Genomic DNA, 42,281 nt, shown 5'->3' with positions numbered 1-42,281 from the left:
GATATGCAGGGAACTCCGCCGCTTCGCGGCTCCGCGCCAAGGACCCATTCCTCCCCGCCCTGAAGGACGGGGCCTCCTGGGAGAAATCAGGTGAATTCCGGTCGGTCTCCGGTGTCCCGGCCGGTCTCCGGTGTCCCGGCCGGTGTCCGGCGTCGGCCACGCTGGGTACGCCCGCGGTCCGAGAGTTCCGGGTCATCCCCCGGGGAGGCGGCCCACAAGTCGGTATCCCGTGACGAACTCGGCCCGGATCCGCACCACATGGTCCGTCCCGGAGTCCACCCAGGGCGTGAGGAGACGCTTGTAGCGGGCCAGCTCGTCGGGGTGTGACACACGAGTCGCCGTGCCGGTGACGACGACGCTCCAGCCGCTGCGGGTCTCGGGGTCGAGCTGGTCCGCTTCGTACGCGACCACCTCGGACAGCAGCGCGTGGTGGAGCAGGGCGGAGCCGGTATGGGTGCGGATCACGATGTCGCCGTCGTCCAGCACATGGTTGACCGGTCTGATGGCGGGCAGCGCTTGATGGGAGAACGCGACGCGTCCCACCTGCACGCTGCCCAGCAGCGCGAGAGCGTCGGCCGGGCTCAGGTCGACCAAGCCTGCCGGAGGCTCGGAGACGGTAATCACGGCAGTCCTCCTTCGACCGGCACCCGGTCCGCACCCGCGGGCCGGGGAACGTCGACATCGCAGCGCGCCTGCACGCGAAGCCCACCGGATCAAGCAAGTCACGAACCGCTGTACCCGCACAGGGCCACACGGGCACATCCGGAGGACCATTCGGCCGCGCGCACGGCGACCTCGGCCGCGCAGCTGCTTCTCCTCGCTGCCGCCGGATCCTCCTTCCAGGCCGGACCCGGACTGCTCAAGGCCCTGCCAGCACGGCGAACCGTCCCGGAGTGCTCCCCGGCGTACTCGGCCGGGGTGAACCGCCAAATTCCTCGTGGGCCTGCCGGGCGATGACCCGCCTTCGCCCGCACCGAAGGCAGGACCGCACTCGCCTGGGTCAACGGCCTGGCGACCGCCCCCGTCGCCTTCACCTTGGTGGTCAACCTGCTGCGCGGCCGGCCCGTGCTCCCCCTCGCCGCCACCTTGCTCAGCGCGGTCGCGTTCTACGCCCGCTGGGTCAGGGCCGGGCGTCCCACCGGGGCGGCATGGAGGACGTCGAGGTCCGCGCGGAGGCCGGATGACCCGGGTCGTCGGCCGTCCATCGCGTGGTCGTCGCAGGAGCAGCGGCCCGCTGCGGAGACTGCGCGGAGAGAGACTGTCAGTGAGCCGACGTTGTGCCGGATCGGCCGCGTGACGCCCCGAGGGTGCGTCGGCGCACGCGGACGACGGCCTGCGCCCGCCCGCAGGAGATGGTGATGAACAGCTCGGTACGGATCGGGAGCGTTCTCGGTGTGCCTCTGCGGATCCACTGGACGGTGCCCCTCCTCGTGGTGCTTTTCGGTTACAGCCTGGGCAGCCGGACGCTCCCCGCGTGGCTACCGGGGCGATCCGCAGCCGTGTACGCGGTCGCCGGCTCCGCAGGGGCGCTGCTGCTCGTCGTGAGCCTGCTGGCCCACGAGGCCGCGCACGCCGTCACCGCCCGGAAGAGGGACATCCCGGTGCACGGCGTGACGCTGTGGGCTCTGGGCGGAATGACGGAGCTGGGCGGCAAGCCCCACACGGCCGGCGCGGCCTTTCTGGTCGCCGTGAGCGGGCCGCTCACCAGCCTCGTCGTCGGTGGCGTGGCGCTCGGGGCCGGTATCGGGGTGCGGGCGCTGCTCGGCTGGGCGATGCCCGCGGCCGTCCTGGTGTGGCTCGGGTGGGTCAATCTGGCGCTCGCAGCCTTCAATCTGCTGCCCGCCGCACCGCTCGACGGAGGACGGGTGGTGCAGGCCGTGATGTGGTGGCGCACCGGCGACCGGTACCGGGCGGAGCGAGCAGCCGGACGCAGCGGACAGGCGCTCGGCGTCCTGATGATCGCTGTCGGATGGATCTCGTTCCTGCGCGGCGCCGTGAGCGGACTGTGGCTGGCCGTCATCGGCTTCTTCGTCCTGATCGTCGCCAACGCCGAGCGGCAACGCGCGTCCCTGGCCACGGCCGTGCACGGCGTACGAGCCGCCGACGCCATGTCCCGTCCCGTGGAGACCTGCCCCGACTGGCTCACCGTGGAACGCCTCATCGACGAAGTGGTGCTGCACACCCGCCACTCGACGCTGCCCGTGCTCGACATCGAAGGGCACCCCACCGGCACGGTCAGCCTGTCGCGCCTCAAGCGAGTCCCCCCGGCGCAGCGGGACACGCTGCGCGTGCGCGACGTCGCCGTCCCGCTGGCGCAGTGCACCACGTGTTCGTCGAGCGACCTCCTGGAAGACGTACTGGAAAAGCTCCACCCGGTCCGCGGCATGCCGATTCTCGTCATCGACGGCCCGCGCCTCGTGGGCGTCATCACCGCGCACGACCTTTCCCGACTGGCCCTGCGCCACGCGCTCCGCGCCCCTGGGCAGCCCTGAGCCTGCTCGAGCGCCATCGCGCCGCGCCCACCTGAGTGATTCCGGTGTGCCGGTCGGGACCCGTCCAACGTGCCGCGCGACGTTCGACGCGCCTGCTCGATACCTTCCAGGAACGCCGACCGCCGGCCCCGCCCGGCCGTCCATGCCGTAACAAGGAGCTGATCATTCATGGCCGTGTGCGAGGTCTGCCACAACGACTACGAGATGTCCTTCGAGGTGCGTGCCGCAGGAGCCGTCCACGTCTTCGACAGCATCGAGTGTGCAGCGCAGAAGATCGCGCCGATCTGCGACAACTGCCAGTGCCGCATCCTCGGCCACGGCCTCCAGTCGAACGGGCAGTTCTTCTGCTGCGCGCACTGCGCCCGCCAGCAGGGCGTCGCGCAACTCGTGGACCACGCCTGAGTGCCGCGCGGGAGTGCCTTCGGCCTACGTCTGGCCCCCGCCTGACGGGGGGTGAGGCGGCCCGCGGTTACGCCGCGCCCAGGCGCATCCACGACCGCGAGGACGAGACCTTCTTCGTCCTCGACGGCACCGTGCGCTTCGTGGCCGGCGACGAGGAGCACTCGGCGGGCCCCGGGGTTCTGGCGCTCCTGCCTCGCCGGATGCCGCACGCATTCGTCGTCACCTCGCCGAACGCGCGTCTTCTCACGCTGATCACGCCCGCGGGATTCGAGGGATTCGTGGTCGAGGCGGGGACACCTCCGGACGCGCCGGTCGAAGGCCCGCCCGACGTCGAAGCCCTGAAGGCCATGGGGACCCGCTACGGCGTCGAGATCATCGGCCCGCCTCCCGTGCCCTGAGGGGGAGGGGGAGCACGCTCCAGCGGCCCTCGCGCGCGAATGCCGCCCGGCGGACGGCGTGTGTGCACGATGGGCCCTAGCCTGGAACGGAGCGCCCCGTACGCCGCACCACCAGCGGACGCCACAGTCAGGACCATGCGCGTGCTCGGCGTGGTCGGACAGTTCCGCGCAGCCAGGACTCGGAGGCCGGTATGGCACTCGGCCGCTTCCGGCGCAGGCCCCAGCGTTCGGCAGTCCGCTTCGACGAAATGGAGGCGAACCTCCGGGCAGATCTGCAGGGAGTCCTCGCGCTGAACGGAATGGGCGGTTTCGTATGGGAGCCGGACACCGGTGCGTTCTTCCTCGACCCCGGAGGTCTCGCTGTCTTCGACTTCGCCCCGGGCGAGTTCGACGGCCATGTGAAGACACTCGGCCGACGCATTGTGGCCGAGGACCGTCCCCTGCTCCGGAAACTGGTGCACGACGCGCTCGAGCACCGTGACAGCTACGGCGCGTACTTCCGTATCCGCTGCTCCGACGGACACATCCGCTGGACCCACACACAGGGCCACATCCAGCGCGACAGAACGGGCCGGCCGCGCCGCGTCGTCGGCATCGTCCGGGACGCCGGCCCCGAGCTCGAGCACCTCACGCAGCAGGCCGCGCTGGAGGCGGACCGCCAGCGCCAGACGGACGTCGTGCAGACGACCACCAGCGCCCTCTCCCAGGCCTTGACCGTCGACGACGTGGCGGCCGCCCTGACCAGCGAGAAGGTCATGCACACGATCGGCGCCGCAAGCATGGTCCTCAGCCTCGTCGAGAAGAAGCGACTGCGGATCGTCGCCACCGCCGGCCTCCCACCCGAGTACGCCCGCGACATGCAGTTCGTCCGCCTCGACGATCCCCTGCCCATCGCCGAGGCCGTCCGCACCCAGATCCCTCGCTTTGTGCGCCGTGACGAGGCCATGACCTACCCCCGGCTCCGGCCGCACGTCGTGGACACCGACCTGACAGTCTCCGCCCTGCTGCCCCTCATCGCCCAGGCCAAGCCGATCGGTGCCCTCGCGATCATTTGCCGGAACAAGCACGACTTCACCCCCGAGGAGCGCAACCTGCTCCTCGCGCTCGGCGGCACCGTGGCCCAGTCCGTGCAGCGGGCCGTGCTCTACGACGAGGAGCACGCCATGGCCGTGGGCCTGCAGCGGGCCATGCTCCCCGCCGGCATCCCCGACGTCGCGGGCGCACGGATCGCCGCCCGCTACCGACCCGCGCGCACCGGCCACCAGATCGGCGGCGACTGGTACGACGTCGTGCCCCTGCCCACCGGCCGCGTGGGCCTGGCCGTCGGCGACGTCCAGGGACACGACATCCACGCCTCCGCCGTCATGGGCGGACTGCGGATCGCGCTGCGCGCCTACGCCGCCGAGGGGCACCCGCCCGCGACCGTCCTGGCCCGCGCCTCCACCTTCCTCCACGACATGGACACGGAGCGCTTTGCCACCTGCATCTATGCCGATCTCGACCCGGTCACCGGCTTGGCCCAGCTCGTGCGGGCCGGGCATCACGGCCCGATCCTCAAGCACGCGGAGGGCGGGTGCAGCCGACCGTACGTCCACGGCGGGCTGCCGCTCGGCCTGCCGCAGCACAGCCACTCCGCCTCGTACCCGACGACCCTGGTCCAGCTCGGCCGCGACGACACGCTGCTGCTGTGCACCGACGGGCTGATCGAGTTCCGCGGCATGGACATCGACGAGGGGATGGACCAGATCGAGACCGTCCTGCGCACCGGACCCTCCGACATGGACGAGCTCGCGGAGCACCTCGTCGCCACCATCGAGGACCGCCAGGGCCAGGAGGACGACATCGCGCTTCTGCTCGTCGGTCTGACGGGCAGCCTGTCCGTCTCCCGCTAGCGAGTGACGCGATCACGCCGCACGCGGCGACGGCCTCTCCCGTCACGGGGGAGAGGCCGTCGACTCGCCCTGTCACGGTGCGCGGCGGAGCATGTGCTCCGGCGCTACGTCAGGCAGGCACCGTCGGCGCCGAGCTTGCCGGGTGCGGCGTCGGACCCACCGAGGTCGAGGGCGTAGACGCGGATCACCGGCCGCCGGGTGATGAACCCGCAGGGTCCCACGGGGCGGCACGTGTCCGGCCCGGCCACGTCGAACGCATCGAGCGCGCGCCCCCCGGGGGAGATCCGACCGTGTCAGTCTCCTGCCGGCAGGACCAGGCCGCGGTCACCGTCGACCTGACCCGCCGGCCGTCGCTGAGGCGAGTGGTCCCGTCGACCGTGGCCATCACCAGGAATCCCGTACTCACGTGCGATGATCGCCGCGTGGGACGCGACACCGCCCCTGTCGACGATCACGGCAACTGCCCTGCGGAACAGCGGTGTCCACGCAGGGTTGGTGTAGGGCGCGACGACGACGTCACGAGTGCGCAGTTCGCCGAACTCGTCCATGGTGCGGACGACCCGGACCGGACCTTCCGCGACGCCGGCACTTCCCGGGCTTCCCCGCAGCAGGACGTCGCCGCCGGCCTCGCCGATCTCCTGCGCGGGAACCAGCGGTGCCCCGGCGAGTCCGGCCCGCTTGGCCTTGCGCCGGGTCGCGATCTCCCGCAGATCGGCGCAGTACGCGGGTGATCACCGCTGTCCGCTGGATCGCGTCCCGGCCCAGGTCGTCGTCGGTGTGCGGTGCGTCCACGACGGCCCCGCGCGGCCGTGACACGGCGACGAACAGCGTCCCGATCCGGCGGCTGTCCTGGGGGCCGGACCGGCGACACCCGTGGTGGCCAGTCCGTACGAGGCGCTCATCAGCCGCCGTACGCCCTCGGCCATCTGCCCGGCCACATCGCGGTGGACGGCCCCTTCAGCCGCCAGCAGCCGCTCGTCGACGCCCAGTACCGACGCCTTGACTCGGTGGTGTACGCGATCACCCCGCCGCGGAAGGTCTGCGACGCGCCCGGCGCCTGCGCCGGCGCTGCACCGAGCCGGCCCCGGTGAGCGATTCGGCGACCGCGACGGTGTGCCCAGCGGCGGCCAGGGCCTCGAGAAGCTGGCGGGCGAGGAGCCCGGCCAGGTCCAGTCCCGCTCGCTCCGCCGGGGCGCCGTCCGAGCCCGGAGGATTGCTGTCCACATCCTCATCGTGCGTGTGGTCCGCGGGGACCGCCTCCCGGAGCGCGGGTTGCGGGTGCGCGTCGCGGCATCGCGGCGGCGGGGGTGCCCCAGGTGCCGGGTGGTCGTACCGCAGCGGGCACGGCGGCATGCGTAGGGGGACCGTTCCGGGGTACTCGGTGCCGACACCCCAGGAAAGGACGGTCCGATGACGGACACATCGCGTCTGCCCGGCGCGTTCCATCACCACTGGGACTGGCAGCTGCGTGCCGCCTGCCGTGGCGTCGACAGCAGTCTGTTCTTCCCTCCGCCCGACGAGCGCGGTGACGCGCGGGCCGAGCGGGAGAGGAAGGCCAAGCGCGTGTGCCGACGGTGCCCGGTTCGCGCGGAGTGCCTGCGCCATGCGCTGAAGGCGCGTGAGCGGTTCGGCGTGTGGGGCGGGCTCGGCGAACAGGAGCGCCTGGCCATGCTCGGTCGGGCACGGCGCGAGCGGCATGCGGCGTCGCGGTCGTCGAGGTAGCGCCGCGATCGACGCTCAGGTCGGCCGGTCCCGCGTACGCCGCCGGTGGCTGGTGTCGCACCAGGGAAAGCGCAGACTCCTCCGGCAGATGCACAGGGCCACGCAGAAACGGTCCGAGGTGACGACGGTGCCGTCTTCCAGGACGACCTCGACCGGGCCCTCGACGAGCAGGGGCCCGTCGGTCCGTATGGTGATGCGGCGCGGCACGTCACGGCGTTCGTTCGGCACGGATGACCACCAGTTCTTCCTTCTCCCCGTCCGGACTCAGCAGACCCCGGCTGCACAGCCAGGACCGTCTGGACCGCAGGACGGGTCCGAGGCGTACGCAACGGCGCTCCGTGACCTCGGCCGTCAGGCCCGCCGAGCGCAGCCGTGCCAGGGTGGGGCCTTCACCGCTGAGCACCGAGTGCACGACCAGCAACACCCCGCCCGGCCGGAGCAGGCGAGGCACCTCACGACAGATCCGGTCGAGGACCCACCGGCCGTCCCGGCCGGCGTCCCAGGCCCGGGCCGCGCCGTGACGTGGCGGGGACTCCGCCGGGCTCGGGACGTACGGCGGGTTGGTGACGACGAGGTCGAAGGTGCGGCCGGCGACCGGGGCGGTCAGATCACCGTGCAGCACCCGCACGGGGGTCCTGGCCAGCAGAGCGTTGAGCCGGGCGGTCCAGACGGCAGGGCGGGAGATGTCGACGGCGGTGACCTGGGCGCCGCGCATCGCGGCGGCCAGCGCCAGGGCGCCGGTTCCCGTGCCGACGTCGAGAACCCGGGCACGCGGTGGCAGTGCCTCGCGGAGGAGTGCGCCTGCCAGCAGCGCCGTGTCCTCTTGCGGGGCGTACACCCCCGGAAGGGCTATGAGCGTCACATGTCCCGCGTACCCATTTGTGAGGAATGAACCTTCTGACGGTCGACGAGTCCGAGGACTCAACCGGTCCGAGGGCTCACCCGGTCCACGGCGTGCGCCGGTCTACGGAATGCACCGGTCGACGGAGTGAACCCGTCGATCCCGCCGCGGATCGTGTCCCGCAGGGGAACGGCCCGTGATGATCGTGCCGTCGCCGGCGAGCGAGGTCCGCCCGTCGCGCCAGGCGCCCAGCACATGCTCCGCGAGCCGGTCGTCCAGATGGACGGTCGCGTCGACGCCGAAGGCGACGTCGGCCTCCAGGTGGGGTTCCTCCTCCAGGAGCCCCGCGACGACCTCGCGGCGCACGACCTGTTCATGGACGGCGTCCGCCTCGACGTGCTCGTCGTAGAAGAACTCCGCCGCCTGCCCGGCCCCCGTGCGCCGCATGGCCGTGGCCAGTCGCCTGGACCCGGGCGAGGAGGTGATCTCCACGGTCGCGAAGTGGCCGACCAGACAGCCGCGCAGCGCGCGGTGGAGTCCGAAGAGGGACATGAGGTTCACCGTGGCCAGTGTCTGGGCCGGCGCCGCGTCGAGGTAGCGGCCGTAGGTGGTGTCGAGGCCCAGGTCCGTCATCAGGTCGGCGAAGAGCTGCGCGTGGACCCGCTCCGCCCGGCCCCCGCCGAACTCGTCGAACTCCACGGCCGCCATCCCGGCCTTGGCCCGTCCCCACAGCCGCGGCAGCACCCAGGCATGCGGATCGGCCTCCTTGAGGTGGTACAGCGACCGCTGCGCCGCGTACTCCCGCAGCTGCCACAGCTCTCCCTCGTCCCGGAGGAAGTGGGAGACGCCGCTGCCGTGCACCGGTTCCACCAGCAGCCCGGCCAGCGCGTCGTCCACTGTCGCGTGGCACGTCGCCTCCTCGCGGAGTACGGCGAGGAACCGCTCCTCCAGCACCCGCCGCACACGGAGCAGATCCGGATCCCACTCCAGGGCCGGGTCCACTCCGGCGAAGCCGCGGTAGTGCAGTTCGTAGCAGATGTACAGGGCGAGATGCAGGTCGTCCCCGTAGGGGTCGGCGCCGCTCGCCACGGCCTGATGATCCGCGGGGAGCGCGGCTCCTGCGGCGAGGCGGTCGATGACAGCCGCCGACAGCGTCCCCCGCGGCCGAGGCAGGGGCGGCCCGTGATGGTTGATCGCTATGTCACTCATGCCTCTCGTGTACCCGATATCTCGGGCATCGCGCGGGATATCGGGGATTACGCGGGATCTCGGGCATGGCTCGGGCGGAAAACGGCGATTCACACACCGCCGTTTGCCGTCCCGAGCCTTGGGAAGGCGAAAGTGCATAACTCTGAGTGGTTCTTGGTTGTCGGGACAGGGAGCGCCGTGAATCGAATGGCCACCCATGGGAGCACAAAACATCCGCACGCCGACGCCCCCGACACCCGGGCCGCGTTCAACCGCCTGGCCGAACTGCCCGAGGGATCCGAGCGTGAGGTTCTCCGCCGGGAATTGGTGAATGCCTGGCTGCCCATGGCGGAGCGGCTCGCCGGTCGGTTCAGGAACAGGGGCGAGGCGCTGGAGGATCTGTGCCAGATAGCGGCGCTCGGCCTGGTCAAGGCCGTCGACCGCTACGATCCCGAGTCCGGCACGCCGTTCGCCGGTTTCGCTGTGCCGACCATTACCGGCGAGATGAAGAGGCATTTCCGCGACCACCTGTGGAGCGTGCATGTGCCACGTCGGGTCCAGGAATGTCGAAATCGCGTACGCGCGGCGCAGAATCGGCTCACCACTACTGTCTCCGGCCGCGCGCCGACCCTCGAGGAGATCGCCGAGGAGTCGGGACTTACGGCCGACGAGACCAAGGAGGGACTCGAGGCCGCCGGCTCCTTCGCCGCCCTGTCCCTGGACGCCGGGGCCCCCGGCAGGGAGTACGGCCGAACCCTCGGTGAAACGATGGGCGATCCCGATCCTGCGCTCGACACGGTCATCGACAGGGAGGCCGTGAAGCCCTGCCTGCGTCGATTGCCCGAGCGGGAGCGGAACATCCTCTACATGCGCTTCTTCCGCGACATGACGCAGAGCAGAATCGCCGAGGATCTCGGGATCTCCCAGATGCATGTGTCGCGGCTCATCAGTCGCACATGCGACCGGCTGCGTGGCGAAATCATGCAGGGCGTCGAATAGGTGCTGGGCGGTCTCTGCCGCGAGCCGCTTCAGCCGCGCTCCGCGCAACCTCGGGCGCTCGCAGGCGTGTTCAGCCTTCAATGCCGGTGGACGTGTGCGCGGCGCCCACCGGTTTGGACTCGGGAGAGCCGCGTTGGCGCAGGTAGACCGAGAGGATGGCCATGGACGCGACGGCGAGGAGTTCCGACTGCCAGTTCTGCAGGGACCGGCTCCAGAAGTCAGCCGAGACCAGATACTCGCCCCATCCGACCGGTGCCTGGAGCTGGCGCAGGCGCTGCTCGTTGAAGGCGGCTGTTCCGGCGATCGACTGGGCCAGCCAGGAGAGGACGAACAGGCTCCCCATGACCAGCCCGAGCGAGCGGGAGAAGACCGTCTGGCGCCAGTCCCGGGTGCCGGCCCAGCGCGGCGAATCGGGCTGGGCGTGCACGCCCATGCGCTGTTCCTCCTCGGACTCCACCCCGGCCTTGTGCAGCTTCTTCGACTCCGGCGAGCCGCGCTGCAACAGCCACACCGTGCCGAAGACGTAGAGGAAGAACTGCAGGTACTCCGACTGCCAGTTCTCCGTCACGTCCACCGCGAAGTCCGACGACATCACGTACTCGACGAGGCCCACCTGGGCGAGACCGTCGATCGCGAGCTGCTGGTTGAACTCGGCACGGCCGGCCAGGGCCTGACCCACCAGCACCACGACGAAGCCGATGCCGAAGGCCAGACTCAGACTGTTGTCATGTACGAAGCGGCGCATGCGGTGTCGCTCTCTCCTCGGGGTCACCGGTGCAGGAGTCCGACCGCGATGAAGTAGGCCAGGCCGCCCAGCACCACGACGAGACAGCCACTGAACACGAGCCTCATCGGGTCACGCTCCCTTGATCGTGCACTGGTACGGCTTGCCCGGCTCGGCCTCACAGCCTGCCGCGACGACTCTCCAGCCGTCGCCGAACCGTGACAGAAAGAGCGTGTCGCCGCGCAGGACAACCAGTGCCTGCCTGCCGTAGACATCGACGTGCTGGACCGGGCCGCCTTCGGGGAGCTGTTCCCGTGCGAGTGCGGCGGAACACTTCATGCGCTGGGACTCCTCGAGCTCACTGTGGGTCTCGGGAGCCAGCAGGGTGCATGCGGCAGTGGTGTCTCCGCCGTGCAGTGCGCGCTCGAATTCTTCCGCCAACGCGGCGGCTTCGCCATTGCGGGCCGTCGCACCGCCGCAGCCGCTGATGGTGCCGACCATCAGCAGCAACAGAGCTGCACCCGGGACGGCCGTCCGCCGCGTGCTCAAGGTCGGTTTCGGGTAGCGCGCTTGGACATCGGGCCCTTTCTTCCACGGACGGGACACTCTTCTGCCGCTCCGCGGGGCAACGCGGCCAGTTTCCCAAGCGCACGGCCGTCATGCCCGGTCAGTTGTCCTGATGGGCCGGATCATCACCCGTTCGGCGCTGCAGTATTCAATGGACTTGACGGCGATCTCGCGCCCCAGCGGCCCGCACGCCCGCCCGAGGAGATGAGGATGCCGGCGGGTGGGAGGCTGCGCCCTCGGCTGGGTTCGCCACACTCCGCCAGGGCGGCGCCCACTCGCGACCCTCCCACCAGCGGCAGTCCAGGACGATGGGGGCTGCTCGCCCTGACCGTCCCCGATTTCCAACGGCACCGGGGGTTCCGACTCGGAGGGCGGCACCCCGACCTGGCCCTGCGCATGCTCGCCGGCTGGACCGCCGACAACGCACACATCAGCCACGAAGAAGCCGCCAAGCACGAGCAGTGAGATCGTCCTGCCCGTGGCGAAGGCAGCAGCCCAGCAGGTCATGGTCGCGCTCCGGGCGTCCAGGCCTGTCGGCCGCCACGCCTGGATGCCGCAGTGCCCGGGCACTCGCGCGCCCGGGGGGATGCCCAGGATGCCCGCGATCTCCCTGGGGGAGAAGTCCTCGACGCACGCCAGGTGCACAACGATCGCGATTTCCTGCGGGAGTTGGCGAAGCGCGGCCTTCGCCTCGTGGTCGGGCAGGAGGGCAAGGGCCCGCGCTGCGGCCGTCGGAGGAACAGGGGCGTCGGGCGTTGCCTTCCCGGCAGCCGGTGGTGGGGTCGTCCCGCGGAGCCGGTGCCGTCCCGGAATGTTTCCGCTTCGAGGGGAAGGGCGTCACGGTCGAGACCGCCGGCGCGGAGACGGCTGCGGCCACCGATGATCATCGTGAGTTGTGTGGACAAACGAAGATCAGGCGGTGGCCGCAGGTCACAGCGGAGAACTCGGCTCACGGTGTCCGCGAGGGTCTCGGTCAGGTGCCGACGTAGGCCGCGAGGTGTTCGCCGGTGAGGGTGGAGGGGGCGGCGACGAGGTCGGCGGGTGTTCCCTCGAAGACGATGCGGCCGCCGTCGTGGCCGGCGCCGGGGCCGAGGTCGATGATCCAGTCGGCGTGTGCCATGACCGCCTGGTGGTGTTCGATGACGATGACCGACTTGCCGGAGTCGACGAGCCGGTCGAGCAGGCCGAGCAGTTGCTCGACGTCGGCGAGGTGGAGGCCGGTGGTCGGCTCGTCGAGGACGTAGACGCCGCCCTTCTCGGTCATGTGGGTGGCGAGCTTGAGCCGCTGCCGCTCGCCGCCGGAGAGCGTGGTGAGCGGCTGGCCGAGGGTGAGGTAGCCGAGCCCGACGTCGGCGAGCCGCTCGAGGATCTTGTGTGCGGCCGGCGTGCGCGCCTCGCCGGTGCCGAAGAACTCCTCGGCCTCGGTCACCGACATGGCCAGCACCTCGCTGATGTCGCGGCCGCCGAGGTGGTATTCCAGCACCGATGCCTGGAACCGCTTGCCCTCGCAGTCCTCGCAGGTGGTGGCGACGCCGGCCATCATCGCCAGGTCGGTGTAGATGACGCCGGCGCCGTTGCAGGTGGGGCAGGCGCCTTCGGAGTTGGCGCTGAACAGTGCCGGCTTCACGCCGTTGGCCTTCGCGAACGCCTTGCGGATCGGGTCGAGCAGTCCGGTGTACGTTGCCGGGTTGCTCCGCCGCGAGCCGCGGATGGGCGCCTGGTCGACCGAGATCACACCCTCGTCGGCGGGGATCGAGCCGTGGATCAGTGAGCTCTTGCCGGAGCCGGCGACGCCGGTGACGACGCAGAGTACGCCCAGCGGGATGTCGACGTCGACGTCCCGCAGGTTGTTCGCCGTTGCGCCGCGGATCTCCAGCGTGCCGGTGGGCTTCCGCACCGTCTCCTTGACGGCGGCCCGGTCGTCGAGATGGCGGCCGGTGACGGTGTCACTCGCCCGCAGCCCCTCGACGGTGCCCTCGAAGCAGATCGTGCCGCCCTCCGTACCGGCGCCCGGGCCGAGGTCCACGACGTGGTCGGCGATCGCGATCGCCTCCGGCTTGTGCTCCACGACGAGCACCGTGTTGCCCTTGTCCCGCAGCCGCAGCAGGAGGTCGTTCATGCGCTGGATGTCGTGCGGGTGCAGGCCGATGGTCGGCTCGTCGAAGACATAGGTGACGTCGGTGAGCGAGGAGCCGAGGTGGCGGATCATCTTGACGCGCTGCGCCTCACCGCCGGAGAGCGTGCCCGCCGGCCGGTCGAGCGAGAGGTAACCGAGGCCGATCTCCGTGAAGGAGTCGAGGGTGCCCTGCAGCGCGGTGAGCAGCGGCGCCACCGAGGGCTCCCTGAGTCCGCGGACCCACTCGGCCAGGTCGCGGATCTCCATCGCGCACGCGTCGGCGATGTTGATCTTGTTGATCTTCGACGACCGTGCCCCCTCGCTGAGCCGGGTGCCGTCGCACTCGGGGCAGGTGGTGAAGGTGACGGCCCGCTCCACGAATGCCCGGATGTGCGGCTGCATCGCCTCCTTGTCCTTGGACAGGAAGGACTTCTGGATCTTCGGGATCAGCCCTTCGTAGGTGAGGTTGACGCCGTTGACCTTCACCTTGGTCGGCTCGCGGTGCAGGAAGTCCTGCATCTCCTTCTGGGTGTAGCTGCGGATCGGCTTGTTCGGGTCGAGGAAGCCCGACTCGGCGTAGATCCCCACGGTCCACACGTTGTCCGACTTCCAGCCGGGGATGGTGAACGCGCCCTCGGCGATCGACTTGGAGTCGTCGTAGAGCTGAGTGAGATCGATGTCGGAGACCTTGCCCCGGCCTTCGCAGTGCGTGCACATGCCGCCGGTGCGGGTGAAGGTCGCCTTCACCGCCTTTCTGTCACCGCGCTCGACCGTGATCGCACCGCTCGCCCGGACCGAGGCCGTGTTGAAGGAGTACGCGCTGGGCGGGCCGATGTGCGGCTTCCCGAGCCGGCTGAAGAGGATGCGCAGCATCGCGTTGGCGTCGGTGGCGGTGCCGACCGTGGAGCGGGGGTCGCCACCCATCCGCTGCTGGTCGACGCTGATCGCCGTGGTCAGGCCGTCGAGTACGTCGACCTCGGGCCGTGCCAGTGTCGGCATGAAGCCCTGCACGAAGGCGCTGTAGGTCTCGTTGATCAGCCGCTGCGACTCCGCGGCGATCGTGTCGAACACCAGCGAGCTCTTGCCCGAGCCGGAGACGCCGGTGAACACCGTCAGCCGGCGCTTCGGGATCTCGATGCTGACGTCCTTGAGGTTGTTCTCGCGCGCGCCGTGCACGCGGATCAGATCGTGGCTGTCGGCAGCGTGCAGCTCAGGCGACTGCGTGTCGGTCCTCGTGGCCGTGCTCATCGTGTCTCCATCTGTTGGGTGGGGCCGCCTTCGCGGTCTCCGTCGGCGTCGCCTGGCTCGATCTAACCAGCTTCGAGCGTATGTCCGGTGCTACTTTGCTTTGGTCCGTGGAGGCTCTGGGCCCCGGTCACGAGGCTTGCCGGCCGAGGCGTCGGACCAGCCGGCGGCCGTCGCACATCAGCGCGCGGTCGGGCGGCTCGTTCACCTCGCGCCAGGCCTGGATGCGGCGCGCAGGGACACGGAACCAGCGGTACGGGGTTGCGTGCGCACGCGGGCCGAAGGCGGTGTGCGCGGCGAACCGATTACCCCGCTCCTGCGGCAGCGCGTCGAGCTCGAGGACCTCGACTCGCCCTCGATCATGGACACGTCGCGGGTGTGCCCCAGCCCCAGCCGAACGGCCCGGGTGGCAGCCAGGTTCCTGCCGATCGGGCCGACGGCGTGGCCACCAGCAGCGCCTCGCCGTCGCAGTCGAAAGATAGCGGGCACCGGATACGGCGCACCGTCCACCGAGGCACTGGCCACCCGGACATCTTTTATGGGTGAGCCGATGCTCGGTGTCGCGACGACGCTGAGCGCAGGAGCGGGCGGCGGCACTCATCGGACGGCTCAGCGCAGCTCCTGGAAGCGGATCAGATTGCCCGCAGGATCGCGGACGGCGCAGTCGCGGACGCCGTACGGCTGCTCGGTCGGCTTCTGGACGACCTCGGCGCCGCCGGCCTGCAGCCGCGCGAAGGTGCCGTCGAGGTCGGCAGTGGCCAGGAGGACGCGGGCGTAGGTGCCCTTGGCCATCATCTCGACGATGGTGCGGCGCTCGTCGTCGGTGACGCCGGGGTCGGTGACCGGCGGCTCCAGGACGATGGACGTGCCGGGCTGGTCGGCAGGGCCGACCGTGATCCAGCGCATCCCGTCGTTTCCGACGTCGTTGCGGACCTCGAAGCCGAGGGTGTCGCGATAGAAGGTCAGGGAGGCGTCCGGGTCGTTGTGCGGGAGGAAGCCGGCGTGAATGGTGATGCCCATGGCAGTCACGCTAGAGGCGGCTCGGGGGCCGGCGCTTCTCGATTCCTGATCGGTCTTGTCACCTGTTTCGCCACACAGGACGGCATCCCCGCCGTCGCGCGCGCCGCCTCGCGCCGATAGGCGCTGGGCGGCATACCGACCAGCTCGGTGAAGCGGGTGCTGAAGGTGCCCAGCGATGAGCAGCCGACCGCGAAGCAGACCTCGGTGACGCTGAGGTCGCCACGACGCAGCAGCGCCATCGCACGCTCGATGCGACGCGTCATCAGATAGCCGTACGGCGACTCGCCGTAGGCGAGCCGGAACTGGCGGCTCAGGTGCCCGGCCGACATGTTCACGCCGCGGGCGAGCGCCTCGACGTCCAGCGGCTGCGCGTACTCCCGGTCGATCCGGTCGCGGACGCGCCGCAGCCGTGCGAGGTCGTCCAGGCGCTGCGCCGGGGCGGGTCTGCTGCTCACGTGCGAGATCGTGCCACATACGACTGTATGGGGAGAGGATGAATGCCTGCTCGACCCTGTTGAACACGTCCCTTTACCGGGTTCCGATCAGCGAGGACAGCACCGCGGTGCTGGTGTGGCCGCCGATCGCGATCCGGCGGCGCCGCCGCGGATCATCGGCCAGTGGCCCCCGACGATCCGGGCCGTGCCGACCAGCTCGTCGGAAATGCCATCGATCACCCAAGCGCGGCGGCCGGCGCCCCGAGTGTGCCGGTGACCAGGCCGGCCATCCGTGCGGTGGGCACCTCGTGCCCGACATCGGCCGTCGAGCCGGCGGTGTCGATGCCGCCGACGCTGCTCAGCCACGGACTGCCGAGTGCGTCCAGTCCCCGGATCCGGTCGGTGTCGATGCGGGCCGGGAGCAGGCCCACGACGCGGATGCGCGCGGGCCGAACTCGTTCGCCGGCCTGCCTCTACGCCACCCGCGAGGCCAGGCCGCGGCGTTCTCAGCGTCCCGAGTGGCCCTCCGGCGGTTCTTGCGGATCCACGCCGGTGAAGGCCGAGGAGTCCTTCGCACCGCTGGGGCGTTGTGACCGCCCGCGGCGGCCCTTGTCGTGCATTCCGTCCTCGGCGGACTTGCCCTTGCGGTCCTCGCCACTGTGGGCGTCACTCTCGACCGGCGTGCCGATCCCGGAAGCCTCTTTCTCCTCCTCGGTCGGTCGGCGACTCCTCTTCGGGCCGGGCGCATAGGTATCCGGATGGAACGAGCGGTGTGCGCTCGGGTTGTCCTCCTGGGACGTCTGGTCGACGTCGGTCGCCCACCCATGCTGGTCCTGGCCCTTGAAGCGACTGGGGCCCTCGCCGTGCGACGGTTTGCGCTGCTTCTTCGACATGGCTGTTCTCCCGAACGGCGGTTGATCATCAGGATTTCGCTACGCACTCCGCCTGCCCCGTTATGTCTGCATTACTCAGAGATGTCCTCCACGGATGAGGACGCCGCCCCCGGGGTAGCCGCGGCAGAGGGACGCCACGCCCGATCCGGCAACCGCGACCGGCGGGAGACGCGATCCGTGCAGTGCGCGCAGTCCGTGGCGGGGCCGACACTGCTCCCGCGGCCGCGCGGCGAACGCGAGGAGGCAGATGATGACCAGGTCCGGACAGCCGGCGGGATCGCTGTGGACGGAGTACGACCCCGGCCCCGAATATCCGCCGCTGCGCGGCGACATCCGCGTGGAGGTCGCCGTTGTCGGTGCCGGAATGGCCGGAATCTGCACCGCGTGGGAGCTCACGCGCAGGGGGCGTACGGTCGCGCTGGTGGAGGCCGATCGGATCGCCCACGGCGTGACCGGCCACACCACAGCGAAGCTCTCGGCCCTGCACGGCATGGCGTACAGCCGTATCCGGAAGGTCCACGGGGCGGAGCGCGCCGGCCAGTACGCCGCCTCGCAGCAGGACGCCGTGGCCCACGTCCAGGAGCTCAGCGACGGACTCGGCATCGACTGCGATCTGGAGCGCACCTCCGCGTACACCTACGTGACCGCCCCGGACCGCGTCGACGACGTGCGCCGGGAGGCGGACGCGGCCAGGGACGCTGGGCTCGACGTCGCTTACGTGGAGGAGGCGCCGCTGCCGTTCCCCGTCGCGGCGGCCGTCAGGCTCGACGACCAAGTGCAGTTCCACCCCCGCAAGTTCCTGCTCGCTCTTGCCGTCGATCTCGTACGCCACGGAGGGAAGATCTTCGAACGCAGCCGCGTGACCGACCTGAGCGAAGGGGAGCCCTGCCGATTGACCACGAGTGCGGATCACATCATCCGGGCGGACGACGTCGTCGTGGCCACGCACTACCCCGTCTTCGACCGTGGGCTGCACTTCACGAGGCTGGAACCGAAGCGGGAGGTCGTCGTCGCGGGGCCCCTGCCGCCCGATGCCATCACGCCGGAGGGCATGTTCCTCACGCCGGAGGAGAACACCCGGTCCTTCCGCACCGCTCCGCATGACGAGCACGGCAGGATGCTGATCGTCACCGGCGAGAAGTTCAACCCGGGCGCCCCGCACGACAGGGGCTCCGCCGCGCACCTTGATACCCTCACGACCTGGGCCGGGGAGCACTTCACCGACTTCACCGTCACCCATCGCTGGGCCACACAGGACACCTTCTCCACCGACCACGTGCCCTACGTGGGCCGGCTTCGTCCAGGAGGCCATCACACGTACGTGGCAACGGGATTCGGCGGCTGGGGCCTGAGCGGCGGCGTGATGGCGGGCCGGCTGCTCACCTCCCTGATCACGGACGGCGCGTCACCGTGGGCCGAGCTCTACGACCCCGTCCGGCTCCACCCGGTCGCCGAAGCGCCCGCGATGCTGCGCCTCGGCGCGAAGACGGTCAGGCACCTCGTCGGCGACCGGCTGCCGGGCGGGCACGCCGACTCGGTGGACGACATCGGACCTGGCCAAGGCGCGGTGCTCCGCGGCCACGGTGAAGGACCGCAGGCAGTGCACAGGGATATGTCCGGGACACTGCACCAGGTCTCCGCCCGCTGCACGCATCTGGGCTGCATCGTCCACTTCGACGAAACCGAGCGCGCCTGGGAGTGCCCTTGCCACGGCTCCCGCTTCGACGTGGACGGCGCCGTCCTCCACGGCCCCGCCGTACGCCCCTTGGAGCCGCCTTCCTGAAGGTCCGAGCCGGCGCGGCTGACGAAGAGTGCTGCGGAAGTGGCTTCCGCCGGGAACGACGTGCGTCGGTCGATGCGGCATCGGGTCAGGCGGCGCCGGCTCAGGCGGCGAGCGGTGCGGTGTCCATGCCGGCACACAGCCGTCGAAGCGGTCCGGGAGTTCCTCGACGGGCTCCGCGAACAGGCCGGGGGCAGCAGGCAGCCCGCGAAGAGCCGGCCCTGCTGGAGGCGGACTCGCGTTCAGAGGGACGCGGGGCGCATCCGGACGGCCCGTTCGGCGGGGTGGGCGCGCTCGTAGGCGTCGAGGCAGCGCTCCAGGTAGGCCTTCTCGCGGCAGTAGGCGGCCTGGGGCCGGCCGTGGGTGGGCCAGGAGTCGTCGACGGCGCGGTCCTTGGGGCCGGGGGAGTAGGCGTCGACGGACGAGGCGTGGATCAGCACGGGCACGCCGGCCTCGGCGGCGGCGTCGAAGACGCGGATACTGCCGAGCACGTTGGTGCGCCGGGTCGTGGCGGGGTCGTGCGTGGGCCGGAACTGCCGGGCGTGCACGACCGCGTCGGCACCTGCGGAGTGGGGGACGAGGGCGGGGCCGCCGGGCGCGATGTCGGCGGCCTCCCAGGTCGTCCTCTCGGGCTGCCAGGCGGGGATCCTGCGGGCGATGCCGGTGACCGCGGCCACGCCCGGGTCCTCGGCAAGGGCCCGCACCACGCTCGTCCCGGCATTGCCCGTGGCCCCGACCACGACGACTCTCGGCCCGTCGGCACGTCCCGTCCCGCTGTTCGTCTTGCCGTTCATGTCGGCCGTCCCCTCGGAGGAGGGTTCCCGGGTACGCATGCGGGTACCCGGGGATTTGAGCGGAATGCCCCGGTTCGCGCGCCTGACCACTCGGTTACGCGCCGGTACGAAGAGGGAGCGTCGGGTGAGGGACATGGCCACCACGACTGACGAGCAAGCGGGACAGGGATACGACGCCACGCCGTTTCTTCCCAGCGGCCGCGCCGGTCTGGCCGGGCTGCGCAGGGCGGCGGCCGCGTGCAGGGGCTGCCCGCTGTACGAGAACGCGACGCAGACGGTGTTCGGCGAGGGCGACGCCTCGGCGCGCGTCCTGCTGGTCGGAGAGCAGCCGGGCGACCAGGAGGACCGGCAGGGCAGACCGTTCGTCGGGCCCGCGGGGAAGGTGCTGGAACGGGCACTCGCCGACGCGGGCATCGACCCGGAGCAGGCGTACGTCACCAACGCGGTCAAGCACTTCAAGTTCACGGTCCCCGAGGGGCGCAAACGCCGTATCCACAAGGCTCCGAGCCTGCGTGAGATGACGGCGTGCCGACCGTGGCTCCGGGCCGAACTGCGGCTCGTCGCCCCGGAGCTGGTCGTGGCACTCGGCTCGACGGCCGGCAAGACGCTGCTCGGACCGTCGTTCCGGGTGACGGAGCAGCGGGGTGCCCTGCTGCCGTGGCCGGGACTCGGCGACGACGGCGAGGGCGGCGAGGGCGGCGACCCGGGCCCGGGCATCCGCGGCCTGGTTGCCACGATCCACCCCTCCGCCGTCCTGCGCGCCGACGACCGTGAGTCCGTGTACGACGGGCTGGTCTCCGACCTCCGCGTCGCGGCCGACGTCCTGGACGGCAACGGGAGGGGCAAAGCGTTATGAGCGTCATCGAGGAGCGAGAAGAACGAGAGAAGGATCGGGAGGAGCCATGCAGGACAAAGCCGTCAGCATCTATCTGAACGACCACCTGAGCGGAGCCACCATGGGAGTGGAGCTCGCCCGGAGAATGGCACGGGAGCACAAGTCGTCCGGGAGGTCGGCGGTACTGGATTCCCTTGCCGAAGACATCGCCCAGGACCGTCGGAGCCTCCTCGCCGTGATGGACGGGCTCGACGTCGCCCCGCATCGCTACAAGGTGTACGCGGGCTGGGCCGCCGAGAAAGTGGCCAGGCTCAAGCCCAACGGCCGTGTCCACCGTCGCGCCGGCCTGAGCGACCTCGTCGAGCTGGAGTCTCTGCGACTGGGCATCCAGGGCAAGTTCGAGCTGTGGCGGGCCCTGATGCCCGTGGCCGCGGAGCGCAGCCACATCGACACGTCCCGACTCCAGGAGCTCATGGACCGCGCGAAGCAGCAGATGGCAACCGTCGACGCACTGCACGACGACGCGGCGACGGAAGTCCTGAGCGGCAGTGCTCACGAGGGCTGAGCGATCGCCCGGTGTACCCGCGCGGGAGCGCTCGCCGGTACGCCCGCGACCTGTACCGGTTCGCACCGGTTCGCCGACGATCCGCCGCGACAGGGCCCTCCCCGGGCCGGAACGGAGCACACATACATGGCGACGCACACCCCGACCGACCGCGCCGGGCTGCCGCGATGCCTGGTCACCGGCGCGGGCGGTTACATCGGCGGCCGGCTCGTCCCCGAGCTGCTCGACGCAGGTCACCTCGTCCGCTGTCTCGCCCGTACCCCCGCGAACCTTCGGGACCACCCCTGGGCCGGCCGTGCCGAGGTTGTCCGAGGCGACGTCACCGACGCGGAGAGTCTGCGCCTCGCACTGAGGGACGTGGTCGTGGCCTACTACCTGGTGCACTCCATGGGGTCCGGACGCGACTTCGAGGAGACCGACCGCCGTGCGGCCCGCACCTTCGCGCAGGAGGCCCAGGCCGCCGGCGTCCGCCGCATCGTCTACCTCGGCGGCCTCACCCCAGGGGACATTCCCGAGGAGGAGCTCTCCCCGCACCTGCGCTCACGGGCCGAGGTGGCGAGGATCCTGCTCGACTCCGGGGTGCCCACGACCGTACTGCGCGCCGCCGTAGTCATCGGTTCCGGGTCGGCGTCCTTCGAGATGCTCCGCTACCTCACCGAGCGGCTCCCCGTCATGGTGACCCCGAGCTGGGTGGGCACCCGTGTCCAGCCCATCGCCGTACGCGACGTGCTGCGCTACCTCGTCGGCAGCGCGCGCATGCCCGAGGATGTCAACCGGGCTTTCGACATCGGCGGCCCCGACATCCTCAGCTACCGCGACATGATGCTCCGTTACGCGGCCGTCGCCGGCCTGCCCCGGCGCCTCATCCTGCCCGTCCCGGTACTCACCCCGCGCCTGTCCAGCCAGTGGATCGGTCTGGTCACGCCCGTGCCGGCCTCCCTCGCGCGCCCCCTCGCGGAGTCCCTCCGGTACGAGGTCGTCTGCGCCGAGCACGACATCGCCGGCCATGTCCCCGACCCGCCCGGGACCCCGGTCCCCTTCGACCGCGCCCTCTCGCTCGCCCTCGAGCGCGTGCGCGAGGCCAAGGTCACCACCCGGTGGACCTCCGCCTCCCTTCCCGGCGCCCCCAGCGACCCGCTGCCCACCGACCCCGACTGGGCGGGCGGCAGCCTCTACACCGACGAGCGTGAACGGACCGTCGCCGCGAGCCCGCATGCCCTGTGGCGGGTCATCGAGGGGATCGGCGGCGACAACGGCTGGTACTCCTTCCCCCTGGCCTGGGCCGTGCGCGGCTGGTTCGACCGGCTCGTCGGCGGGGTCGGTCTGCGCCGTGGCCGTCGCGACGCCGAGCGGCTCAGGGCCGGTGACGCGCTGGACTTCTGGCGGGTCGAGGAGATCGAGCGGGGGAGACTGCTCCGGCTGCGCGCGGAGATGCGCCTCCCCGGGCTCGCCTGGCTGGAGATGCACGCCGAGCGCGACGACGCGGGGCGGACCCGCTACCGCCAGCGCGCGCTCTTCCACCCCCGCGGCCTGGCCGGGCAGCTGTACTGGTGGAGCGTGGCGCCGTTCCACGCCGTCGTCTTCGGCGGTATGGCGAGGAACATCGCGCGGACGGCCGAGAAGGCCGCCGCGTCGGACGTCGCGGAGACGGGAGGTGCCGTCGGGCGGGACGGCGCGGACACGGAAGGAGCCGTCGCACGGCCCCAATCGTGACCCGACGGCCGCCTCCGTGCGCCGGCTGCGCGGCGAGGGGGACGGCGGCCGGCCGGCGCACCAGCCCACCGGGCCATGACCGTTGCGGTCCGCACCGACACCCGGCCCCACCGGGTCCTCAACCCCGTGCTCCAGGCGAGGCGGTACGACCCCGACGGCGCCTACGTCCGCCGCCGGATCCCCGAACTCGCCGGTTCGCCCGCCCCGTTGACTGACCAGCCGTGGAGACTCACCGGTCCGGGACGGACGGCCCGCGACTACTGCGCCGCCCCGACCCGGCCGTGGCCCTCGCCGACGGACCGGCCCGCTTCCGGTACGCCCGCGGCTGGGACTGATCCGGGCCGCGGGCCGGGACGTCCGGGTCCGACAGTGCCAGGCGACACCCTCACGGCGCGCCACCTGCGGGAGTACGTACGTCCTCGCTAGGCGCCCTGGGCCCCGGCGAGGTCGACGGCACGGCGGAGCACGTCGACGAGCATGGCGGGGGTGAGCCGCCCGGTGAACGTGTTGTGCCGGCTCGGGTGGTAGCTCCCGAGGAGATGGAGATCCTGCCGGTGAGCCGTGCCCGGCAGGACGACATGAGCGCCGTGCCCGAAGACGGGGCGGGGCCGGGGCATCGGCCGGCCCGCCTCGCCGAGCGCCGGCAGCAGTGCCTGCCAGGCGAAGCCGCCGAGCACCACCACGACACGCAGGTGCGGGCCCAGCAGCCTCAGCTCCGCCGACAGCCAGGGCCGGCAGGTGTCCCTTTCGCCGGGGGTGGGCCTGTTCTGCGGGGGCGCGCAGTGCACCGGCGCGGTCAGCCGCACGCCGTGCAGCGTGAGCCCGTCCCCGGCGTGGGCGGACACCGGCTGTGAGGCGAGGCCGACCGTGTGCAGGGCGGCGAACAGGAAGTCACCGGACGCGTCCCCGGTGAACATCCGCCCGGTCCTGTTGCCACCGTGTGCGGCAGGCGCGAGCCCGACCACCGCCACCGCCGCATCCGCGGGCCCGAACCCGGGCACCGGCCGTCCCCAGTACTCCCAGTCCTGGAACGCCGCGCGCTTGACCCTGGCGACCTCCTCACGCCACGCCACCAGTCGCGGGCACGCCCGGCACCGGGTCACGAGCGCGTCCACCTCGGCCAGGCCGGTGCAGCGGGGCGCCTGACGAGCCGGGAAAGCCGCGTCGTCGGCGGCCGGTGCCGGGCCTGGGCCGCCCGTTCGGTTCATGCGTCCACGCTACTGAGCCAGTGAGCGGCGCGGGGGACCGCACGACCTCGCCGCCGCCGAGCGCGCCATGCTTCAACCCGTGGGACGGAGCCGGTCGGCATCCCGGCCGGCCGATGGGCGTGAGGACCGCCACGGGGGCATGATGAGGTGATATGCCGAAGCCGACGATCCTGACCGTCGACGACGATCCCGGTGTCTCCCGGGCCATCGCCCGCGACCTGCGACGCCGGTACGGCGAGCGGTACCGGGTACTGCGCGCGGTCTCGGGTGACGAGGCCCTCGAAGCTCTGCGCGAGGTCAAACTCCGCGGCGAACCGCTGGCCGTGATGATCGCCGACTACCGCATGCCCACGATGAACGGCGTGCAGTTCCTCGAAGCGGCGATGGACCTGTTCCCCCTGGCGCGCCGGGTGCTGCTGACCGCCTATGCCGACACCGGAGCGGCCATCGACGCGATCAACGTCGTGGATCTCGACCACTACCTGCTCAAACCCTGGACTCCCCCGGAGGAGAACCTCTACCCCGTCCTGGACACCTTGCTGGAGCTCTGGGACACGGCACCCGACCCCGACGCCGCCGAGACGCGGATCGTCGGCCACCGCTGGTCCGCGCCCTCGTTCGTCGTGCGGGAATTCCTCGCGCGCAACCTTGTCCCGTATCGGTGGATCGCCGCCGACGAACCCGAGGGCGTGCAACTGTTGGAAGCGGCAGGCCTCACCGCCGCCGATGTCCCGCTGGTGGTCACGGCCGACGGAAAGGCGCTGCACGCCCCCACTGAAGCGGAACTCGCCGAGCGGGTCGGACTGCGCACCACCCCCGCTGCCGACTTCTACGACGTCGTCGTCATCGGTGCGGGGCCGGCCGGACTTGGCGCCGCCGTCTATGGCGCATCCGAGGGCCTGCGCACCGTCCTCGTCGAACGCACCGCGACCGGGGGACAGGCGGGACAGAGCAGCCGTATCGAGAACTATCTGGGGTTCCCCGACGGAGTGTCCGGAGCGCAGCTGACCGACCGGGCCCGGCGGCAGGCGGCCCGATTCGGTGCCGAGATCCTCAGCGCGACCGAAGTGGTGGCTCTGGAAGCGGCGGGATCGGGACGCGTGCTCCGGTTCGCCGACGGCACCTCCATCGGTGCGCACACCGTCGTCCTCGCCACCGGGGTCTCCTACCGGCGGCTCACGGGAGCGAACCTGGATGCCTTCACCGGTGCCGGGGTCTTCTACGGCGCGGCGTCCTTCGAAGCGGCCGGCTGCCGGGGTGACGACGTGTACATCGTCGGCGGGGCCAACTCCGCGGGACAGGCCGCCGTCTACTTCTCCCGTTACGCAGGGCGCGTCCACCTGCTCGTGCGTGCTCCCGACCTCACCCGGTCGATGTCCCACTATCTGATCCAGCAGATCGAAGCCATCCCCAACATCGAGATCCACCCCTGCACCGAAGTGGCCGCCGGCGACGGCGAAGGCCACCTGGAGCGGCTCACGTTGCGCGACAACCGCTCCGGGAGTGACACCACCGTCGACGCCGCCTGGCTGTTCGTGTTCATCGGCGCCGAACCGCAGACGCAGTGGCTGGAAGGCGTGGTGGCGCGCGACGGACGCGGGTTCGTCCTGACCGGGCCGGACCTGCCCGCGGCGGGAAGCCGCTCGCCCCGGTGGCCACTGGCGCGTGCCCCCTACCACCTCGAAACCAGCGTTCCCGGGGTGTTCGCCGCCGGGGACGTTCGCGCCGAGTCGGTCAAGAGGGTCGCCTCGGCGGTGGGCGAGGGAGCCATGGCCGTCACGCTGGTGCACCGGTACCTGGAGACGCAATGACAGCCCAGGCCCCCCGCAGCGCGCTGACCCCGGACGAGCTGCGCACGCTCTTCCTCTTCGAGTCGCTCGACGCCGAGCAGCTGTCCTGGCTGGCCGAGCGCGGGCGCGTCGAAGTGCGCGAGGCGTCAACGGCCGTATACGCACAGGGAGAGAGTGCGACCTGTTTCTTCGTGCTGCTCAGCGGTACCGTCGCGCTCAGCCGGCATCTCCACGGCGATGACATCGAAGTCAGCCGTACGGATCAAAGGGGCGTCTACGGGGGCGCCACCCAGGCCTACCTCGGCGACCGTGTGGACCAGGTGTACTCCCACACGATGCAGGCGGTCACCGATGCGGAGCTCTTCGTTCTGCCCGCTGCCGAGTTCGCCACGGCCGTGCGGACCTGGTTCCCCATGGCTCTGCACCTGCTCGAGGGACTGTTCCTCGGGACACGCGCCATGAATGTCATCGTCGGTGAGCGCGAGCGGCTCGTCGCCCTGGGCTCACTGACGGCCGGCCTGACCCACGAACTCAACAATCCCGCAGCCGCAGCCGTCCGCGCCACCGACACTCTCCGTGACCGCGTCACGGGAATGCGGCACAAACTGGCGCTCGTCGCGGACGGCCGCGTGGACGGCACACGCCTGCACGAGCTGGTCGAGATGCAGGATGCCGCGGTGCGGCTGGCCCGGGAGGCGCATCCGTTGTCGGCGATCGAGGCGTCGGACGCCGAGGACGAACTCGGTGACTGGCTCGAGAGCGCGGGGGTGGAAAGAGCCTGGGACATCGCTCCCGTCCTCGTCTCCGGTGGCATCGATGCCGGGTGGCTCGCCGCGGCCACGGAGGGACTGTCGGACGACAACCGCCGGGCCGCCGTCGGCTGGCTGACCTACACCGTGGACACCGAGCTGCTGATGGGGGAGATCGAGGACGCGGTCCGGCGCATCTCCGGGCTGGTCGACGCGGCCCGGCAGTACTCCCAGCTCGACCGGGCCGCCCAACAGCCCGTCGACATCCACGAACTCCTCGACGCCACCCTCGTGATGCTCCAGGCGAAGATTCCCGAGGGTGTGCGCGTCGTGAAGGAGTACGACAGCGGCCTGCCGGCCGTCCCCGCCTACGGCGCGGAACTCAATCAGGTCTGGACCAACCTCATCGACAACGGGCTCGCCGCGATGGACGGCAGAGGCACCCTGACGCTCGCCACCCGGCATGACGACACTCACGCGTTCGTGGAGATCAGGGACACCGGCACCGGCATCGACCCCGAGATCCGTCCGCGCATCTTCGAGCCCTTCTTCACCACCAAACCGGTGGGCGAGGGGACCGGCCTGGGCCTGGACATCTCGTATCGGATCGTGGTGAACAAACACGGTGGCGACATCCGCGTCGCATCCCGCCCCGGCGAGACACGGTTCCGGGTCTCGCTCCCCATCGCCTCCCCAGCGCCACAAGAACCCGGCTGAACGCGCCGGGATCGCATCGGGCGGCGATTGGCGATCAGAAGCGCCCTGGGGTGAGCCTGGGGAGAACGGGCAGCTCCGTGCCCGGAACGCGAACGAGGAGCAGAGCCATGGCAGAGGAGCGGATCCCCGGGATCAACCCGACTGCGCGGCCCAGCGGCGACGGCTGCAGCGAATGCCTGGAGGGTGACGGACCGGGCTGGTGGTTCCATCTGAGGCGATGTGCCGAGTGCGGTCACATCGGCTGCTGCGACTCGTCACCGGCGCAGCACGCCACCCGCCACTCAAAGGAATCCGGACACCCGTTCCTCACCAGTTTCGAGCCCGGTGAGGACTGGTTCTGGAACGCGCAGACCGAGGAGTACTACGAGGGCGGTCCTGAGCTTGCCGCACCCCACTGCCATCCGCTCTCGCAGCCCACGCCCGGACCGGCGGGCGCCGTCCCTGCCGACTGGCAGGGACAGCTGCACTGACACCACGCGCTGCCGTGAACGGGCGCGCTCGCCGGTGCGCGGCACCTCCTCAGGAGCGGGTGACGACGATCTCGCGCTTGAGGATCTTCCCCGTGGGGCCCTTGGGGAGCTCCGCGGTGAAGGTGACGATCCGCGGGTACTTGTACGCCGCCACCCTCTCCTTGACGTAGTCGCGGATCTCCTCGGCCGTGGCCTCGGCGCCGCTGCGGAGGGCGATCACCGCCGCGACCTCCTCGCCGTGCACCTCGTGCGGCACGCCGACGACCGCGGCCTCGGCGACGGCGGGGTGCTCGTACAGGACTTCCTCGACCTCCCGCGGGTACACGTTGTAGCCGCCGCGGATGATCAGGTCCTTCTTGCGGTCGACGATGAAGAAGAAGCCTTCCTCGTCGACGCGGGCCAGATCGCCGCTGTGGAACCATCCGCCGCGCACCGCCTCTCCGGTCGCCTCCGGGCGGTTGAAGTACCCCTTCATCACGTTCTCGCCGCGGATCGCGATTTCGCCGACCTCGCCCGGGCCTAGCTCCGAGCCGTCCTCGGCGACGAGCCTCATCTCGACCCCGCGGATCGGTACCCCGATGGAGCCGGCCTTGCGCGGGCGGTCCGGGTGGTTGAAGGAGGCCACCGGTGACGTCTCGGAGAGGCCGTAGCCCTCCAGCACGGTGGCGCCGAAGCGCCGCTCGAATCCATGCAGCACCTCGACGGGGATCGCGGCGCCGCCCGAGACGGCCAGTCGGAGCCGGCAGGCGTCGAAGCCGTCGGGGAGCTCGGCGTGGAGCAGCGCCGAGTACATCGTCGGCACGCCGAGGAACACGGTGACCCCGTCACGGTGCATGACCTCCAGCGCCCGCTGCGGATCGAACCGCGGCAGCAGGGTCAGTGTCGCCCCCGCGGCCACGGCCGTGTTGAGCGCACAGGTCTGCCCGAACGCATGGAACAGCGGCAGGCCGCCGAACAGGACGTCGTCGGGGCCGACGTGCAGCAGCGTCTCGGCGGTGGTGGCCGTGTTCGAGACCAGGTTGCGGTGCGTCAGCTCGGCTCCTTTGGGCGTGCCGGTGGTGCCCGAGGTGTAGAGGATCAGCGCGGGTTCGTCGTCCTCCCGGTCGACGGCGCCGGACAGCGGTTCGGCGGCCGTGAGCAGGTCGTGAAACGCCGCGGCCTCCGTCACCAGGTACTCGGCTCCCACCTCGGCGGCGGCCTTCGCGACCTCCTCCGCGAACAGCGGGAACGTCACCGCGACGCGGGCCCCGGAGTCGCGCAGGACGTAGGCCACCTCACGGGCCTTGAGCAGGGGGTTCATCGGCACGACCACACCCCCGGCCCTGAGTATCCCGTAGTAGACGACGGGGAAGAGCGGCACATTCGGCATCGTCATGGCGACGCGGTCGCCCGGCAGCAGACCGCCGCCCTGAAGCACCGCCGCGAACCTGGCACTCGCGTCGTCCAGTTCGGCGTAGGTCAGGGTGGTGTCGTCATGGCGTACGGCGACCTGATTGCGGCGGGCCGCCGCGGAGTTCACCAGGAACGCGGCGAGGTTGGTCATGTCGGCAGTCTCCTTCTGTCGGGCTCAGCCGTCGGCACGGTGCGGGCGGCGGTCGCGGCATTCGCCGCCGGGGCGGGATGCGCGCAGGCTTCGCGGCCGGATGACGTCGCGTGGGGTGATCCCGCGACGTATCTCCATGGCGAATGGACCATGGGCGGCTGCACCTGGCGGATCGGTGTCCTGGTGCCGGGCCAGCCACAGTCGCAGCAGGTGGCGCTTGCGTTCGGGTTCGTCGAAGTCCTCGAACTCCGAGCGGGCGTGCATGACGGCGTGGTTGTCGACCAGCAGCAGGTCGCCGGCTTCCAGGCGGAGGCCGAGCCGGAGGCGGGGGGAGCCCGCCAGGGCGTCGACCAGGTCGTAGAGCTCCGTGTCCGCCGGTTCCGGCCGGGGTACGCCGGCGAGGCTCCGTGCGGCCGCCAGCCGGCCGCGGTCGTAGCGCATGCTCAGTGCCGCGCCGTACCTGGTCGCGAGCGGGGCGGCCAGGTACGGGGGCTCGCCGGGCGCATGCTCGTCACGCCGGTCGAAGAAGTGGGTGCGGTACAGGCGCTCCACGAGGTCCGGGCGGATATCCCTCATCGCATTGTGGACCGCGGCCGAGCTGACGAGGGATGTACCTCCGCCCGAGCGTGCCGGCCGGAGGCAGAGCAGGCCGAGCAGATCCGACTCGTCGGTGTGGAACGGCACGCTCGTCCGCGTCCCGTGCCCGGGCACCGCAGAGCCGGCCGCCGTACCTCCGGTGTCCCGGACGTGACAGAGCGTGTGGCCGTCCGCGTCCTGGGGGACGGGCCGCCCCAGGTGCCGGCCGATGCCATGGAGGACGGCGCCGGCGTCCGCCTCGCTGAGCTCACCGACCGGGATGCCCTTGATCAGGAGGAATCCCCGTCCGGATGCCAGCTCCTCGGCGATGCCCGCCAGCTCACCGGCGAACGTGGGGAGCGGGAAGTCCGCGGCGGTCATCCTCAGCAGGGTGGTACCGCGTCTGCGTGCTGTGCCCAGCGCCGTCCTCAGTTCGGCGATCTGCGGGGACGAGAGCCGGAGGACCCAATCCTCGCGGTCCGCCAGGTCCGGGCCGTGCCAGACGGCCGGACCCGTGAAAGGCTCGCGCGCCATGTCCCTTATGTCTGTGATGTCAGGCATGTTCGCCTCCGATTCCTGACGAGCCGATCCGGTCCGCCGGACCGGCGTCCACCCCGGGCGTGCCCGGTCGCCGAACCCCGATCGCCGGGGCCCGCGTTGAGGGGATGCTAGGGTGCGCGGACCCCCCGTGCTTGACGTGACGGGACGGGAAACTTAACTTCTGGGGACCAAGCATCTGGAGCGTCCCCATGAGGCCCCTGGTCCGTACCGCAGCGCTGAGCGGCTATGTCGAGCTGAGCCGCGCTCTCGGCATCGACCCGCACGCGCTGATGAAGCGCGTGGGTCTGGACACCGCGGACCTCGCCGTCCAGGACCGGTGGATCTCCGGCCCGGCCGTCGTCCGCCTCCTGGAACTCTCCACGTCCGCCTCGCACCACGACGACTTCGGCCTGCGCATGGCCGAGCTGCGCCGCTTCTCGAATCTCGGCCCCATCAGCCTGGTCGTCCGGGAGGAGCCCGACGTACGCAGTGCGCTGGGACTGCTGCTCCGTCACGAGCACATGTACAACGAGCTCCTGCACGCGCGCCTGTCCGAGCGGAACGGCCTGGCCACCATCAAGGTGGACCTCCGGCTCGGCGAGACGGCGCCGCCGGCCCGGCAGGCCACGGAACTGGCCGTGGGTGCCTTCACCCGCATCCTGCGAGGTTTCCTCGACCCGCGGTGGCAACCGGTCTCGGTGTGGTTCGCCCACAGCGCGCCGGCGGACTCCGGCAGGCACCGCCGCCTGTTCGGCCCCGGGCTGGAGTTCGACCGCGAGTTCAACGGCATCGTCTTCTACGCCGACGACCTCGACGCGCCCAACGCCATGGCGGACCCGCAGCTGCGGAACTACGCCCGGCAGTACTTCGACACCATCGCCGTTCCCAGGGACACCTCGGTGGTGGACCGGGTGCGCGAGCTCATCGAGGCCCTGCTGTCGACCGGCCGATGCTCGATCGAGCAGGTCGCCCGCAGCCTCGGCGTCGACCGGCGCACCGTCCATCGTCACCTTGCCCACTCGGGCGAGACGTTCTCGTCGCTGCTCAACGCCACGCGGATGCGGCTCGCGGAGCAGTTTGTGGCCAATCCCCGCCGCTCGCTGACGGAGATCTCCGATCTCCTGGGCTTCTCGTCGCTGAGTGCGTTCTCCCGGTGGTTCCGCGAGCAGGCCGGGTGCAGCCCGAGGGAGTGGCGCAAGGAGAAGGGCCGGCAGCAGGAGCCCGGCCGGGGCTGACGCCCACGGCAGCACAACGCTCGCGCGGCGCCTCGGCCGCCGGCCCCGGGCTGTCCCCAAATGACAAGTCGCCTGTCACCACAGGTCAAGCAGCCGTGTTCGCCCGGCCCTACGTTGGCTGCACCGCTCAAGGCGGTCGGCTGCTGGAGGGGAGCCGGGCCGTTCCCCCGCAGGACGCTCCCTTCCGGACCAGCCGACCGCAGCCGGGCCGGGGTGCCCCACGTTCTCCCTGCCCACCGCAGTCCCTGCCGTCCAGAGGCTCCGACAGCGCAGATGCCGCCGGTCACGGCAGGTGATCATCCGTACGCAAAGGAGAAGGACCGTGCATTTCCACGACGACTCGCTCTACCCCGAGAACCAGCAGAAGCTGGTCATCCAGGCCGCCCCCTACGGGCCGGAGTGGCTGCCCGGTGACGCCGACGACCTGCCCCTGACCATGGACGAGCACGTCCAGGCGGCCGTCGACTGCTACAACGCCGGTGCCACGGTGCTCCACATCCACGTGCGCGAGCTCAACGGCAAGGGTTCCAAGCGGCTGTCCATGTTCAACGAGCTGCTGGGCCGACTGCGCGAGGCCGTGCCGGACATGGTCCTGCAGATCGGCGGATCGATCTCCTTCGCCCCCGAGGGCGAGGGCGCCGACGCCAAGTGGCTCGCCTACGACACCCGCCACATGCTGGCCGACCTCACCCCGGCGCCGGACCAGGTGACCATCGCGATCAACACCAGCCAGATGAACATCGTCGAGATCATGACCGACGACGACCTGGAGGGCACCTCGATCGCGAAGCCGGAGTACTACCGGGCCTACCGGGACATGTACCTCGAGGCCGGCCCGGAGTTCTACCTCGAGCACCTCAAGCGCCTGCACGCGAGCGGCGTCCAGCCGCACTTCCAGCTCGCCACCCTCGCCCAGCTCGAGACCGTCGAGCGGCTCATCCGCGCCGGCATCTACACCGGCCCCCTGATCCTCAACTACGTGGCGATCGGCGGCGGTTTCTCCGGCCGGCACCCGGCCGACCTGATCGAGTTCATCCGCCGTGTCCCGGACGGCGCGGTCCTCACCATCGAGAGCTCCATGCGCGCCGTGGCGCCGATGAACGCCGTCGCCATCGCCCTCGGCGTGCACGTCCGGGTCGGCAACGAGGACAACCTGTGGCGGCGCAAGGGCGAGCGGATGTCCTCCGTCGAGCAGATCGAGCAGACGGTCCAGATGGCCGACGCACTCGGCCGCGACATCGCGACCGGCGCGGAGGCCAAGGAGATCTACAAGATCGGCGAGTACTACGCGAACGCCGACGAGACCCTCGCCCGCCTCGGCATGGTCCCGAACCGCCGGCCGGGGCAGCGCGGCTTCATGCTGCGCGACCTCAAGAGCTGACCCGGACACCCGCACCGCACACAAGCCCCCACACACGAGCAATCGGAGCAACCCTGTGGCCCACGCCGTCCGCTTCTACGAAACCGGTGGTCCCGACGTCCTGACATGGGAGGAGGTCACCGTCGGTGACCCGGGTCCGGGCGAAGTGCGCATCCGGCACGTCGCCGTGGGCCTCAACTTCGCCGACACGTACTTCCGTACCGGTCTCTACCCGGTCCGGCTGCCCGACGGTATCGGCGTCGAGGCCTCCGGCGTGGTCGAGGCCGTCGGCGAGGGCGTCACCCACGTCGCCGAAGGCGATCGCGTCACCTACACTGGCAGCCCGCTGGGGGCGTACAGCACGGAGCGGGTCATGCCCGCCTCGCACCTGATCAAGCTGCCGGACGACATCAGCTGCGAGACCGCCGCCGCGATGACCATGCGCGGGCTCACCTCGGCGTACCTGCTCCGCCGGATCCACCCGCTGAAGGCCGGCGACACCGTGCTGCTCCACGCGGCGGCGGGTGGCGTCGGCCTGATCGTCAGCCAGTGGGCCAGGCTCCTCGGCATCACCGTGATCGGAACGGTGTCCAGCGAGCAGAAGGCGGAGCTCGCACGCGCACACGGCTGCGAGCACATCATCCACTACCGGCGCGAGAACGTGGCCGAGCGGGTCCGGGAGCTGACCGACGGCGCCGGGGTGCCGGTCGTCTTCGACAGCGTCGGCAAGGACACCTTCGCCGGCTCGCTGGCTTCGCTGAAGCGCCGCGGCCTCCTGGTCTGCTTCGGCACGGCCTCCGGTCCGGTGCCACCGATCGACGCCATGCAACTCGCCGTGAACGGCTCGCTGTTCGTCACCCGTCCGGCACTGGCCGACTACATCGCCGAACCGGCGGAGCGGGACGCCCTGGCCGGCGAACTGTTCGGCCACGTCGGCTCAGGACGCATCAAGATCGAGATCAACCAGCGCTACTCCCTCGAGGACGCCGCACAGGCGCATCGCGATCTGGAAGCCGGACGGACCACGGGATCCTCCGTCTTCGCCCTCTGAGAACAGTCCTCCGCGAGCAGTCCTCCGAGGACGGCCTCAGAGGACACCCCGCCACACCTCACCCCAGGAGTGAGCACCATGCCCAACACCCTCCGGCCGAAGGAACACCCGCCGGCCCTGCTGCGCCCCGGCGTGCTCCGCACCTCCCTCGACGTCGAGCCGCTGACCTGCACCATCGGCGCCGAGGTCGCCGGCGTGAGCCTTGCCGACGCCGCTCGTGACGACGCCCTCTTCGCCGAGATCAGAGGCCTGCTGCTGCAGTACAAGGTCCTGTTCCTGCGCGACCAGGACATCACGCGCGCCGACCACGTCGCCTTCGCCGAACGCTTCGGTGCGCTGGAGGACCACCCGGTGGCCGGCAGCGACCCGGACCACCCGGGCCTGGTCCGTATCTACAAGGACCTGGACAGCGCGCCCGAGCACTACGAGAACGCGCTCCACACCGACGGTACCTGGCGCGAGAACCCGTCCATGGGAGCCGTACTCCGCTGCGTCGAGTCGCCCCCCGTGGGCGGCGACACGATCTGGGTCAACATGGCCGAGGCCTACCGCCGTCTCCCGGAGCACATCAAGGCGCAGATCCAGGACCTGCGCGCCCGGCACAGCATCGAGGCGACCTTCGGCGCGGTCATGCCCGAGGAACAGCGTCACGCGCTCAAGGCCCGGTTCCCGGACGCGGAGCACCCGGTGGTGCGCACCCACCCGGAGACCGGCGAGAAGATCCTCTTCGTCAACGGCTTCGCGACGCACTTCGTCAACTACCACACGCCCGCGAACGTCCGCTTCGGCCAGGACTACGCGCCGGGCGCGAGCCACCTGCTGAACTACCTGATCAGCCAGGCCGCGGTCCCCGAGTACCAGGTCCGCTGGCGCTGGACGCCGAACAGCGTGGCCATCTGGGACAACCGCTCCACCCAGCACTACGCCGTCCAGGACTACTGGCCCGCCGTCCGCAGGATGGAGCGCGCCGGGATCGTCGGCGACAGACCGTTCTGATCCTTCCCTTTCCAACAAGAGCAGTTGAGGTGATGACAATGGGGTTTCTCACCACTGCGGAACCCGCTCCGGGGAGAACCGGCTCCGGCTCCTCCGAGTGGCCGGTGTCCCGGCGCTACGCCTGGGTGGTCTTTGCACTGAGTTTTGGACTCCTGCTCTCGGACTACATGTCCCGGCAGGTGCTCAACGCCGTCTTCCCGATGCTGAAGGCCGACTGGCTGCTCTCGGACGCCCGACTGGGGTCCCTCAGCGGCATCGTGGCGCTGATGGTCGGTCTGCTCACCTTCCCCCTCTCGCTGCTGGCCGACCGATGGGGCAGGGTGAAGTCCCTGGTCATCGCGGCGACGCTGTGGAGCCTGGCGACCCTGGGCTGCGCGGTGGCGGCGAGCTACGGCCAGATGTTCATCGGCCGGCTCTTCGTCGGCATCGGTGAGGCCGCGTACGGCAGCGTCGGCATCGCCGTGGTCCTCAGCGTCTTCCCGCGCGCCCTGCGGGCGACGCTCTCCGGCGCCTTCATCGCCGGCGGGGCCTTCGGCTCGGTCCTGGGCATATCCATCGGCGGCGCCGTGGCCCAGGCGTACGGCTGGCGCTGGGCGTTCGGCGTGATGGGCGTCTTCGGCCTGGTGCTCGCCGGCGTCTATGCCGTCGTGGTCACGGAGAAGAGGCTGGCCCCCCGGCCGGTGCCGGCCGAGGACACGGCCGGCACCGTCCCGCGCGGCGAGCTCCGCGTGCTCCTGCCGCGGCTGTTCTCCTCCGTCTCGGTGGTCAGCGCCTACATCGGCAGCGGTCTGCAGCTGTTCATCGCGGGCGCACTGATCGCCTGGCTGCCCAGCTACTTCAACCGCTACTACGACATGCCGCCCGCGAAGGCCGGTGCGACCGCGGGCCTCTTCGCCCTGGTGATCGGAATCGGCATGATCGCCGGCGGAATCGCCTCGGACCGGATCAGCCGGCGCGCACCGATCCGCAAGTGGACCGTCGCCATCGGCTGCAGCATGGGCTCCCTCGTGCTCCTGATGACCGCGTTCCGTCTGCCGGCCGGCCCGGTGCAGCTGCTGGTGCTGGCGCTGGGAACCCTGCTGTGCGCCGGAACGGCCGGGCCCGGAGCCGCCATGGTGGCGAACCTGACCCCCGCGGCCATCGCCGCGACGGCGTTCGCCACGCTCACGCTGGCTCAGAGCCTGCTCGGACTGGCCCCCGGTCCCTCGGTCACGGGGATGCTCGCGGACCGGCTCGGTCTGCTCGGCGCGCTTCGGCTCGTCCCGCTCGTGGCGATCGCGGCCACCGCGGCCCTCCTGATCGGCCGCAGCCGCTACGAACACGACCTCCGCCGCCTCACCCCACCCGCCGCACCCGCCGCACCCGCGGAGCTCAAGGAACCGGAGCCGTCTTCATGACGGGGACCACAGAGCCGACGATCGTGATCGTTCCCGGCATGCGGGAACACGTCGAGGACCACTGGCAGACCATTCTGGCCAAGGGGCTCGGCGATGCGGGCCGCACCGTCCGCGTCGTTCCCCCGCTGGTGCGCAACCGACTCAGCCGCGACGCCCACGTCGCCAACGTGGTCGAGGTGATGGCGCAGATCACCGGGCCGGTCCTCATCGTCGCCCACAGCGCGGGCGTGATGACCACGATGCAGTGGGCCCAGTGGCACGATGCGGACGTCCGGGGCGCCCTGCTGGCCGCGCCCCCCGACTTCGAGACACCGCTGCCGGACGGCTACCCCGCCCCGGACGAGCTCGCGACACACGGCTGGACACCCATGCCCCGCAAGCCGCTGCCCTTCCCCAGCATCGTGGCGGCCAGTTCCAACGATCCCCTGGGATCCCTGGAGCGCGTCGCCGAACTCGCCCGGGACTGGGGGAGCCGCCTCGTGGAAGTCGGTCCCGTCGGACACCTCAACCCCGCCTCGGGACACGGTCCGTGGCCCCAGGCCGAGGAACTCGTCGAGGCGCTCGAACACGGCTGGTGCGGTACGGCACCACGGCCCGCCTCGTAGACCGTAGGCCCGTAGCACTCCTGCCCACTGCGCTGCCCCCGGAAAGGCAACGATGAACACTGACACCGACCTGCTGTGGTCACCCGGTCGCCGCGAGCTCGAGGACTCCAACGTCGCGGTCTTCATGGAATGGCTGGAAGAGGTCCGGGGACTGTGCTTCACCGACTACGCCGAGCTGTGGCGGTGGAGCTCCACCGACCTGCCCGGATTCTGGTCGGCGGTGTGGGAGTTCTACGGGCTCGACGCCGTCACCGCCTACGACGAGGTACTGGGCGACGCATCGATGCCGGGAGCCTCCTGGTTCACCGGCGCCCGGCTGAACTTCGCCGAGCGGTGCTTCGCCCGGGCCACCGACGCGCGTCCCGCGCTGGTCGCCGTGGCGGAGGGCGGCACGCCCGTCGAGATCCCGTGGGAGGGGCTGCGCCGCGAGGTCACAGACGTCGCGGCGGCCCTGCGGCGGATGGGGGTGGGGCCCGGCGACCGTGTCGCCGGGTATCTGACCAACATCCCGCAGGCGGTGGTGGCCCTGCTGGCCACCGCCGCCCTCGGCGCCGTGTGGACGGCCTGCTCGCCGGACTTCGGCACTCCCAGCGTGCTCGCCAGGCTGGGGCAGGCACGGCCCACGGTCCTCGTGGCCCAGGACGGGTACCGCTACGGCGGCAAGGAGTACGACGGGCGCCCCGCGGTCGCCGAACTCCTGGACGGACTGCCCACCGTCCGTCATCTCCTCGCCGTGGACCGTCTGTTCCCGGCGCCGGCCGATGCCTGGTCCACCCGGCCGGACGTCGAGCAGCACGTCTGGTCCGCGCTGCCGGCGGCCGACGAGGCGCTCGTCTTCGCCGACGTGCCCTTCGACCATCCGTTGTGGATCCTGTGGTCGTCCGGGACCACAGGCGTACCCAAGGGGATCGTGCAGGGCCACGGCGGCATCGTGGTGGAACTGCTCAAGGCGCTCGGTCTCGGCGCCGACCTGCGCCCCGAGGACCGGTACCTGTTCATCACCTCCACGAGCTGGATGGTCTGGAACTTCCTCGTCGGCGGCCTGCTGCACGGCAGCACGATCGTCCTCTACGACGGCAGCCCCACCTTCCCCGACGTCGGCGGTGCCTGGCGCGTCGCCGAACGGACGCGGGCCACCGTGGTCGGCGTCGGTGCGGCCTACCTCGCGGCAGTGGAGAAGGCGGACACCCATTCCGCCGTCGAGTTCGACCTCCGCCCACTGCGCTCCGTCCTCCAGACCGGATCCGCCATGGCGCCGAGCACCTGGCGCTGGGTCCACGACCGGCTCGCCCCCGGCGTCTGGCTGCAGTCCGTCTGCGGCGGCACCGACGTCTGCTCCGTACTGGCCGGCGGCTCCGCACTGCTGCCGGTGCGGGTGGGCCGGATCCAGTGCCCCGCACTCGGCGTCGCGCTGGCCGCATGGGACGACTCGGGGCAACCGGTGACCGGCACGCAGGGCGAGCTGGTGGTGACCGCCCCGATCCCGTCCATGCCCCTGCACTTCGTCGACGACCCCGACGGTGAGCGGTACCGCGCCAGTTACTTCGAGACCTACCCGGGGGTGTGGCGGCATGGTGACTGGGTCACCGTCGATCCGGACCTGTCGGTCGTCGTGTCCGGCCGCTCGGACTCCACACTCAATCGCATGGGGGTGCGGATGGGCTCCGCCGACATCTACGCCGTGGTGGAGCAACTCCCGGAGGTCGCCGACAGCCTCGTCGTCGGCGTCGAGCAGGAGGACGGCGTGTACTTCATGCCGCTGTTCGTCGTGACCACCGGGGGCGTGGCGCTCGACGAAGGGCTGCGGGAACGGATCACCTCGGCCATCAAGCGCCGGCTGTCCCCGCGCCATGTGCCCGATGTGATCCTGCCGGTCCCCGCCGTGCCGCGCACGCTGACCGGTAAGAAGCTCGAGGTGCCCGTCAAACGCATCCTGCAGGGTGCACGCGTCGCCGACGTCAGCAGCGACGGTGCCGTCACCCACTTCGAGATGCTGCCCTGGTTCGCCGACTTCGCGTCACGCGGGGCCGTCGCCCCCGGAGCGCCCGGCGATTCCCTTCCTGTGACACCACGCGTGTGACGTGTGGCCGGTGAGCACTGCGCTCACCGGCCAACCACTCGTCGGGTGTGCCGACCACATGATGCCGTCGGCCCGGTTCGGGTCCAGCGCATCGCGCCAGTTGTCCTCGGTGACTCCGTAGTTGTCGGGCATCATCTCCGAGCGGAGCCGGCCGGGAGTGATGGCGACCGCCGTGGCTCCGTGCGGCGCCAGCTCGTGGCCCTGGGAGAAGGCCAGCCGGTTCACGGCCGCCTTGGCCAGGTCGTAGAACACGGAAATCCGGTACCACGACGCGTTGATCTCGGTCGTGCCGTCCGTGATCTCGACGAGGAGGCCGCCGGGCCGGCGGATGAGCAGCGGCAGCAGGTGGTGCGAGGTGATCAGGTGTGTGTCGACGGCGAGTCGGAGGATACGCAACCCGGCGTCGAGGTCGTGCTCCCAGATGGGGGTGTTCCACCGGGCGGGGCCGCCCTTGAGGAGTTCGGCCCCCCAGATGTCGTTGACCAGGACATCGAGGTGACCGTGCTGGTCACGGACACGCCCGGCCAGGTGTGCCACCTGGCCGGAGTCGAGATGGTCGACCTGGATCGCGATCCCGTTGCCGCCGAGTCGCGTCACCAGGTCGGCCGTCTCCTCGATCGTCTCGGGCCGGTCGTAGTCCGACCCTCCGCGGCCGGTCACGCTCGTACGCCCGGTGCAGATCACCGTCGCGCCGGCTTCGCCGAGCGCGGCGGCGATGCCCCGCCCGGGCGCCTCGGGTGGCTCCGGCGACGAGGGCGACACGGCCGCGGAGTGCGTCAGGGTTCGGTGCCCGGTTCACCTGCCGACTCGCAGATCACCGGGCGACGCGGGCCCATACCGTGGCGGGCGGTGACGACCCGGGGCCGCGTGCCTCCAGGGAAGCGGGGTGGCGGTCACCAGTAGTGCCGTCGTCCGCCGACCGCGTGCCCTACCGCTCCCAGAATCCAGAGCAAGGCGCCGATCACGACCAGGATGATCCCGATGGTCCAGAGAATGTTGACACCGGCGAAGAAGCCGATGAGGAGCAGAATGACTCCGAGGATGATCATGACGCCCTCCGGTGACGTGCGGACCCCTCTCTTCTCGCAGCTCCCCGCGTTTTTGCGGGGCAAACCGGGTCTCGCCCGGATGTTGAGGGGCGCCTGGCGGCGGACTGTGCCGCCGACCTGGCCGGACTGATCCCGCTGTACGAGGGCGCCGCCCGCCGGATGCCGGACCAGGGCATTGACCACGGGAACCCGGGGCGAGAACAGAGCCGATCACTTCCGGCATCGGATGCGGCCGGAGGCCTGGCGACTTCCAGCTGGAAGCGGGCTCCTCCCTCACCGGTCTTGTCAACCAGCTGGACGCCGCGCTCCCCAAGCAGGGCCTCACAGAACTGATGGACCAGGCCAACCGGGGGGCCGGCTGGGAGGGCGCCTGCGGCTCCGCCGGCAGCTACGGCCCCGACCTCGCCGTGAATCACCTCGTTGCCGGAAGAGCGACGACGCCACGTCCACGGAGTGGATACCGCAGGCCATCTCCGGCGTCTGGGACGTGCAGGAGGACGAGGACTGGGGAACCTCCAACGCCGAGCACATCGCCGTCGGGGTCGTACGACGCGGAGAACCCCGGTTGCAGCGACTACTTGGATCGCACCGACACGGACCACCTGGTCCTCGGCGAGTACTGCAACACCAACAACGGCGGCTCCAGCTCGGGTCGCGTCGGCACGTACCCGATGCCGCCCTCACGGCCGCCGTCGAAGGCGCGGCCGGCACGACAGCCGACGCGGACGCGGCGTACGGCCTGCCTACCGGACGAGCACGCAACCCCGGCTCCTACTGCGCTCGCACGTCTCGCCCGGCGTCGGCCGGCGCTGCCAAGGGCCTTCTGGAGACCGGCTCCCCGCCCAGCGCAACGGCGGGGAGCGTCTCGTACCGCGACTCCGGCGTGACAAGGAGCGCCGGGCAGGCAGCATCGCGGCAGGCGACGCCCCCTTCACCCGGGTGTTGTCCGCTCGTAGCCCACTGGCAGGGTCGCCAACATCTATGAGTGCGTTTGTTGACCCAGAGTGGCAAAAACCAAGGCCGACAGGCCCATCGCACGAAAAGAGACAGAACCTCATGTCGAACCGCCTGACCCGCCGCACCGTGGCCCGCGCAGCCACCGCACTGGCCGTCGGCTCCTGCGCCCTCGCCGTCGTCGTGCCCATGGCGGCCGCCGACACCGGGCCCGCGCCCGTCGCGTCGGAGCTGGGCAAGGAGCACACCTTCGGTCCGCGCGGTTTCGACCTGCAGGCCCATCGAGGAGGCCTGGGGCTGGTCGTCGAGAGTACCGCGGCCTCTTTCGCCAACGGTCTGGAAACCGGAGTGAGCACCCTCGAGCTCGATGTCCAGATCACGGAGGACCACCAGGCGGTCGTCACCCACGACCGGAAGATATCCGGCACGAAGTGCAAGGACACGGGTCCCGCCACGCCTGGCGATCCGGAGTTCCCCTATGTCGGCAAGTACATCGTCAACCTCTCCCTGGCCCAGGTCCGCACCCTCGACTGCGGCTCCCTGACCCTGCCCCAGTTTCCCGGGCAGCGCCCGAGCCCGGGTGCCCGGATGCCTCTGCTGACCGAGGTCTTCGACATCGTCAAGACGTACAAGGCGAAGAAGGTCTGGATGAACATCGAGACCAAGGTCGAGGCCGGTGCCCCGCACGAGACCGCGCCCCGGGAGGAATTCGTCCAGGTCGTCGCACGGCAGGTGCGCGAGTCGGGTCTCTCGGACCAGGTGTCCATCCAGAGCTTCGACTGGGGCGCGCTGATGCGTATGCGCGAGGTGGCGCCCGAGCTGCCGATCGTGGCACTGACCAACGGCCAGCAGTTCCTGCAGGTGGGTATGGACGGCGCTTCACCCTGGCTCGGCGGCATCGACATCGACGACTTCGGCGGAGATCTGGTCGCGGCTGTCAAGTCCTTCGGTGCGGACGCCATTTCGCCGGTGCACGGCAACCCCCAGAACGGCACGGTCACCGACCCGGCATACGTCCCCTACACCACCAAGAAGCTGGTGGACGACGCCCACAGGGCCGGCTTGAAGGTCATCCCCTGGACGGTGGACGACAAGCCCACCATGCACAAGCTGATCGACGACGGCGTGGACGGCATCATCACCGACTACCCGGACCGGCTCCGCGAGGTCATGGCGGAGCGCGGCTTCAAGCTGCCCAAGCAGTACACCCCCGAGCCCCACGACGCGCGCTGACGTCAAGGCCGTGCAGAGGCGGGGGGGGGGGGGGCGGGGGAGGGTGGGGCTGGGGGCGGGGGCGCCTGCGGCGCGCCCCGCGCCACCCCCGGGTTCCCCTACGCGCGG

At 70.9% G+C, this 42,281-nt stretch carries 38 protein-coding genes and 5 pseudogenes; 22 read left to right on the top strand and 21 right to left on the bottom strand.

The genetic code is table 11. The features are described from left to right. Nucleotides 1-192: 192 nt before the first annotated feature. Nucleotides 193-624, bottom strand: coding sequence for a pyridoxamine 5'-phosphate oxidase family protein (locus ACFV9O_RS26925; RefSeq protein WP_385422109.1), 432 nt, complete (start codon nucleotides 622-624; stop codon nucleotides 193-195). Nucleotides 625-1,358: 734 nt separating this feature from the next. Here ACFV9O_RS26925 and ACFV9O_RS26920 point away from each other — a divergent pair. From ACFV9O_RS26920 to ACFV9O_RS26905, 4 genes are all read left to right on the top strand, one after another. Beyond that, a complete protein-coding gene (locus tag ACFV9O_RS26920; RefSeq protein ID WP_385422107.1) occupies nucleotides 1,359-2,492 on the top strand; it encodes a site-2 protease family protein in 1,134 nt (377 codons plus the stop codon). A 168-nt stretch (nucleotides 2,493-2,660) separates the two neighbouring features. Continuing rightward, entirely contained in the window at nucleotides 2,661-2,894 is a 234-nt protein-coding gene (locus tag ACFV9O_RS26915; RefSeq protein WP_385422105.1) for a hypothetical protein, read from the top strand. Beyond that, a complete protein-coding gene (locus tag ACFV9O_RS26910) occupies nucleotides 2,792-3,292 on the top strand; it encodes a cupin domain-containing protein (RefSeq protein WP_385422103.1) in 501 nt (166 codons plus the stop codon). Before ACFV9O_RS26915 ends, ACFV9O_RS26910 begins: the two co-directional genes overlap by 103 nt. Nucleotides 3,293-3,483: 191 nt before the next feature. After that, nucleotides 3,484-5,184 (top strand): SpoIIE family protein phosphatase, encoded by a 1,701-nt coding sequence (locus ACFV9O_RS26905; protein ID WP_385422101.1) that lies wholly within the window; start codon nucleotides 3,484-3,486, stop codon nucleotides 5,182-5,184. Between the two features lie 293 nt (nucleotides 5,185-5,477). On the opposite strand, the gene ACFV9O_RS26900 is transcribed toward ACFV9O_RS26905, so the two are convergent. From ACFV9O_RS26900 to ACFV9O_RS26890, 3 genes and pseudogenes are all read right to left on the bottom strand, one after another. Next, a complete protein-coding gene (locus ACFV9O_RS26900; protein ID WP_385422099.1) occupies nucleotides 5,478-5,732 on the bottom strand; it encodes a PEP-utilizing enzyme in 255 nt (84 codons plus the stop codon). 183 nt (nucleotides 5,733-5,915) lie between these two features. Next, a pseudogene (locus ACFV9O_RS26895) lies at nucleotides 5,916-6,208 on the bottom strand (CinA family protein). Beyond that, nucleotides 6,205-6,408: a hypothetical protein gene (locus ACFV9O_RS26890; protein ID WP_385422097.1), complete on the bottom strand. Its 204-nt coding sequence runs from the start codon at nucleotides 6,406-6,408 to the stop codon at nucleotides 6,205-6,207. The pseudogene ACFV9O_RS26895 and the gene ACFV9O_RS26890 overlap by 4 nt, the downstream one beginning before the upstream one ends. Before the next feature lie 186 nt (nucleotides 6,409-6,594). Between ACFV9O_RS26890 and ACFV9O_RS26885 the strand changes: the two genes are divergently transcribed. After that, a complete protein-coding gene (locus tag ACFV9O_RS26885) occupies nucleotides 6,595-6,906 on the top strand; it encodes a WhiB family transcriptional regulator (protein ID WP_385422095.1) in 312 nt (103 codons plus the stop codon). A gap of 15 nt (nucleotides 6,907-6,921) precedes the next feature. Here the strand turns inward: ACFV9O_RS26885 and ACFV9O_RS26880 are convergent, their stop codons facing one another. From ACFV9O_RS26880 to ACFV9O_RS26870, 3 genes are all read right to left on the bottom strand, one after another. Continuing rightward, nucleotides 6,922-7,134 (bottom strand): CDGSH iron-sulfur domain-containing protein, encoded by a 213-nt coding sequence (locus ACFV9O_RS26880; RefSeq protein ID WP_385422093.1) that lies wholly within the window; start codon nucleotides 7,132-7,134, stop codon nucleotides 6,922-6,924. Further along, a complete protein-coding gene (locus ACFV9O_RS26875) occupies nucleotides 7,115-7,768 on the bottom strand; it encodes a HemK2/MTQ2 family protein methyltransferase (protein WP_385422091.1) in 654 nt (217 codons plus the stop codon). The genes ACFV9O_RS26880 and ACFV9O_RS26875 overlap by 20 nt, the downstream gene beginning before the upstream one ends. Nucleotides 7,769-7,870: 102 nt before the next feature. Continuing rightward, complete coding sequence (locus tag ACFV9O_RS26870; RefSeq protein WP_385422089.1) at nucleotides 7,871-8,956, bottom strand: iron-containing redox enzyme family protein; 1,086 nt, start codon at nucleotides 8,954-8,956, stop codon at nucleotides 7,871-7,873. 186 nt (nucleotides 8,957-9,142) lie between these two features. On the opposite strand from ACFV9O_RS26870, the gene ACFV9O_RS26865 reads away from it, so the two are divergent. Then, nucleotides 9,143-9,934, top strand: a complete 792-nt coding sequence (locus ACFV9O_RS26865) for a SigB/SigF/SigG family RNA polymerase sigma factor (protein ID WP_385422121.1) — start codon at nucleotides 9,143-9,145, stop codon at nucleotides 9,932-9,934. A gap of 70 nt (nucleotides 9,935-10,004) precedes the next feature. Here the strand turns inward: ACFV9O_RS26865 and ACFV9O_RS26860 are convergent, their stop codons facing one another. The 8 genes and pseudogenes from ACFV9O_RS26860 to ACFV9O_RS26825 form a co-directional block, all read right to left on the bottom strand. Continuing rightward, nucleotides 10,005-10,679: a DUF6766 family protein gene (locus ACFV9O_RS26860; protein ID WP_385422087.1), complete on the bottom strand. Its 675-nt coding sequence runs from the start codon at nucleotides 10,677-10,679 to the stop codon at nucleotides 10,005-10,007. Between the two features lie 111 nt (nucleotides 10,680-10,790). After that, nucleotides 10,791-11,159, bottom strand: a complete 369-nt coding sequence (locus ACFV9O_RS26855) for a hypothetical protein (protein WP_385422119.1) — start codon at nucleotides 11,157-11,159, stop codon at nucleotides 10,791-10,793. A 1,039-nt stretch (nucleotides 11,160-12,198) separates the two neighbouring features. Then, complete coding sequence (locus ACFV9O_RS26850; protein ID WP_385422085.1) at nucleotides 12,199-14,589, bottom strand: ATP-binding cassette domain-containing protein; 2,391 nt, start codon at nucleotides 14,587-14,589, stop codon at nucleotides 12,199-12,201. A 127-nt stretch (nucleotides 14,590-14,716) separates the two neighbouring features. Next, nucleotides 14,717-15,187: pseudogene (locus tag ACFV9O_RS26845) on the bottom strand (pyridoxamine 5'-phosphate oxidase family protein). A gap of 8 nt (nucleotides 15,188-15,195) precedes the next feature. After that, the gene (locus tag ACFV9O_RS26840; protein ID WP_385422083.1) at nucleotides 15,196-15,606 is read right to left on the bottom strand and encodes a VOC family protein; all 411 of its coding nucleotides are present in this window, start codon (nucleotides 15,604-15,606) and stop codon (nucleotides 15,196-15,198) included. Nucleotides 15,607-15,611: 5 nt separating this feature from the next. Next, on the bottom strand, nucleotides 15,612-16,061 hold the full coding sequence (locus ACFV9O_RS26835; RefSeq protein WP_385422081.1) for a helix-turn-helix transcriptional regulator: 450 nt from the start codon (nucleotides 16,059-16,061) through the stop codon (nucleotides 15,612-15,614). A 215-nt stretch (nucleotides 16,062-16,276) separates the two neighbouring features. Then, nucleotides 16,277-16,471 (bottom strand): hypothetical protein, encoded by a 195-nt coding sequence (locus ACFV9O_RS26830; protein ID WP_385422079.1) that lies wholly within the window; start codon nucleotides 16,469-16,471, stop codon nucleotides 16,277-16,279. Nucleotides 16,472-16,546: 75 nt separating this feature from the next. Next, complete coding sequence (locus ACFV9O_RS26825) at nucleotides 16,547-16,933, bottom strand: hypothetical protein (protein ID WP_385422077.1); 387 nt, start codon at nucleotides 16,931-16,933, stop codon at nucleotides 16,547-16,549. A gap of 250 nt (nucleotides 16,934-17,183) precedes the next feature. Between ACFV9O_RS26825 and ACFV9O_RS26820 the strand changes: the two genes are divergently transcribed. After that, complete coding sequence (locus ACFV9O_RS26820) at nucleotides 17,184-18,716, top strand: FAD-dependent oxidoreductase (protein ID WP_385422075.1); 1,533 nt, start codon at nucleotides 17,184-17,186, stop codon at nucleotides 18,714-18,716. 173 nt (nucleotides 18,717-18,889) lie between these two features. Here ACFV9O_RS26820 and ACFV9O_RS26815 read toward each other — a convergent pair. Continuing rightward, nucleotides 18,890-19,507 (bottom strand): annotated as a pseudogene (locus ACFV9O_RS26815) (NAD-dependent epimerase/dehydratase family protein); the annotation flags it as partial. On the opposite strand from ACFV9O_RS26815, the gene ACFV9O_RS26810 reads away from it, so the two are divergent. The 4 genes and pseudogenes from ACFV9O_RS26810 to ACFV9O_RS26795 all read left to right on the top strand — a co-directional run. Further along, entirely contained in the window at nucleotides 19,506-20,363 is an 858-nt protein-coding gene (locus ACFV9O_RS26810) for a UdgX family uracil-DNA binding protein (protein WP_385422073.1), read from the top strand. The pseudogene ACFV9O_RS26815 and the gene ACFV9O_RS26810 sit on opposite strands and share 2 nt — an antisense overlap. 46 nt (nucleotides 20,364-20,409) lie before the next feature. Beyond that, the gene (locus tag ACFV9O_RS26805; protein ID WP_385422071.1) at nucleotides 20,410-20,907 is read left to right on the top strand and encodes a hypothetical protein; all 498 of its coding nucleotides are present in this window, start codon (nucleotides 20,410-20,412) and stop codon (nucleotides 20,905-20,907) included. A gap of 126 nt (nucleotides 20,908-21,033) precedes the next feature. After that, nucleotides 21,034-22,620 carry an SDR family oxidoreductase gene (locus ACFV9O_RS26800; protein ID WP_385422069.1) on the top strand — a complete coding sequence of 529 codons (1,587 nt, stop codon included), beginning with the start codon at nucleotides 21,034-21,036 and terminating at the stop codon, nucleotides 22,618-22,620. A gap of 75 nt (nucleotides 22,621-22,695) precedes the next feature. Next, nucleotides 22,696-22,803, top strand: a pseudogene (locus tag ACFV9O_RS26795) (hypothetical protein); the annotation flags it as partial. 239 nt (nucleotides 22,804-23,042) lie between these two features. Here ACFV9O_RS26795 and ACFV9O_RS26790 read toward each other — a convergent pair. Further along, on the bottom strand, nucleotides 23,043-23,828 hold the full coding sequence (locus ACFV9O_RS26790; protein ID WP_385422067.1) for a uracil-DNA glycosylase: 786 nt from the start codon (nucleotides 23,826-23,828) through the stop codon (nucleotides 23,043-23,045). Between the two features lie 152 nt (nucleotides 23,829-23,980). On the opposite strand from ACFV9O_RS26790, the gene ACFV9O_RS26785 reads away from it, so the two are divergent. The 3 genes from ACFV9O_RS26785 (at nucleotide 23,981) to ACFV9O_RS26775 (ending at nucleotide 27,554) form a co-directional block, all read left to right on the top strand. After that, nucleotides 23,981-25,639 (top strand): FAD-dependent oxidoreductase, encoded by a 1,659-nt coding sequence (locus ACFV9O_RS26785; protein WP_385422065.1) that lies wholly within the window; start codon nucleotides 23,981-23,983, stop codon nucleotides 25,637-25,639. Then, nucleotides 25,636-27,084, top strand: coding sequence for an ATP-binding protein (locus ACFV9O_RS26780; protein WP_385422063.1), 1,449 nt, complete (start codon nucleotides 25,636-25,638; stop codon nucleotides 27,082-27,084). The genes ACFV9O_RS26785 and ACFV9O_RS26780 overlap by 4 nt, the downstream gene beginning before the upstream one ends. Before the next feature lie 107 nt (nucleotides 27,085-27,191). After that, nucleotides 27,192-27,554: a UBP-type zinc finger domain-containing protein gene (locus tag ACFV9O_RS26775; protein ID WP_385422061.1), complete on the top strand. Its 363-nt coding sequence runs from the start codon at nucleotides 27,192-27,194 to the stop codon at nucleotides 27,552-27,554. A gap of 49 nt (nucleotides 27,555-27,603) precedes the next feature. Here ACFV9O_RS26775 and ACFV9O_RS26770 read toward each other — a convergent pair whose 3' ends face one another. Continuing rightward, on the bottom strand, nucleotides 27,604-29,097 hold the full coding sequence (locus ACFV9O_RS26770; protein WP_385422059.1) for a long-chain fatty acid--CoA ligase: 1,494 nt from the start codon (nucleotides 29,095-29,097) through the stop codon (nucleotides 27,604-27,606). A gap of 24 nt (nucleotides 29,098-29,121) precedes the next feature. Further along, a complete protein-coding gene (locus tag ACFV9O_RS26765) occupies nucleotides 29,122-30,234 on the bottom strand; it encodes a TauD/TfdA family dioxygenase (protein ID WP_385422057.1) in 1,113 nt (370 codons plus the stop codon). Between the two features lie 188 nt (nucleotides 30,235-30,422). On the opposite strand from ACFV9O_RS26765, the gene ACFV9O_RS26760 reads away from it, so the two are divergent. From ACFV9O_RS26760 to ACFV9O_RS26730, 7 genes are all read left to right on the top strand, one after another. Beyond that, on the top strand, nucleotides 30,423-31,448 hold the full coding sequence (locus ACFV9O_RS26760; RefSeq protein WP_385422055.1) for an AraC family transcriptional regulator: 1,026 nt from the start codon (nucleotides 30,423-30,425) through the stop codon (nucleotides 31,446-31,448). A 322-nt stretch (nucleotides 31,449-31,770) separates the two neighbouring features. Continuing rightward, nucleotides 31,771-32,829, top strand: a complete 1,059-nt coding sequence (locus tag ACFV9O_RS26755; protein ID WP_385422053.1) for a 3-keto-5-aminohexanoate cleavage protein — start codon at nucleotides 31,771-31,773, stop codon at nucleotides 32,827-32,829. Nucleotides 32,830-32,884: 55 nt separating this feature from the next. After that, complete coding sequence (locus ACFV9O_RS26750) at nucleotides 32,885-33,859, top strand: quinone oxidoreductase family protein (protein ID WP_385422051.1); 975 nt, start codon at nucleotides 32,885-32,887, stop codon at nucleotides 33,857-33,859. Nucleotides 33,860-33,937: 78 nt separating this feature from the next. Continuing rightward, entirely contained in the window at nucleotides 33,938-34,855 is a 918-nt protein-coding gene (locus ACFV9O_RS26745; protein ID WP_385422049.1) for a TauD/TfdA dioxygenase family protein, read from the top strand. Between the two features lie 38 nt (nucleotides 34,856-34,893). Beyond that, nucleotides 34,894-36,252 (top strand): MFS transporter, encoded by a 1,359-nt coding sequence (locus ACFV9O_RS26740; RefSeq protein ID WP_385422047.1) that lies wholly within the window; start codon nucleotides 34,894-34,896, stop codon nucleotides 36,250-36,252. Continuing rightward, on the top strand, nucleotides 36,249-36,857 hold the full coding sequence (locus ACFV9O_RS26735) for an RBBP9/YdeN family alpha/beta hydrolase (protein ID WP_385422045.1): 609 nt from the start codon (nucleotides 36,249-36,251) through the stop codon (nucleotides 36,855-36,857). Before ACFV9O_RS26740 ends, ACFV9O_RS26735 begins: the two co-directional genes overlap by 4 nt. Before the next feature lie 52 nt (nucleotides 36,858-36,909). Further along, nucleotides 36,910-38,937: an acetoacetate--CoA ligase gene (locus ACFV9O_RS26730; protein ID WP_385422043.1), complete on the top strand. Its 2,028-nt coding sequence runs from the start codon at nucleotides 36,910-36,912 to the stop codon at nucleotides 38,935-38,937. Here ACFV9O_RS26730 and ACFV9O_RS26725 read toward each other — a convergent pair. Both ACFV9O_RS26725 and ACFV9O_RS26720 read right to left on the bottom strand, forming a co-directional pair. Further along, nucleotides 38,875-39,736: pseudogene (locus ACFV9O_RS26725) on the bottom strand (SDR family oxidoreductase). The gene ACFV9O_RS26730 and the pseudogene ACFV9O_RS26725 overlap by 63 nt on opposite strands. Nucleotides 39,737-39,830: 94 nt before the next feature. Next, nucleotides 39,831-39,986: a DUF6131 family protein gene (locus ACFV9O_RS26720; RefSeq protein ID WP_385422040.1), complete on the bottom strand. Its 156-nt coding sequence runs from the start codon at nucleotides 39,984-39,986 to the stop codon at nucleotides 39,831-39,833. Nucleotides 39,987-41,042: 1,056 nt separating this feature from the next. On the opposite strand from ACFV9O_RS26720, the gene ACFV9O_RS26715 reads away from it, so the two are divergent. Then, nucleotides 41,043-42,173, top strand: coding sequence for a glycerophosphodiester phosphodiesterase (locus tag ACFV9O_RS26715; RefSeq protein ID WP_385422037.1), 1,131 nt, complete (start codon nucleotides 41,043-41,045; stop codon nucleotides 42,171-42,173). Nucleotides 42,174-42,281 lie beyond the last annotated feature (108 nt).

The organism is Streptomyces sp. NPDC059909 (assembly GCF_042730885.1).
Taxonomy (GTDB): Bacteria; Actinomycetota; Actinomycetes; order Streptomycetales; family Streptomycetaceae; genus Streptomyces.
Note: the sequence above shows the minus strand (reverse complement) of the source record. Positions and strands in the feature narration are given on the sequence as shown.

Excerpts from the sequence above, each read along its gene's own strand:
- ACFV9O_RS26840 (WP_385422083.1), bottom strand. The coding sequence starts at position 15,606 with ATGGGCATCACCATTCACGCCGGCTTCCTCCCGCACAACGACCCGGAC.
- ACFV9O_RS26775 (WP_385422061.1), top strand. The coding sequence starts at position 27,192 with ATGGCAGAGGAGCGGATCCCCGGGATCAACCCGACTGCGCGGCCCAGC.
- ACFV9O_RS26920 (WP_385422107.1), top strand. The coding sequence starts at position 1,359 with ATGAACAGCTCGGTACGGATCGGGAGCGTTCTCGGTGTGCCTCTGCGG.
- ACFV9O_RS26805 (WP_385422071.1), top strand. The coding sequence starts at position 20,410 with ATGCAGGACAAAGCCGTCAGCATCTATCTGAACGACCACCTGAGCGGA.
- ACFV9O_RS26765 (WP_385422057.1), bottom strand. The coding sequence starts at position 30,234 with ATGCCTGACATCACAGACATAAGGGACATGGCGCGCGAGCCTTTCACG.
- ACFV9O_RS26870 (WP_385422089.1), bottom strand. The coding sequence starts at position 8,956 with ATGAGTGACATAGCGATCAACCATCACGGGCCGCCCCTGCCTCGGCCG.
- ACFV9O_RS26735 (WP_385422045.1), top strand. The coding sequence starts at position 36,249 with ATGACGGGGACCACAGAGCCGACGATCGTGATCGTTCCCGGCATGCGG.
- ACFV9O_RS26785 (WP_385422065.1), top strand. The coding sequence starts at position 23,981 with ATGCCGAAGCCGACGATCCTGACCGTCGACGACGATCCCGGTGTCTCC.
- ACFV9O_RS26885 (WP_385422095.1), top strand. The coding sequence starts at position 6,595 with ATGACGGACACATCGCGTCTGCCCGGCGCGTTCCATCACCACTGGGAC.
- ACFV9O_RS26865 (WP_385422121.1), top strand. The coding sequence starts at position 9,143 with ATGGCCACCCATGGGAGCACAAAACATCCGCACGCCGACGCCCCCGAC.
- ACFV9O_RS26800 (WP_385422069.1), top strand. The coding sequence starts at position 21,034 with ATGGCGACGCACACCCCGACCGACCGCGCCGGGCTGCCGCGATGCCTG.
- ACFV9O_RS26825 (WP_385422077.1), bottom strand. The coding sequence starts at position 16,933 with ATGTCGAAGAAGCAGCGCAAACCGTCGCACGGCGAGGGCCCCAGTCGC.
- ACFV9O_RS26730 (WP_385422043.1), top strand. The coding sequence starts at position 36,910 with ATGAACACTGACACCGACCTGCTGTGGTCACCCGGTCGCCGCGAGCTC.
- ACFV9O_RS26820 (WP_385422075.1), top strand. The coding sequence starts at position 17,184 with ATGACCAGGTCCGGACAGCCGGCGGGATCGCTGTGGACGGAGTACGAC.
- ACFV9O_RS26780 (WP_385422063.1), top strand. The coding sequence starts at position 25,636 with ATGACAGCCCAGGCCCCCCGCAGCGCGCTGACCCCGGACGAGCTGCGC.
- ACFV9O_RS26850 (WP_385422085.1), bottom strand. The coding sequence starts at position 14,589 with ATGAGCACGGCCACGAGGACCGACACGCAGTCGCCTGAGCTGCACGCT.
- ACFV9O_RS26905 (WP_385422101.1), top strand. The coding sequence starts at position 3,484 with ATGGCACTCGGCCGCTTCCGGCGCAGGCCCCAGCGTTCGGCAGTCCGC.
- ACFV9O_RS26810 (WP_385422073.1), top strand. The coding sequence starts at position 19,506 with ATGTCGGCCGTCCCCTCGGAGGAGGGTTCCCGGGTACGCATGCGGGTA.
- ACFV9O_RS26740 (WP_385422047.1), top strand. The coding sequence starts at position 34,894 with ATGGGGTTTCTCACCACTGCGGAACCCGCTCCGGGGAGAACCGGCTCC.
- ACFV9O_RS26900 (WP_385422099.1), bottom strand. The coding sequence starts at position 5,732 with ATGGACGAGTTCGGCGAACTGCGCACTCGTGACGTCGTCGTCGCGCCC.
- ACFV9O_RS26715 (WP_385422037.1), top strand. The coding sequence starts at position 41,043 with ATGTCGAACCGCCTGACCCGCCGCACCGTGGCCCGCGCAGCCACCGCA.
- ACFV9O_RS26855 (WP_385422119.1), bottom strand. The coding sequence starts at position 11,159 with ATGGTCGGCACCATCAGCGGCTGCGGCGGTGCGACGGCCCGCAATGGC.
- ACFV9O_RS26745 (WP_385422049.1), top strand. The coding sequence starts at position 33,938 with ATGCCCAACACCCTCCGGCCGAAGGAACACCCGCCGGCCCTGCTGCGC.
- ACFV9O_RS26915 (WP_385422105.1), top strand. The coding sequence starts at position 2,661 with ATGGCCGTGTGCGAGGTCTGCCACAACGACTACGAGATGTCCTTCGAG.
- ACFV9O_RS26720 (WP_385422040.1), bottom strand. The coding sequence starts at position 39,986 with ATGATCATCCTCGGAGTCATTCTGCTCCTCATCGGCTTCTTCGCCGGT.
- ACFV9O_RS26790 (WP_385422067.1), bottom strand. The coding sequence starts at position 23,828 with ATGAACCGAACGGGCGGCCCAGGCCCGGCACCGGCCGCCGACGACGCG.
- ACFV9O_RS26860 (WP_385422087.1), bottom strand. The coding sequence starts at position 10,679 with ATGCGCCGCTTCGTACATGACAACAGTCTGAGTCTGGCCTTCGGCATC.
- ACFV9O_RS26770 (WP_385422059.1), bottom strand. The coding sequence starts at position 29,097 with ATGACCAACCTCGCCGCGTTCCTGGTGAACTCCGCGGCGGCCCGCCGC.
- ACFV9O_RS26760 (WP_385422055.1), top strand. The coding sequence starts at position 30,423 with ATGAGGCCCCTGGTCCGTACCGCAGCGCTGAGCGGCTATGTCGAGCTG.